We start from the raw sequence: 53,668 nt of genomic DNA, 5'->3' as shown, positions 1-53,668 counted from the left end.
GGTTTCCGCAACCCTGAATCCCAACGACTCCGCACCCGCTGCGCCACCACGCGAAAGAGTCGCGGTTGCCGCAACCCCGCTTAACTTCGAAGAGCCGGTTTCAGGGGGTCTTGGTAGCGGTGGCGGGAAATTCAACGGATATGGCTCCGGCCTGCGGCTATTTCAGAGTGAGAGCGACTACGACACCACTCGATGCGATCATTTGATCACAGAGAGTCGCTACATTCGGAGGGATCGTCATGCCCAGCAAGTTCGGAGACTACGCCGTCGGCCGCTACAACGTCCTGCCCAAGACCGCCTCCGCCCCCTACACCGCGCCCGAGGAGTTGTGGCTCACCTGCACCCCGCACCTGGATTGGGAGTGGGATGAGCCCTCGAAGATGGATGCGGCGATGGACCTGTACGTGACCGGGGCGGAGGCCGAGGCCGTGCTGCCGGTGAGCACTGCCCTGGACTGGTTCGAGAAGAACTGCGAGAACGGGTTCCAGCGCTCGAAGGCGACCGTGCACGGGAACTGGATGGAATGGCCAAGCAACACACCCGAGGAAGTGAAGGAGACAGGAAAGGTCGGCGTCTACGCGCGGCTGAATCAGTTCGACTGCGGCTTCATTCACGCCAGCGGCAATTGGGGGACGCTCAACGGGCTCAGGGCCTACGGCCGACTCGTGGGCATCGCACCGCTGGTGTGCGCCGGCACCCCCTACGAGGGGCAGCTCAGCCTCACCTACGACGAGGAGACGACGGTGACGGTCAGCCAGACCATCGAGCAGACCCTGGAGTTCGGCCTGGACGCCCAGACCACCGTCGGCTTCAAGGGGTCCTCACCCAGTATCTCGGGCCACTTCGGCTGGTCGAGGTCGACCACGCGTTCCACGGAGGTCTCGAAGTCGCACTCCGAGAGCCAGACCTACGACATCGCCACCAAGACGTGGGGCCGCATCGACGTGCGGGCCTGCGCTGGCGTCTACGTCGGCTGGATCGCCGGCCGGGATGGCCGGTACATGTGGGACAGCACGTCCAGCGGGTACGACGTGTATCCGTTCCGCGCCCCGATCCAGGTGCCCGACTTCGCCAGCCCGGTCGCCGTCCACCGCATGTCGGCCCCGGTGAACGCCTTCGACCGGGCCGAGGCCGCCCTCATCACCGAGCACTCCCGCATCGCCCGTGAACTTCAGGCCCTCGACGGCCGGCACATGACGCACGACGGCACCCCCGTCCGCGCGCTGCGGCACCGGCAGCAGCGCCTTGCCCAGGCGATGCGGGCGCTGGAAGTCTGACACCGGCACCGACCGGGCCACTTCACCCCAGCATCAGGACGCCGCAGCCCGGCCGCGCCGACCCACCACCACGGTGTGGCCGAGGCCGGCTTCGGCCACGTCGATCCATCGGCCGAGGGTCGGGCCGCGTGCGCCACGGGCTCGACCCGGTCGCCGGCCCGAGCGGAGCCGGTCGGCGAAAGATCCTTTCTAGAGCATCGACCACCTCGTCACGGACACACCGGGTATGCCGATAGCGGGCCAGCCACCACACGTTGGCCATGAAGACCGGATCGGGGACGCCCCGGTGCTCAACCTCCCAGTTTCTTTCCGGGAACGGAGGAGTGGGTGTCCTGGCGTGCAGGATTGAGCCGGTCGGAGGTGAGGGCATGGGGCCGGACAGGCTGCTGTGTTCGCGGCGGGGCTTTGCCGGGCAGGGTCAACCGAGTTTCATGATGTAGCCCGCGTGGTGCAGTTCGTCGTCTCGGAACTGTCCGTAAGCCCAGAAACCGAGGTCGTCCAGGTAGTCGATACGGTCGTCGTCGATCCAGTACCGGCCCTGGTAGGCGTGCGGTCGGCCGCCCCGGGTCTCGTCGTAGCGGCCTTCTGCGGTGAGCTCTTGGTGCAGGAAGTCCTTCCGGTCGATCCAGACGCCGACTCGCGGGCTGCCGGTCAGGTCCGGTGGTGCCGGGACCCCCGCCTCGGGGGCGGTGGCTCGGCCGGGAGCGTCGGTGCCGGCCCACAGCACCGGCCGGCCGGCCGCGATCAGCGCGCGAACCTGCTGCGGGCGGGACAACAGCGTGGCCACCGCGCTCGCCACGTCGGCGGCGAGTTCGTCGGGCACCACCAGAAAGTCGGTGGTGTTCCCCGGGGTCAGCGTGGCGACATAGTCCGAGCGGCGGCCACGGCCGCCGGCCAATGCGACGGTGTCCACGACGGCGGGGACGATGCTCATACCGGTGCAGTCGACGACGATGGCGTTGTCGTCGCCGGCCGCGGTGACGATACCGGGGCCGACCCCCACGATCAGGGAACCGACGAACAGGATGTCAGCGCCGGTCACCGGCCCGATCAGCGGGTCCACCGTCAGGATCCGGGCGTTGGTGAACAGGACGGGACGCCCGGCATCGTTCGCGAGGATCTCCTCGAGAGCCTTGGGGTTCCAGTCCACGTTGTGCGCGTCGGTGATGCTCATGATGTGCTCCTGGAATGAGTCGTCCCTCGGTCGACGCGGTGCACGAAGTGCGATCTCGCCCGCCGAGGATGGTCGGCGGCTTCAGGCGGCTGCCGCACCACCAGAGTCGCTGCGCACCGGAAACCGAACCAGGCCGCCGTTTCCCCAGGTGTTCGGCACCCACGATCCGCACGGGTATCGCTGGTGCTTCAGTGCTTTGCCAGACGGTGATGGTCTCAACGTCCTGCGCGGGTTCCTGGGTTGCGTCCACGAAATTGGTGTACGAGTTTGACCTGGTCACAAGCGTGGCAGCCGCGAAATGAGAACGGCCATCGCACCCCGTCAAGCTGGAGTGTTGCGACGACTCCTTGAACCCGAGTCCAGAGGCAGCGCCACCGATGCGCGATCCGGCTCAGAAGCTTCTCAGGCCCCGACGCCTGAGGGGAAGAAGGCCGCTGTCTTCCTGGAAGCGCCACACCCAGGAAGACCCCTTCAGTGCAGGCAGTGGGAGCAGACCCGAGATGATGACTTCGACGTCGGCTGTGATTTACGCGGACGAGGCGGGTTCGCCGAAGTCCGGCGCGAGCAGGGTGTTCAGCAGGGCCAGTTTGTCCGCGGACCGTGAGCCTGACTCGGCCTGGTAGGTGACCAGCCGTTGGCCGGGCGCGCTGTCGATCGTGAAGATCTCCCTGCTCAGGCGAAGCTCGCCGACCTCCGGGTGGTACAGGCGGACGCTGCGGCGCACGATGCCGCTGGACTCATGCCGCGCCCACAAGCGCCGGAACGGCCGGCTCATGGTGGCCAGTTCGCCCACCAGGTCCATCAGGCGTTGCTCGTCGGGCGCCACGAACGCGGTCTTGCGGAGCTCGGTCACGGCGGCGTGGGCGGCCTCGCTCCAGTCGCGGAAGAATTCTCGCCCGGCGGGATCGAGGAAGATCATGCGCAGCATGTTGTCGTCGCAGGACAACCGATCGTGCAGCGCACCGGCGAGCGGATTGCGCGCCAGCACGTCCTGCGACCAGCCGAGTATGTAGGCAGGGACGTCCGTCCAGCGGTGCATGAGCCGCAGCACCTCTGGGGGCACGCGCTCCCTGCGCGCGGGGCGCCGGCGGCAGACGGACGGACGGACCAGCCCGTACAGTTCGGCTGCCGCCGGCTCGCCCAGCCGGAGCGCCTGGACCAGGGCGGCTACTGTTTGCCGGGAGGGGTGGCGTGCTCTGCCCTGTTCGAGGCGGGCGTAGTGACCGATGCTGAGCCCAGCCAGTCTGGCGACCTCATCACGGCGCAGCCCGGGCACCTGGCGGCGGCCCTGCGTTGCCAGCCCGACCTGCTCGGGGCGGGTCAACGCGCGGTGGCGGCGCAGGAACTCGCCCAAGTCGCTGAGTCGGTCCATGACATCGAGGCTAGGCGAGCGAGACGGCCAAGGGATCAACACAGCCTGGGCATGCTTCTCCTGGGAACGCCGCACTTTGCTTTATGTCGTAGCCCAGCAGGCGTTCGGCGCATAGCCTTGCCAAATGGGCGAAGCTACACCTTTGGGTGAGTTCCTCCGAGCGCGTCGCGAGACCCTCAAGCCACAGGACGTCGGCCTGCCGGAGTACGGGCGGCGCCGCGTCAAGGGATTGCGCCGCGAGGAAGTGGCGATGCTGGCGGGGATGAGCAGTGACTATTATGTACGGCTTGAGCAAGGCCGCGAGTCGAGCCCCTCAGCGCAAGTGGCCGAGGCAGTGGCGCGCGCTCTCAGCCTGGACGAGGAGGCCACCGAGCACCTGCACCGCCTGATCCAGCCGCCTGCTCGGCGACGAGACACCGCCGATGACCTCGTCAGCCCCCACCTGCTGCAACTGATGGACAGTTGGACGGACGTCCCCGCATTCGTGCTGGGCCCCGCTCTGGACATCCTGGCCGCCAACGCGATGGCCACCGCCCTGCACGAGGGGTTCGCCGCCGCGGACAACCTGGCCCGCATGGTCTTCTGCGACCCCGAGGGCCGCGAGTTCCACCAGGACTGGGAGCGAGCCGCGCACTCCTGCGTGGCCGAACTGCGCGCCGCCTACGGCCACGATCCCGACTCGCCGCGCATCAACCGGCTCGCCGACGAACTCAGCTCGGCCAGCCCCGCGTTCGCCGACCTTTGGGCCCGCCATGACGTGAAGTCCAAGACGCAAGAAGGCAAGCACCTCCGGCACCCGCGCGTCGGTGACCTGCACATCCAGTTCTCCGCCTTCACCGTCAACGGCGCCCCACATCAGCAACTCGTCGTCTACCAGGCCGAACCCGCCTCACCGACTGCGGTCGCGTTCCAACGACTGCGCTCCTCAGCCGAGCAGGAAACGGCAAGGACGCTGCACAACAGCGACGCGATCTGACCGCTCCCTGCCCGACCGCCGCAAGGAGGTGACTCCAGCACGCTGGCCGCGTGGCCGTGGCCACGGGCGCCGCCGCCGCGCAACGCCCGGCTCAGCGGGGCACCAAGGTCGCCGTCGTAATCCTGCGCGAAGACAAGCTCAACGCACTCATCGGCAGCATCCAGGCCGTCGATGGCACCGCGATGGCGCTACCCGTTGACGTCACCGACCACGACGCCGTAGGTCTCCGGCGCCGAAAGAACCGGCGTCGGAGACCTTCCCTGTTCTAGGGGTGGAAGGTTTCGAAGTAGTCCGGTGGCAGTTCGTTGAGCCAGGCGTGGGCGACGCCGGTCCCGCCGATGCGCAGGAAGTCGAACGGCGTGCACCGGATCACCGCCGCTCGGCTGGCCGGCGTGCCGGGTATCTGGGCGCGTGTCGAACAGCACGCGCTGGCGTTGCAGGTGCGGCCGCACCAGGCCACCCGCGACCAGGACACGCCGGACGTGCTGGTGTGCCGGCGCGGTCTGCTGGCACGGGGGCTCGTCACCGGCCGTCTCGTGGAGGACGCCGGCATACCCGGCTTCAGCACGCTGCATCGCGACGACGTCGTCGCGATGTGGCTGCTGGCCGGCCCCCGCGACGCGATCGCGTGGGCGGCCGACTACGAGCGGACCTGTCCCGGGGCATTGGCCGAGGTCGGCGTCCTCCCGGAGCACTACGCCGACGCACGCGCCTGGGTCGCCTGGCTCCGCGACCCACCCGGGACCTGGCGGACGGTCAGAGCATGGCGGTGATGACGCGCCACCTGCGTCAGATGGCCGCAAGAGGCGAACAAGGGGCGTCCGGACCGGCTCTTCCCACCGGGGAAGTCACCGTCGGCACGCCACTGGTGACCACACGCCGTGCCTGGATGTCACGTCGCTCAGCCACGCCGTCCTCCCGGAGAACGTCCTTGGCGCCGGCCCAGATCGGGAGATGCAGCGTCCTCCCCGAGGGTTACCCCGTCCTGCTGCGACACTCACTGGTGGTCGTCGGAGGGGCATGCTGATGCTTTGACCCGCCGATGGTGTCATGGCCTGCTGCTGCGCATGGTTCTCCCTGCGGCCCAGCAGGTCTTTCAGCCCTCGGGGGCAGCCGGGCGATGGCGTGGGCGGGACGCCGTCCAGCAGGGTGGGAGCGCGTAGACGTCGAGCACCACTGCCGGTGGCGGGAGCCTATAGCGCCGGAGCCGGCGGTGTACGTGACAGCGGCGCGCACTTCGTCGGGCGCGCCGCCTCGTTCGTCGGCGGAACCGGAACACCGGCCGGACACGGCGCGGTCCCGCTCCTGACGGCTGATCACGTACGTGTCCGGTCACCTGGCGGCGGTGCCGGTGTCACGGCGATGACACTTGATCCACACGCGAGCCCCGTCGGCCTCCTCGGAGATCGGTGGGGCCTGTTCAGCTTTCGGACTTCACGATGGTCACGTCTCTGATCGCCCCGCCGCCGGGAGGCCTGACGCTGGAGGTGGCGCCGACGGGGGCTTTCTGCCCCGCGTCCGAGCCACAGTAGTTGACCCACGGGTTGACGAAGCAGTAAGAGACACGGATCTGGTGATAGCCGGTACCGGTGGAACAGTAGGAGTTGATGGACCCGTCGCTCTCGTAGGAGATCGAACAGGAGTCGGGCAGGGCATGGGCGGGCGTGGCCACGCCCGTGACGGCGGCGGCGGCGATGAGAGCGCCGCCGCAGAGGGTGGCGGCGGCACGTCTTACTTTCACGCGCTGGCTCCTTCCGCGAGGTTGATACCCGTACTGTTAAGAAAGTTTCCTTATCAGGGAACTTAGCTGGCGTGATCGGCATGTCAAGATGCCTGCCCGGTCCGTCGTTCTCTCCGCAGTTGCCCGGCATGCGGTGACACTCATGGATGCCAGGCGCCAAGATCCTTAAGCTAATGACCGGCCCTTGATGAGCGAGGGCTTCTCACGAGCGGGAGCCGAAGACAGCGCCCGCCCATCAGGTCGCATCGGGGAACAGGGCCTGAAGCACCTCCGGCGCCGTACGCAGCCCGGTGCGCCATGCATCCGCCTCCCGCCGGAACTGCTCATGCGGATCGGCCAGTTGCCCGTCGACTTTGTCACCGTCCAGCAGCAGTGACAGCGACCACGCCCGCGCAGCCTGCATGCGCGCCCTTGGCTTCGGCGGCGGACTCACACCGACGCAATGGCTCGAAGGACCGAACACCACGGTCTTCGACGACATGTGCGAACTCCCGAGACTCCTTGCGAAGCCTGACCGACCAGGATTCCAACGTGACCTACGTGTTCGGGTCTCGAGATGCGGTGAGATGGGACGCTCTGGTGCCTGTGCTGGGGGTGTCGGAGACCAGGCGGGCAACCCACCGTCGCGTCGCCGGAGGCACCTCCGACCGATCGGAAAGGCTCGCGCGGATCGTTCATGCCCTCGCGGTGGACGGCGACGCCGTCTGGGGTCCGGAGGTTTGGCCGGGCCTGGCCGGCGCGCTAGCGATGTCCGAGACCGGCACCCGCCCGGCGCTGGGCGATCAAGGACGAACGGGGCGTACCCGTCGTTCCGCGATGTCGCGCTGTCCCCCGACACACCCTGCTCGCCGACGCCGGGCACCAGGGCCCGGTCATCGTTCGCTCCGTCACGACCGGGCAGCCGCTGAACCCGTGCTTCGTGGCACCCGGTAAGCACATGATGGCCTGGAATGAGACCGTCGACTTCTCCGCAGACGGCCGACTTCTGGCGGTCAGCGACTACCTCGGCCGCGTCACCGTGTTCCGCTTCGACGGCGTGGAGTTCACCAATCCCGGCCACTGCGCGGTCGGTGCCCAGCACCCACAGTCAGGGGGCTCGCTACGGCGGGCATCGGTGCGGACGCTCAGGGCGTAGATGGGACGGTCGTTGCCGGGCGTGGTCCGAGGTGGTGGCCGGTCAGACGGCTCCAGGCCGGGGAGCGGCCGGACTGAAGCTGATGTTGTCCCCACCTGCCCCCGGTGTCCGGGGGCAGGTCACCTACTCCTGAACAGCCGGTCCAGATGCACGTCGATCGCGGCGAGCGCGTCCTGTGGCTCGATCACGTCGAGTTCGATCAGGGAGGTGAAGCCGGTGAGGGCGAGCAGCAGGTTGGTCTCGGTCGCCGGGTCGCGGCCGGAGTCGATGTGCCCGTCGGCGATCGCCTGGCGGACCAACTGCTCGACGAGGGCACGCCCTTGGACGAGGCCGCGGCGCGCCTGCTCGTGCACGGCCTCGTCGTGCAGCGCCTCCAGAGCGTAGGCGGCGCTCATCCGGCTGGTCGCGCGGGCGTCGGCATGCAGGGGGAGCATTTCCGCGAGGGTCAGTCGCAGCACGTCACGGGGGTGCGGACGGTCACCGAGCTTTTCGAGCCCCTGGTGCACGCGCACCGAGGTCTGCTCGGACGCGAGGTCCATGGCGAAGGAGAGCATGGCGGTCCGGGAGGCGAAGTAGTGCTGCAGCTGCCCGAGTGACATGCCCGCCTCCTGCGCCACCACGCGCATCGTCAGCTGTGTGACGCCGCGCTGCTCCACCACCCGCCACAGTGCGCGGGCGATCGCTTCGCGGCGTCCGCGGTGATCCACCTGTTTCGGCATCGCCGGCCCCTCCCTCGTACCCCGAGCTTTTCCAATACAGTTGACATAATACACTTGACCTATAAACCTTGGGTCCACTCGAGGGAAGGAATCGTCATGTCCGAACAGCCAAAGATACGAACCACGGAAGGCGTGGTACAGGGGCGCCGGCGACAGGGGCACGCGGTGTTCCGCGGCATCCCCTACGCCCAGCCCCCGGTCGGAGCGCTCCGCTTCGCCGCGCCCGCGCCACCGCACCGCTGGGAGGGGACGAGACAGGCAGTCGAGTTCGGCCCCGTGGTGCCGCTGTCCCTGCCGATCGACGTGCCCCCGCAGGGCACCGACTGGCTGACGCTCAACATCGGCACTCCGGATCCCGGCGCGGCAGGACTGCCGGTGCTGGTGTGGATCCCCGTGGGCGGCTACCTCTCGGCGGCGTCGAGCGACCCGATGTTCGACCCCGCAGCGCTGGCCGAGGCGGGACTCGTCGTGGTGACCATCAACTGCCGCGTGGGCGCGGAGGGATTCGCGTTCCTCGACGACGCGCCGCCCAACCGCGGATTCCTCGACCAGATCGCGGCGCTGGAGTGGGTGCAGCGCAACATCGCCGCCTTCGGAGGCGACCCCGGCCGGGTCACCGTGGCCGGGGTGTCTGCCGGGGCAGGGTCGGTCGCCGCCCTGCTGACGATGAAGCCGGCGCGCGGCCTGTTCCGGCGGGCCATCGCCCATTCGGTGCCGGGGCTGCACAGCACTCCCGCGCTGGCACGGCAGGTCACCGCCGCGTTCGCGGACCGGCTCGGCGCGGCGGCCCCCACCGCCGAGGCCCTGCGCGACATCGACCCATGGCACCTGGCCGCCGAACTCACCTCCTTCAACGCCGGCCTCCACGCGCACCGGGAGAGCTGGGGACGCCTCACGGAGACCGGCACCGCGCTGTGCCCCGTCGTCGACGGCGAGGTCCTCCCGGAAACGCCCTGGCCCGCGCTGACCGGCGCACGCACAAACGGGACCGAACTGCTCGTCGGCCACACCCGGGACGAATTCCGGTACTTCAGCGTCATGAGCGGACGGTACGGCACCTTCACCGAGGAGGACGCCCACGCAGCCCTGGAACTGCACGCCCCGCAGCCGGACGGCGCGCGAGCCTACCGTGCCGCGTTCCCTCAGGCAGGCCCGGAGGAGCTGGTGGAGACGGTGTACTCCGACGCCCTCTTCCGCATGCCGTCACAGAAGCTGGCCGAGGCGAACGCCGCAGCCGGCGGCACCTCGTACCTGTTCGAACTGTGCTGGGTCGCCCCGGCCCTCGGCGGCATCCTGGGCGCCTGCCACAGCCTCGACGTGCCCCTGGCGTTCGGCACGCTGGACAGCCCCGTCGGCACCCAGCTCATCGGCGAGGAGCCCACTCCCGAGGCCGTCGCGCTCTCCCGCGAACTCCAGGAGGCATGGGTCCGCTTCGTCACCACCGGCGACGCGGGCTGGTCCGCCCACCGGCCCGGCGGGCACCTCACCCGCGTCCTGGACACCGAGTCGAAAACTCTGCCCTACCCCGAACAGGCATCCCGCCAGATCTGGGAAGGCCACTCCCCCGCCCCCTTCGATCTCTCGTAATTGTCCGGGCCGGCTCCCCCTCTGCAGGGCCGGACCTGGGGAAACTGACGCTTCCACGCCGTCTCCCAGTTCACGGGCGGGCCGCTGAGCCAGGCGACCCAGGCGCACGTCGGCGTATTGAGCAGGGCTCCGAGCATCGCGGGCACCGTCTGCGGGCGGTGCCCGCCGAAGGCGTTCCAGCGCCGGTAGCCGACCTCGGGGACGCTCCACGCGCGCACCAGGCCGGGGACTGCCGCGGGCACCGCCGCCCAGCCTCCATGACAGTCCGTTCTGCCGTTCTCCGGCTAGAGCCGCAGCGTGCCGAGCTCCGCCATGCGCTCGACCGCGTAGGCGGGGTCGACCAGCGCCTCGGGCGTGTACAGGCCCGGCGCCACCGGCTGGCCGCGCAGGCCGAGCAGCCGCTCCACTCCCAGAGCGATACCGAGCGCGGTCAGCGGACGCTGACCTTCAGGATGCACCAGCCATTGGCTCCTGCTGAGCGGCGCGCCCGCCGCCGCACTTCCCTCCAACTCGATGCGGACCTCGGTCGAAGGCACCGCGCCACGCCGCCTACTGGCCGATTCCCCGACCGCGAAATCGAAGCGGACATTCGGCGCGCCCGTCGCGAGCGCGAGACTCGGCACGTCCAGGGTGGCGATCGTCTGGCCGGGCAGCACGACCCCGTCCACGCTGGGCACCTCCACCTGCGCAGCGGCGCCGGCCACCCAGATGAAATCGCCGTCACGGCGCACCAGCCCCGCCGAGGTGACATCCATCAGCCGCTCCAGATCGGCGATGGCCGCAGGCCCGCCGCCATCGCGCTCATCCAGCACCGCCGCCACCCGGACCGTGTCGACCCGCTCGAACTCCCGGGCCGACTCCATCGCGGCCAGCACGACGAGCCCGGCCAGGTAGTGGCTGGCCACCAGGATCGGTGCGGCCGCCGCCCGCTGGGCGCCCGCGACGACCTCTGGCGCGATGTCCACCAAACCGTTGGAGATGCTCAGGTACGGCACGCCGCGCTCCTGCGCGAAGCGCAACCCGTTGAGGTGCGAATCACGCACGGCAGCGACCACCGCCGCATAGCCGTTCCCCTCCGAGAGCCCGAGATCGCCACGCCGCAGGTCGAAGGAGAGGGCCGTGGCGTTGCCCAGTTCGTCGGCGACCCTCCGGGCACGGTCGAGATCGCGACCGGCGATGGTTAGCGGCAGCGCCGGATACCAGCGCCGCAGGAGCACGGCCGTGCCCCTGCCCGCCTGTCCCGACCCACCCATGATCAGCACTGACTTGCCCATGTGCGACTCCTTCCCATAAAGCTACATTTTGTAGCCTACTCTTTGTAGCTTAAGCTGGAGCCCGCACGCAAAAGGAGGACCATGGCCAGCCCATCGACCCGCCTGTCCAAGGCGGCCAGACGCGAGCAACTGCTCGACGCCGCCACCTCGATCGTGCGCACCCGAGGCGCCGACGACCTCACCCTGCCTACTCTCGCCGAAGCCGCCCAGGTCAGCCGCCCAATCGTCTACGACCACTTCGCCACCCGCCACGGCCTGCTGCTCGCCCTCTACCTGCGGCTGGACGACCAGTACCGGACCAGGCTGGCCCAAGCCCTGCAGGACGCCGATCCCACCGCGCCCGAGGTCGCCCGCGTCATGAGCGAGGCCTACTTCACGTGCGCCACCGACATGCCGGAACTCACCGCCATCTCGGCCGCCCTCAAGGGAAGCCCAGCCCTGGAGGCAACCCAGCACGACCTGCTCGACCACTACACGAACCTGATGGCCACCGCCCTGCGACCCCACTCCCGCCTCACCGCCGAAGCCCTTCGGTTGCGCTGCGTCGGCACCCTCGGCGCCGCAGAGGCCATCGCCGCCGAAATCAACCGCGGCCGAGCCATCACCGACGACGCCGTCACCGCCCTGACCAAACTCATCCTCAGCGCTCTCAGCCACTGACGGCACGCCGTACATCGGCCGCGACGCAGCCGCTCAGGTCCCATGTCCGGCCCTACGGTCAGGTCCGACACTTCGACGCTCAACCTCCTTCTCCCGACGGGCCGCCCGCCATTCACGGGTCGTTGTCGAGGTCGCCGACGGGTCCGCGTCCGCAGCGACGGCCCACCCGCAGCCGCCGGCCCGGGCACCTACCTGTTCACCCCCGAGCAGTGGGAGCCGCGGCGGGCGGAGTTCTGCCGGCTGATCCGTAAGCCGGCAGACGCGATCGAGCAGGTGAAGGAGGAGTTCCACCAGGCGATGGAGGATCTGGAGGAGCTCCTGGCGAAGCGATGTCGGCGCGGTCCGGCTTGATGAGAACGGCCGTCTGGTGATCCCGCCGCTGTCGGCCGAAGGCATCCCGGGCGAAGCGCGGGAACTGCGGGACGAACTGTCGGGAATGCTGCCGTTCGTGCCGATCGCCTCGCCGCTGATCGAGCTGGGCGCCCGCACGAACCTCATCGCCTGCTTCACCCACGCCGGTGGCCACAAGACCAAGCAGACCCTCGCGCTGAAGCGCAACATCCTCGCGGTCCTCATCGCCGGGGCGACGAAACCCAGCAGATCCTCCCCACCACCGGCGACGGCCACCTCACCCTCGACGAGATCCTGGAGAACCAGACCGATCTGCCGATCACCGAGCACGCCACCGACACCCACGGCGCCACCCTGGTGAACTCCGGGCTGTCCGACCTCGCCGGCAAAGCCCTCACCCCACGGATCCGCCACCTCGGGAGAATCGCGATGCTGCGGGTCCACAACCCAGGGGCGACCAACGCGCTCCACCCTCACGCCGGGCCTCTGCCGGCCGACCGGCGGAACGAAGGCCTGACCACCGACTGCCACCGGGATCCGCCGCGGATGGGCGGCTCGCCGAAGTTCGGCGAGGCGACCGCGTCTCCGATCGTCGGAAAGTGGCCGGCCGCCTCCCGCCGGAACACCCTCGCGGCCCCGCGACCAGCGAGCTGCGCTCTCAGGGCCGCGAGATCCGCGACGAGCCGCTGTCGTTCATCGCCCCCGCCACCGCGAGAACATCAACTCCTCGGGTTCATCACCGTCGATATCGAAGCCGAGCTCATCGAGGGCCGGCGACCGCTACGACCGACCACCGACGCCGGAACCAGCTTCCTCCTCGGCCCCTGAATCCCTTCGGCTGCAACTCCTCAGCCGGGACCGAGCGACTCCGCGCTCATCGGCAAAGGCGATCTCGCGATACGGTCCGAGCATGATCAGCGAAGAGGGAGCCCTGATCGGAAAGGCAGCAGCGGAGCGCTTGGTCCAGCTGAACTGCCGCGTGATCGAGCCCGGCCCGACAGACGTGGAATTCGCACGCATCGAGCACGAGTACGGATTCATTTTCGCCGATGACCACAGGGCCTTCCTCGCCGCCAGCCTGCCGGTTCATCAACCACGGGACGACGAGCCCGGAGTGAGCCACGTCTGGGAACGCCCCTGACACGATCCCGCCGAACTCCGAAAACAGTTGATCCGGCCGGAGGAGTTCCTCCACGAGGACGTCCAACGCGGCCACTGGCAGCCCGTCTGGGGCGAGCATCCGGGTCATGTCAGCATACGACCGCCAGCGCAGCGGCGTTCCGGGTGCGCCAGTACCTGTCGGCACTACCACGGCCGGGCTCATCCCGATCGGCTCGGCCGCGGCGGCCGGCGACAAGGGCAGGCCCGGCTGGTGCAGGCCGCACACACGCGCGGGGTCTCCGCCGCACAGATCCAACGCCTGTCCGGGATCGGAGCCACGTAGCTCCTGACACTCGCCTTAGAACACGTGTTCCTGTTCATAGCCAGCGAGAACTGGTGGCCACCTAAGTTGCGGGACGTCCCTGACGTCGACCCGAGTGGGCAGGCCCGCGCATCGCACGGTTCGCGGCTGCGAGAACGGCCCCACTCCCACAATGGCGACCTTGAGTGATGTCATAGTCGCGAAAAGTAGTGGATTCTGAGGGCGGTGGCCGCAGGCGCATCGGGCTTGCGGCTCTCGCTCGACACCAGGAGACCGTATGACAGTTCGCCCCAGGATCACCGCCGCCGCTCTCGCCGTCACCGGCGTGACCACAGCCCTGCTCGGTGCCGCCGACCCGGCGCAGGCGGCTACCGGCCAAGTCGTTGTCTTCTCCACCGAGCTTCAGCCGCTGGAGATCTTCGACAACCCGTCGGCTGCCACCGGCTGCCCGCGACCACGCACTCGGTCAACAACCAGACCGACGCCACCGTCCAGGTGTACGGCGATCCGTTCTGTGCCATCCCGGCCACGTCGATCCCGCCCGGGCATGGCGCGCACGTCCACGGTGCTTCCTTCAAGGCTTGACCGAACCTCTCACACGCCGTGCCCTGCCGTCGCCGGCGCGACGGCAGGGCACGGCGTTCTCCTGTTCCGGGCGGCCCTGGCAAGAAGAGAGCTCACGAGCCCCTCGAATGCGCCAAATCAAGGGGTTCGGGGGCTCGCCCATTCAGGCCGGATCGGGTGATGAGGGTTCTCCATCACCCGGAAAGGATCTTTACCCACTTGAAGTGACAAGTTCACCACCGATTGCGGGCCAGAGCCGAAAGCCGGACACCCGGTCAGCCAGTCGTGATGGTGAAGGGCCCGTTGTTTGCGAAGGCGAACTTGGCGAAGTTCTCGCCGATGCGGCGGTGCCCTTCGGGACTGGGGTGGATCGCGTCCGGCAGCGGGAACTCCTCGTGGTCGCTCTCGCCGTAAAGGTCGAGTCCGTCGAGGTAGTGGAGGTTGGGGTCTTCGGCGGACCGCTGCTTGACGATGTCGGCCAGGACGTCGCGGACGATCGTAAGCGTCAGCCGTCCGGCAGCGGTCTCGGCCGGATCACCGGTGGCCCTGAACTTCAGGGTTCCGCTGGAGAGGTCCGGCATGAGAGGTCCAGGGGTGTTCTCGTGGGTCGGACACAGGACAGGAGAGATCAGGAGCAAGGGGGTCGTGGGGTGGCCCTCGCGGATGGTGTCGAGGAAGCCGTGGATAGCGGGGGCGAAGGCGCGCAGGCGCATGGCGTCGCTGTTGACGACGTTGATGCCGAGCTTGAGGCTGATCAGGTCTGCGGGGGTGTCGCGCATCGTGCGGGCGATGAACGGGTCGACCAGTGCGCTGCCGCCGAATCCGAGATTGATCAGCTCCACATCGCCTGCGGAGGCGGCCAGGGCGGGCCAGATGGTGCTGGGGAAGACGGCGTTGGAGCCGTGGCTGATGGAGCTGCCGTGGTGCAGCCACACCCGGCGCCCGGTCTCCGGGACCGACTCGACGGGGGCGTCGGTGCGCAGGGCGATGACCTCGGTGATCTCCGCATGCGGGAGCCAGATCTCGATGTCCTTCTCACCGGTGGGGAGGTCGGTGAAGTGGGCGGTGCCGGCGGGGCCCGGGGTGAATTCCGCGGCCTGGGTCTGCATGTCGGTGATGGTGCGCAGGTTCCCGCCGTCCACGGTGGCCTGGGCGGTGAGGCGGCCGTCGACCAGGAGATCGTAGATGCCGTCCGGCGGGGGCGGGAAGCCCCGGTAGCCGCGCTTGGTGGGCAGGGTGTCCAGGCGGACGGTGGTGGCGCTGGTACGGAAGGCCAGCCGGACGCCGGAGGGCTGGGCCTCGGCCACGGCCAGCCGGTCGTCGGGGATCTGGCGGCGTGCCCAGGCAGGCAGGCGGTGCGGCAGCAGGCCGTGGGCAGTCTCTTCCACGTCGAGGTGTCCGCGCAGGAAGGCGACGGTGACGGCGGTCGTGATCAGGTTCTGTTCGGTGCTCATTGCCTCAAGCCGTTTCGGGTGGGTGTCGGGTCGCGACGGGGAAGCCGTCGCGGGTGACGCTGCGGTCAGGGGGTGGACCGGCTCCGCAGTGCGGTGTCGAGGCAGTCCAGCGTCCAGGCCCAGGAGTGCTGCGCGGCGACGTCCGTGTGGTCGAAGGCGCCGGCTGCCTCCAGGGACGCATAGCCGTGGAAGACGCTGCCCAGCATGCGGACCGCGTGCGTCTGGTCCGGCTCGGCCAGGTCGTAGCCGCGCAGGATCGCCCGTGTCATCTGCGCGTGCCGGACGCCGGCGCTGGCCGCGGCGGTGTGCGCGTCGAGCCGGTACCGCGCTGCTTCGTACCGGCCGGGGTGGGCCCGGGCGTAGTCCCGGTAGGCGTTCGCGAAGGCGGTCAGGGCGTCCTTGCCCGCGCGCCCGGCCACGGCGTCGGCGACCCGGTCGGCGAGTTCCTCCAGCGCGAACAGCGCGATCCGGGTCTTGAGCTCGTGGGAGTTCTTCACATGCGCGTACAGGCTTGCCGGCTTCACGGCGAAACGCCGGGCGAGCGCCGACAGGGTCACCTGGTCGAAACCGGCCACATCGGCGAGTTCCGCACCAGCGAGCGTCAGCCGCTCCGGGCTCAGTCCTGCCCGAACCACGACCATCACCTACTCTCAGTATTCCTATAGCCAGCATGCATCTACCTATAGTCTATAGGCAGTCGATGCATTGCCTTAGGTTTGGCGTACTCCGCCGATGGCGGCTAGCGCGACGGCAGGGCCTGCGAAACCGCACGGGTCCCACCTTGATTCGCGCCAACGGCGCTTTGCCCGAGCAAGATCAAACGTGACGGCTGGGCGACCGCGGAGCGCCGTTAGCGCCACCCGTGCCCGCGCCGCCGGGCCGCTCGCGCTCCGGCACCTACCACACCGGCCGCTTCACCGGGCTCCTGCGCGTGCCCGCCCCCGCCGACCGGGGCCGGCCAGCCGTGGCGTCTCGGCACCCCGTCCCGTTCGCCCTCGCGCCGGACACCCCGACCGCCGACATCCGCCGGGTGGATGTGGGCCGTACGTGCCGGCACTGGCGAATGCGCGAACAGCGCCTCTCGGTGACGGCGGTTGCGTCCAGCGGCCATCCCGTGAGACACGGGCCTCCCACGCAGGGTCGCTCAGCGAGTCTTGATCCTCAGGTTTCTCCTCGATGGAGTCGGCAGCACCTGCTCACACCAGTCCGATGCCCGTTGTCGGTGGGCATCCGGCGCCGGTGATCGGTGCAGGAAGCGGTGATGCTGCCGCAGGCTGTGCTCCAGTTCAGGGAACTGGGCGCGGGGATGGGCCTGCGTAACGGATCGTGTTCTTGACATCGAGCCCGAACCGGGCTGCGGCAATCACGGCGTGGCGGAGTGACTCGCCTGCGCGGCGACATCGTGGTCCGCGATCCACGCGCAGCCGCTGGCCGGGCTTCCGGTGGAGGCGATGACCGCGTCCAAGTTGTCACGGGTGCGGGCAAGCGCGGCGATCTGCGCGTCGATGCGATCACGCTCGGCGGCCAGCCGGGCACGCGATTCGGGAGTGCTGACCTTGGCATCGACGCAGGGCAGCAGTTCGGCGACGGTCCGGCTGGACAAACCGGCGGAGTAGAGCATCTGGATCAGCTCAACGCGGTCGGCCGCAGACTCGGGGTAGTGACGCTGCCCGGACTCGCTCCGGTCCGCCTCCAGCAGCCCCTGCTCCTCGTAGTAACGCAAGGCCCGCACACTGACGCCCGATCGCGCCGCCAACTCGCCGATACGCACCATGACCTCCATCTCAACCCTTGCCTCTGACGTCAACGTCAGGTTTTAGTCTATCCGGCATGCAGATCAACGGAGCACATGTGCTGGTCACCGGCGCGAACCGGGGCCTGGGCCGGCAGTTCATCCTTTCCCTCCTCGACCGCGGCGCCGGCAAGGTGTACGCCACCGCCCGCCGTCCGGACCTCATCGACGTACCGGGAGTCATCCCACTGCGCTTGGACATCACGGACCCGGCGTCGGTCGCCGCCGCGACCGCGGCAGCGCCCGACGTCAAGATCGTCATCAACAACGCGGGCATCTCCACCGGCGCGAACCTCATCACCGGCGACCTGGACACGATCCGCCGCGAGATGGACACCCACTTCTACGGCACCCTCAACATGATCCGCGCCTTCGCGCCCCAACTGACCGACGGCGCGCTCCTCAACGTCCTGTCCGCGATCTCCTGGCTCGCCTTCGACGGCGCGGGCGCCTACCACGCGGCCAAGGCCGCCGAATGGGCGCTCACCAACAGCGTCCGCCTGGAGTTGGCCGACCAGCGCACCCTGGTGACGGGCCTGCACCTGGGCGCCGCCGACACCGACATGATGGCCTGGTACGACGGCGACAAGACCGCCCCCGAGACGATTGTCGCGGCGGCCCTCGACGGCATCGAGGCGCACCGGCCAGAGGTGCTCGCCGACGCCTGGAGCCGCCAGGTGAAGGCGTGGCTGTCCGAGGACCCGAGCGTCATCTACCGGGAAGCAGAAGCCGCCCTCACAGCCTGACCTCAGACTCGGCCCCCACGTGCCCCCACCCGGCAGCCAGGGCACGACCGATTGGCTCAGGCCGCCTCGACTCCCCTGGGAGGTGACCCGGTCGCGCGGTGGTGTGCGCACGTCAACCGGCCGGTACGGCCTCGCCGAGCCGCTGGCGGCGGGTCAGCGGCGACCGCTTCAGCATCACGCCGGTGAGCAGGGAGATCGCGGCGAAGGTCAGGGCGTGGTCGCGGGTCAGCCAGATCCGGTGCAGCCTGGGCCTGCCGGGGGCGCAACCGGGCCATGGACTGGAAGGGGCCGATGATCAGGGCGAGGACAGCCGGGAACGGCGTGGCGCGGTGCGCCGTTTCAGTCCAGCCAGGTGGACATGGCGGCGATGACGGCGCTGCCGTCCAGATCCGCGAGAGATCTCCCGACCGAGGCGGCGGCTGCTTCTGAGGTCTGCCACCGGAAGCGGGGTGTGCGGGTCGTCGCGGCCTCGATCACGACAGCGGCCGCTTCCCGAACAGGCTGGGCCCGCGTCAGGTTGTCGACAGCGCTCTGGAGGTACTTCTCCACCAGGTCCCGGTAGGGGTCGTCGGGGCCGGGGAACGCTCTGTTGTCCACGTTGTCGACGAAGTCCGTCGTGACGGCCGCCGGTTCGACCACGCTGACGACGACCCCGAAGCGAGCCGCCACCGGAGCGAGCGACTGCATCAAGCCTTCGAGGGCGAACTTGGCGGCGATGTAGCCGTCGAGGAACGGCTGCCCCACGGCTCCGCCTTCGCTGCTGACGCTGACGATCCGGCCGGCGCCGGACTTCCGCATCGACGGCAACACGTGCCGGGTGAGCGCGGCGGCGCCGAGGAAGTTGACCTCAAGCTGCTGCTGCAGGGCGTCGTCGTCGATCTGCTCCAGGGTTCCGACGACGGCTTGGCCGACGTTGTTGACGAGAATCGCGATGGGCCCGAAATCGGCTGCCACCTCGTCGAGACAGGCGCGGGCGCCGTCGCGGTCGGTGACGTCAAGCTTCCGGATCGTCAGATCGACTCCCTGGTCAGCGGCCTCGGCCCGCAGCCGGTCGGCCCGGCCGGGGTCTCGCATCGTCGCGACGACGTGAAAGCCCTCGCGCGCCAGTCCCACGGCGGTGTGCAGTCCGATTCCGCTGGACGTTCCCGTCACCAGCGCGATCTTCCTGTTGCTCATGTCGAACTCCTGCTCAGTGTGTCGCGGAGGAGCCAGGCGTACCTGCCTCCCGATGGGCTGTTCCGCCGGGTTTCGCGGGGCCGGTCGCGGCCCGGCATGCGTGACCGGGCGGCGGCGTGATCGCGGGCGAAGTCGGTCAGGGTACAGATGCAGCCGGAGCGTCCGGTTGCCAGCGCAGGAGCCGCACGGGCGAGTCGGCTCGTGCCGCGTACTGGGACGGCAGCACCAGCCGCAGCACTCCGGCCGTCAGAACCGTCGACGTCTCCACGGTCAATCTCCTTCAACCTGTTGGTCGGACTCCGGCCTGCGGTGTGCCGTCGGCCTGAGGGACAGTAGGGCAGCGGCGAGGGCGAGCACCGCCGCGCCGAGGAAGGCATCGGTGTGGGCGACGCCGTCGCCGGCCGTGGCCACCGCGATCAGGGCCGCGAGCCCGAGGGCGCCGCCGAGCTGGCGGGTGGCGTTGACCAGACCGCTGAGCAGGCCGGTCTCCCCCACGACAGCGCCGGAGACAGCGATGGTCGTCGCGTAGACGAATCCGAGGCCGAGTCCGGCGCCGATCAGCAGGAACGGCCCCAGCAGCGCGGTGACGAACTCGCTGCCGGCCTCGCTTCGGGCAAGCCAGAACAGCCCTGCGGACAACGCGACCAGCGCGCCCGCCATCGCTGATCGCAGACCTGTCAGCCGGGCCAGCCATGGAGCTCCGAAGCCGCCCAGCGTGATCAGAACCGCGATCGGCAACTGGCTCAGGCCGGCCGTGGCGGGCGACATGCCGAGGACCTGCTGCTGATACTGGGACAGGAAATAGAACAGGCCCACCGACACCGCGCCCAGCAGGAGCATCACGGTGTTGGCCATGACCACCGGCCTCCGCCGGAGACACCGAGCGGGACGAGGGGGTGGTCGGAGCGCAGCTCGACGACGATGTACGCGCCCAGTGAGAGCGCGCCGACCGCCAGGCTCACGACCGTGCGCACGGAGTTCCATCCGGCTTCGGGGGCGGAGATCAGCCCAAAGGCCAGCGCCGAGATGCCCAGGGTGATGGTGGCCGCCCCGGGCAGGTCGAACCGCCCCGGCCTGACCGGGGACGGCGGCAGCGCGTACCCCACGATGACGGCCACGAGGATCTCGATCGGCACCGGAAGCCAGAAGATCGCCGGCCAGCCCATGGCCTCGGTCACCACTCCTCCGAGCGCCACAGACTGCCCGCGCCGAGGCTCCCACCCCAGACACCGAGCGCGCGCCGCCGCTCGCCGGGCTCGGGGTAGAGGCCGAGCATGAGCGAGAGCGCGGCGGGAGTGAGAACCGCCGCCCCCGCACCCTGAACGATCCTCGCGGTGATCAAGGTGGTCGCGTCGAAGGCGAGGGCGCACGCTATCGACGCGACCACGTAGATCGCGACGCCGGACAGGAACATCCTGCGTCCGCCGAGCAGGTCGGCGAGCCGGCCACCCAGCAGCAACAGCCCCGCGAAAGCGATCAAGTATCCGTCCACGACCCACGACAGTTCCGCCGTCGAGAGGTTCAACGCCGCCCTCATGGCGGGCGTGGCCAGGTTCACCATCGAGGCGTCGAGGATCACCGTGCCCGGGGCCATGGCCAGAGCGACCATGGCCAGGGTGCGTGGCGCCTCCGGGCGGGCGCGTCGCAACCGGGTTTCGGTGATGCCCACGGCGGACCTCCTTCGGGCACAGGGGCACAAAGTGACACTGTTCACCGCGTGAGAGCTTCTCACTTTACGGATTATTTATTGCTGAAGATTGTAGCTCAAGGTAAAGCAAAAGATTATTCGCTTCTGTGTGACACGTTATGATTGCTAGACCCACAGGAGGATGCGATGCCCACACCTGCACCCCGTAGCTCGATGCGTGAGCGCTTCCGCGAGCAGGTCCGGGAGGACGTGAAGGCGACAGCCCTGGATCAGCTCGCCGAAGGCGGTCCCCAGGCGATCTCGATCAACGCCATCGCCAAGCATCTGGGAGTGTCGGGCGGCGGGCTCTACCGCTACTTCGCCAGCCGGGACGACCTGCTGACCGCCCTGGTCATCGACGCCTACGAGGACCTGCACGACGCCATGGCCCAGAAACTGGGCAGCGAGGCGGCCGACCGTACCCCTGAAGAGCACTTCCGCACGCTGGCCCGGTCCTACCGGTCCTGGGCCCTGGCCGAGCCGCACCGCTACGAGCTGCTGTTCAAGCCCCCGGTACCGGGCTACGACGCACACGCCGAATCTCTGGCCACCGCGGCCCGCTCGCTCATGGTGATCCTTCTGGGAGTCCTCGCCGAGTTCGGCCGCGAGGACGCGGCCGAACCGGCGCCCTACCAGGAGGACGACGTTCTCGCCGCCCGAACCGTGGGCTCATCGGAGTTCCGGCTCGCCGTCGCCGTGTGGTCATGCGTGCACGGCATCGTCAGCCTCGAACTCGGCGGCGGCCTGTCGGCGATGACGGTCGAGGTCGATTCCCTCTTCGAGTATGAGATCGAACTCCTCATCGAGAGAATCGAACGAGACCATCGCGACTGAGGCTCGTGCTCTACGGCTCACGGTAGTGCGCGAGATGGTACTGGCGCCCTGCAACGTCACGAAGTCCAGGACGTCGGCCACGCCGATCCGGGCGGGGCGGTCCCGGCACGCATCCGCTCGATTCAGTTCCGCGCGGCGCGGCGAATGAGCTCGGTGACCTCTGAGGGTTCGGAGACGGTGATCGCGTGGGAGGCGCCGAGAACGGTGACGATGTGGGCGTCGGCGCGTTCGGCCATCCATTTCTGGGCCTTGGGCGGGATGTTGAGGTCCCGGCCGGCGACGAGGGCGTAGGAGGGGATGGATTTCCAGGCGGTCTCGGTGACCTTTTCCTCCAGGGCGGCGGCGGAGACCGGCCGCTGGGTGGCAGCCATGACGGCGGCGGTGGCCGCGGGAACGTCGGCGGCGAACTGCTTGTGGAAGCGGTCTTGCCTGATGGTCAGTTCGGTGCCCGTGCCGCCGCCGGGCAGAGGGTAGGAAGCACTGCTCACCGTGTCGCCGAGGGTGCCGCCGGGGAATTTGGCCGCCAGTTCGGCGGCGCTTTCACCGGCGGCGGGGATGAACGCAGCGACATAGACCAGGGCCTTGACATTCGGGTTACCGGCGGCGGCCTGGGTGATGACCGAACCACCGTAGGAATGGCCGGCCAGGATGACGGGACCTTTCACGGTGTCCAGCAGGTTACGCACGTAGGCGGCGTCGTCGTGCAGGCCGCGTAGTGGGTTGGCCACGGCGATGACGCGGTAGTGGTCGCGTTGCAGGCCTCTGATGACGCCGGCCCAGCTGGAGGCGTCGGCGAAGGCGCCGTGGACGAGGACGACGGTCGGCTTGGCTGTACTCGAACCGGTGTCATGTGAGGCGGCGGCGCCGGTCGCAGTGGCGGCCAGCAGGGAGCCGATCACGAGGGGCGCGAGAGCCAGCTTGGCCAGGGAGCCGACGGCCGAGCGGGAGTTGGTGCGTTCGGGACGGAACATGATTCTCCTTGCGAAAGGGCAACCGCTGTCGAGGGCGCTGAGAAACGATCTGGAGCGCCCCGTTCCGCGCTCCCTGGGTCAGTTCTGGTGGAGTGCGGTGCGCAGTGCGTGGATCGCCTGGTCGATGGCCGCTTGGGCGGCGTGGGTGTCGCGTAGGGCGTTGAGCATGACGAAGTCGTGGATGATGCCGAGGTGGCGAACGGCGACGACGGGGACCCCGGCAGCGCGGAGTTTGGCGGCGTAGGCTTCGCCTTCGTCACGCAGCACGTCGGCCTCGGCGGTGATGACCAGCGCCGGTGGCAGCCCGGCCAGGTCCTCCGGCGACGCGCGCAGGGGCGAGGCGGTGATGTCGGCGCGTTCGACGTCGGCGGTGGTGTATTGGTCCCAGAACCACCGCATGGCATCACGGCGCAGGAAGTAGCCTTCGGCGAACTGACGGTAGGAGACGGTGTCGAAGCTCGCGTCGGTGACCGGGTAGAACAACACTTGGAACCGCAGGGGCACGTCCCCGCGCTGTTTGGCCATCAGCGTCAGCGCGGCGGCCATGTTCCCGCCGACGGAGTCACCGGCCACGGCGACGCGCTCGGCGTCCAGATTCTCGCCGGTGCCGTGGGTGATCACCCAACGGGCGACGGCGTAGTTCTGCTCGATGGCGATCGGGTAGCGGTGCTCGGGCGAACGGTCGTACTCGGGGAAGACCACGGCGGCCCCGATACCGACGGCCAACTCGCGGATGAGACGGTCGTGGGTGTGGGCGTTGCCGAACACCCATCCGGCGCCGTGGATGTAGATCACCACGGGGAGTGGACCGACGGCGCCCCGGGGCCTGACGAGCCGGACTCTCACCGAGCCGGTCGGACCGCCCTCCACGGTGACCCACTCCTCATCCACCTCGGGCTTGGCGATCTCGCTCGCCTGCACCTCGTCGACCGCGGCGCGAGCCTCCTCCACGGGGATCTGGAACAGGTAAGGCGGATGGGCGGTGGCCTCGGCGAACGCCGCTGCCGCCGGTTCGAGCACCGGAGCAGTGGGGGTTTCCTCAGACATTCAGGCTCCTTGGGTTCACGGGCGAGGGTGTGCTGGAGGCTGAGGGGCGCCATGCCCGGACATCTTCTCCAAAACGCAAGAGCTTCTCTCGTATGAGAGAGTATGTGACATTGATACAGAGACTCTCAACCAAGTGCAAGAGGTTCTTTCCTTTACGCATGGGTGTTACGTTCGGCAGCGGAAGTCGGCCCCGCATGCGGTACGGCGTCCCATGCCAGCGAGGTGCCGTCGGTGTCGGTCATGTGGCGCAACCAACCAGCGCGGCCGATCTGCCGGTCGCGGAAGGTGGTTTCGATGAGCCCGATGGAGTGGTCGTCCTCGGCCAGGTCTCACATCGGGCCGTGGCCGCTGGGGCAGAAGACCGCCAGTGGGCCCTGACGTGGGCATTCATGATCCGGGTGTGAGTGAGCCGGCGTCAGGGGCGTCAACCGTCCGGCAGCCCATCCCTGTGTTCCACCTTCTGGTCAGGTGCGGTGCGTGCGGATCCGATGGACGCCGCAGTCTCGGCCGATCTCGGAAAGCGGCCTGGCTGGGGTGCGGGGTCAGGCGGCGTCGTCGTGCGCGGTGGCGGCGGACTTCTCCCGCCACGGGGCGACGTCCTGCTCGATCTGGAACAGCTTGGCCCGGAGCCGTTCGAGCGTGTCGGGCCCGAGGTACAGGTGCTTGGGCAAGGTGTCCTGGGTGATGACCTCGTGGATCAGTGCGGCGCCCTTGACGGGGTCGCCGAGCTGGCTGTGGTTGGCGATGACTGCCCATTCCAGGGTGGCGCGGGCGGGCGTGCCGTCGTAGGCGGGAATGCGGTGGGCGGGCAGCGACAGGGAGCTGGCGTCGAGGAAGTCCGTACGCAGCACGCCCGGCTCGACCACCATCGACTGGATGCCGAACGGCGCCAGTTCTTCCGACAGTGCCTCGCTGATCCCGGCCACCGCGAACTTCGAGGCGCTGTACATGCTCACCCCCGGCTCGCCCTCGAATCCCGACCGGGAACCGATGTGCACGAGCTTTCCCGAGCCTTGGCGGCGCATGACGGGCAGCACCGCACGGGTCACGCCGATGAGGCCGAAGACGTTCAGGTCGAACAAGGACCGCGCCTCGGCGTCGCTGATCTCCTCCAACGCGCCGAGCAGGCCGCGGCCGGCATTGTTGACCAGCACGTCGATCCGCCCGAACCGGTCCACAGCGGCCTGGACCGCGGCGGGGACGGCGGCGGTGTCGGTGACGTCCAGCGCGACGGTGAGCACGTTCTCCGCTTGGGCGAGGTCTTGCGGAACGCGCGCGAGGTCGCGCACTGCGATGACGATGTCGTCGCCGTGGCGGAGGGCGGCGCGGGCGATCTCGGCGCCGAGGCCGCGGGATGCTCCGGTGATGAACCACGTGGTCATGACGTTGTCCTTCATTCCGTTCCGTGTGGACTGACCCCTGCGAACCCTTCCAGGGTCATCGGAGTGGATGAAGGCCGTGTGCTTCCTGGGAGTGCCGCACCCAGGAAGTCGGCGCCTGGCGTGACGTGCTCAGCCAGCCGCGCGTGGGGTGCGCGCGAGACCGTCGATTCGCGCCACGGCCGCGCGGAAGCTGCCGCCTGTGCGGGGTCCCGGTAGCAATCGCGAAAATCCAACGAACCTATCACTGACCTGCGATTACATGGCGACGTGGAGCGTCCCGGAACAGCCGGTCACCAACTACGCCTGAAAGGGCGGTCGGCGGGCGGACGCCTCCGCAAGCATCGGTTGCAAGCCCCCGCACAGCGTTGACCTCGGTTGTGGTCAGTGGGGCCGGCGGGCGGGCCGAGGATGCCGGTGACTTCGGCGACGGCTTCGCCACGGGGCATGATGTAGCGCATGGCGGTGCGCGGGTTCTTGTGCCGGATCTTGGCCATGATGAGCTGCAGCGGCACTTCAGCGTCGCCAAGGTGAGTGGCGGCGCTGGTGGAGATCGAGTCTTCCAGTAGAACGCGCGCGCGGTCATAGCCGTGACGAGCTCGCCGATGTGTGGCAGATATCGCCGGAGGCGGGGCGGCGGGCAGGCACAGGTTTGCGTTCGGCAAGGAACAGCGGCCCGCAGGTGCGCGAGGACCCATCGGGTAGGGGCAGGAGGTGGGCGGTGCCGGTGTCCCAGTACACCCATTGGGTCGCGCCGCCCTTGGATTTCCGCGGCGCGCGCGGCCCAGTGCTTTGGTCTGGCACCAGTTCAGCCAGGAGGCGACTGCGGCTCGGTTGCGGTTCCACGTCGCGGGTTTGCGCTTGCTCCATAGTGCGGTGAGCGCGTCGCCGATCTCATCGTCGGTGACGTCGGGCGACGGGTGCCGCCGCCGAGTTGGGCGATGGTGTGGTCGATCGCGGAGGCGTGGGCCCGGTGGGTGTTGGGGTTGGCGACCCGTGCGGTCGACAGGTACTCCTCGCTCGCTGCGGTGAGGGTGACGCCGTCGCCGCGCAGCTCGGTGATCTTCCGCTCGGCGGCCGTACTCATGGTGTGCCCGCCGCAGGCGCGGTGTCCTGGATAACGTGCCCGAGCCGCGGACCGGATCCCCGGCTCAGCCATGATCGAAGACGGCTCACGTATGTGACAGTAGGCAATTGTCACGTACATGGGATACCGCGACGGCACCACTAGGGAGCAGGTCATGAGGGACGCGTCGGGTGGCGTGCCAGGCCAGCGGAGGTCCCGACGGTGATCAGGTCTGCTGCGGTGTCGCATCAGCGGCCGAGTCGGCATGGCGACGGCGCGGTATCAAGACCGGTATCCGATGTAGCGCAACAGAATCCGCAGTCGGCGCTCGATCTGAACGGCGGTCACTTCTTCCGCATGCTGGAGCAGGACGGATCCCCTGAAGTGACAACCTCGTCTGATTCATCCAAGACTGCGGTGCCGGCTCCGTGATGGCCTTGGAGCATGTCCTGTACTGATCTTCCGGGAGACGCGATGAGGTTCAGTTACGCCATCGTGTACGTCTCGGACGTGGTAGAAGCTGTTGATTTCTACGAGCGGGCTTTCGGGTTCGCCCGCGCGTTCGTTCACGAGTCAGGCGATTTCGCCCAACTCGCTACCGGAGGTACGGCGCTCGCCTTCACCAGCCACCGGCTGGGGGCTCAGGCGGTGCCGGTTCCCTATACCGCCCTCAGCCCTGCCATGCCACCGGTAGGGCTTGAGTTCACCTTCACCACCGAGGACGTTGCCGGGGGCTTTGCCCGTGCCGTCGCGGCGGGTGCCACCGCCGTGGCCGAGCCGCACGAGACTGCCTGGGGTCAGGTGGTCTCGTATGTCAGAGATCCCTACGGTGTTCTCGTCGGAATCGCTTCGCCGGTCGCCGGGTTCTCATAGGGGCTGCCGACCTCGTCCGGCACTGGCCCTAGAGCGTGTACGAAGTTCGGATCTTCAGGCTGGTCGGAGGCTTCGGATCCATATGACGGCTCCGCGTAGGTGCAGGCCGGCCAGGTAGCTGTCGGGCGTCTTGTCGAACCGGAAGGCTGGCCCACGCCATTCCTTGATCCGGTTGACGCACCGCTCCACCGTGTAGCGCTCCTTGTAGAGATCGGGATCACGGCGGAGCGGCCGCCCCCGCAGGAGCCGCGTTTCTTGCGGTTGGCCGCCTGGTCGGCCTTCTCCGGGATGACCGCTTTGATCCCGCGTCGGCGCAAGTAGGCGCGGTTGCCGCGGGAGGAGTACGCCTTGTCGGCGGCCACCACGCCCGGTCTGGTGCGCGGACGACCCACAGGCAGCCGGATCCTGATGCGCTCCAGCACAGCCGCCTTCAGCCGGAACCGGTACCGGCGCCGGATCAACCGTCGCCCGTACCCGTGCCTGTCTTCGTCTCGGCCGGGGTCGCCGTCACAGGCGTTTCGCCCTTTGACGTAGCCCTTTTCCTGCTCGGCCGCCTCTTCCAGCGCCGCGGCCAGCTCACCGCCCAGGACCATCCCGGCAGCGTGGCGATGGGCGCGGGCCGTGGTGGAGTCCACGCTGACCATCGGTGAGGTCTCCACGCGCCATGGCGAAGACCTACCAGGCCGCTGTCCGGAGCGCCGCCGATCCCCGTGTTCTCAACTCCGTACAGCCCCTAGTCCTCGCCGTCGCGGCGGCCGATTTGCGCGTCGCGGTGGGACCGCAGAGCGAACTGCTTGTGACGCTTTCGCCGCAGCTCAATCCGCACCTTTGAGCGCCTTCGCCCGCCGACGCACCTTTCTCCGCCTCCCCGCGTAGAACCCGAGGAGCCACGCCTGTGTCCACAGGGACCTTGGCGGGACAGCGCTTGCGGCAGAGCGAGGCGGCTGCTGCCCCAGCGATGGTGTTGCCGTCGCTCGTGCGCGCTTGCTCGCGGCCTTCGGCACTCCGTACCTCAGCCCCACGGCTGCGCGTCAGCCACGCATGTGACTTTATGCCGAGATAACAACACCGGTTGTTGGCTGATCATCCGTCCGCCGGATGCGGCGGCCATCGCGCGTTTCACCCACGAGTCCTTCAAACCGTTCGCCGTCACCACGGACCGCGCGAACATGCCCTTCTGCTCACCGTCCCGATGACAGGAACACGATGACGCCCACCCGACGGACCCTACTCACCGGCGCACTGGCCACCACGGCGCTCACGGCAGGCAGCATGTTGCCCGCCCACGCCGAACGAGCAGCGCCGACGCCGCCCCAGCTGCGACCAGGCGGCGAGTTCGACGACTATCTGGCGAGGCTGGCCCAGTCCGACCAGTTCTCCGGAACCGTGCTGCTGGTCCACCGTTCACGCCGAGTGCTCACCCGCTCGTACGGCATGGCGGACGCGTCCCGCTCGATCCCCAACGGCCCGGACACGATCTTCAAGCTGGCATCGCTGAGCAAGTGCTTCACCGGGATCGCCCTCGCCCAACTGGCCGCACAAGACAAGGTCGACCTCCATGCGCCCCTCGGCGATTACCTGAACGGCTTCGCGGCCGAGACAGCGAAGGTTACCCTCCACCATCTCCTCACCCACACCGCCGGCATGGGCCAGTACTCCCAAGCCCCCGAATTCCACGCCGGGCTCCCGCGATGGTCCACGGAGGCCGAGATGATGGACGGCGTCCTGAACATCATCAAGAAGCAGGAAACCGCTCCCGCCTTCACCCCCGGAACCCGCTACGTCTACAGCAACAGCGGATTCTTCGTGCTCGGCGCCGTCGTCGCGGCGGCCTCCGGCCTGCCCTTCCACGACTACGTACGCCGCGACGTACTCACCAGGGCCCGCATGCAGCGTTCGAACCTCTACACCAAGCCGCAGGTCCTCGACAGTCGCGACATCGCCCACCCGTACTGGACCCTAAGATCCGGAGAGCGCGCCGACTTCACCACCAGCGAGTACTTCGGCTTCGTCGGCGGCCCCGCAGACGGCGTGTACGCCAGCGCCCCCGACCTCCTTGCCTTCGTCGCCGCCCTGGACGAAGACGCGCTCCTGCCGGCGGCCTACACCACAGCCTTCACCACCGGCAAAGTCCTGCTGGCACCCACCGACAAGCCCGTCCTCCCCGCCGACGCCCGCTTCTACGGCTACGGCTTCCGCGACACCATCATCGCGGGCCACCGCGTCTGGGGACATTCCGGCAGCGCGATGGGAGTCGCGACCAACCTCGATGTCTTCCCCGACCTCGACTGGATCGCGGTCATCCTGAGCAACTACGACACCCCCATCACGCCGATCGTCATCAAGGCCCGCGAGCTCATCACACGAACGATTCCGTAGACGATGGCAGCAACACCTGCTGGCCTGTCCCGCCTCCCGGTCAATGAGGCGCCCCGCGACAAGCGTTGACGGACAGGCTGCTGTGTCGGCCTGTCGCTCGTCCAGCGCCCGGGCGCGCCGCAGGGTATGACGCTGACGGGGAAGCCCTTGTGCCGGTCGGCCGGGGCTGGCCCCTGAACGCGTGGCTGTCGGACAAGAGACTCAAGACGCAGCAGGACGCGCCGGATGGGAGAGCTCTGGAGAAGAGCGTCAGGGTAACCGCCACGCCGAGGCGGGAAGCTCCTCCAGAGCGGCGCTACGCTACCCCGGACGCGGACGGGCACAATTCCAAGCCGAACCCGCTGGAGGCGAGGACTCCCGCCGAGTTGGTCGAAGCCATGAGACGTTATCGGGTATGGGCGGCGAACCGCGCCTGCGAGAGATGGCCCCTCAGGTGCAACCAGGCCGCCTCTCAGCTTGTGATTTGACCGCCGATCTTCGCATTTGCCCCGATAGACGCTGATGGTGATCTACCAGATATAGCGGGCTGTGGCAGTGAGACCACGTCGATTTCGGGAGGTTATACGAACGCCGCGGCCGCCGGCTTCTCGATCGCCTCCCCACCGCCGTCGCCTCCGGCGCTCCCATCAGCACCTCCATCGGCGATGGCCCTCGTGCGCCCCGCCGAACGCAACTGCTCGGCCTTGCCCGCCCGCTCCGCCCGCGCCTGCAGATTCGTGGAGATGAGCAGATCCACCGTATGGCGAGCACGTGCTCAGGGGCATCAGCGCGTACGTCACTGTTCTGCTTCCAGGCTGTTGAGGATCTTGGTGGCGAGGGAGGCGAACTGGTCGAGCTCTTCGCGGGTCAGCCGGTCGACGAACAGGCGCCGTACCTCCTCGGCGTGGCCGGGCAGGGCCTTCTTCAGCGAGGCGAGGCCCTCTTCGGTGAGTACGGCGTCCATACCGCGGGAGCCGCACCGTTCCCTGGCGACCAGGCCGCGCCGCTCCATCCGGGTGAGCTGGTGGTGCATGCGGCTCTTCTCCCAGCCGGCGACCTGCGCCAGCTCGTAGGCGCGCAGCCGCCTGCCGGGTGTCTCGGACAGCAGCGCGAGCACTGTGTAGTCGGCGTTGGACAGGTCGCTACTGGCCTGCAGTTGCTGTTCGATGCGATTCCGCAGCAGCTCCACCATCCGGAAGGACGTCCGCCATGCGCGGAGCTCGTGTTCGGTCAATCCCAGCTGCGCCATGAGGTCACCCTACCATCGAGTTGACACGTCAACTCGATGGCTCTTAGCCTCCAGTAGACAAATCAACTCGCTGGAGAGAGACCGCCATGACCCGTATCGGCATCATCGTGGGCAGCACCCGCCCCAACCGGAACAGCGACAAGGTGGCCGCCTGGGTGCACTCCATCGCCTCGCAACGGGGCGACGCCGTCTTCGAACTCATCGACCTGCGCGACTTCCCGCTGCCACACCTGGACGAGGCGCTCCTGCCGGCGTTCGGCTCCTACGAGAACGAGCACACCAAGCAGTGGGCGGGCACCATCGCCTCCTTCGACGGCTTCGTCATCGTGACACCCGAGTACAACCACAGCATCCCCGGTGTGCTGAAGAACGCCATCGACTACCTGTACGCCGAGTGGGGCAACAAGTCGGTCGGCTTCGTGTCGTACGGCATGGCCGGCGGCGCCCGCGCAGTTGAGCACCTGCGGATGATCGCCGGCAATCTGCACCTGGCCGATGTGCGCCAGCAGGTCACGCTCCACCTGATGACGGACTTCCAGGACCTCACCGTGTTCAAGCCCGGCGACCATCAGCTCGAATCACTCGGCACCATGCTCGGCCAGGTCGTGTCCTGGAGTGCCGCGCTCGCCCCCCTGCGGGCCATCCCCGTCTCTTGATCAAGCCGTCTTCTTTGAGCACCTTTGAAAGGCGATTCACATGTCGAACAAAAGCGCTGCCCGACGCCGAGATTTCCTGAAAACCTCGGCTGTGGCCGCGAGCCTGCTCGCGGGATCACCGGCTGCGGCGCGGAGCGATGATCAGGCGCCGGCCGACAGCGGCAACCCTGGCCGGCGCTATGTCATCCGGGGCGGGGCGGTGATGTCGATGGACCCGAACGTGGGCGACTTCGAGGTTGCCGACGTACTGGTCGAAGGCAAGAAGATCGTCGCGGTCCGGCCCCGCATCGACGCCGGCGGCGCGAAGGTGATCGACGCGCGCGGGCGTATCGTCATGCCGGGTTTCGTGGACACGCATCACCATCAGTTCGAAACGGCCGAGCGCTCGTTCCTCCCCAATGGCCTGCTGCAGAACGACGGCTCCGGGTCGCCGAGCGCGTCCCCGAATTACACTGAGCATGTTCTGCGCGGGTTCGCGAAGGTGTACCGGCCGCAGGACGTGTACATCAACGAGCTGTTCGCGGGGCTCTCCCAGCTGGACGCGGGGGTGACCACGGTGCTCGACGTTTCGCAGATCCACCACTCCCCCGAGCACAGCGACGCGGCGGTCCAAGCGCTGATGGACACCGGGCGGCGGGCCACGTTCGGCTATTTCGAGAGCGACGGCCGCGAGGGAGCCCGCTACCCGGAGGATGCCCGCCGTATCAGGGATCAGTGGTTCTCTTCGGACGACCAGTTGGTGACCATGGTCATGGGCGGCGAGTTGCACCTCGGCAAGGAGGTGTACACCAGAGCCTGGACGATCGGCCGTGAACTGGGCCTCAAGGTCGTCGCGCACGCGGTCGGCGCCTTCGGCATGCGGCCGACGCTCGACGAGGTGGCCCAGGGTACCGGAGGACTTCAGGTTGGGCCGGACAACCTCTTCATCCACATGACCGGCATGTCCGACGAGACATGGAAGAAGATCCGGGACGCGGGAGCGCAGGTCTCCCTCGCCATCCCCATCGAGATGGTCATGCGGCACGGCACGCCGCCGATCCTCAAGATGCGGGAGCTGGGCATGGAGCCCTCGCTCAGCTCCGACGTCGAGACCACGATGGCCGCAGACCCGTTCACACTGATGCGCGGCGCGATGACCATGCAGCGCATGCTCGTCAACCAACTGGTCCTGGACCAGGGCGACCCGGTGCCCCCGAACCACTGGCCGACACCCGCCGAGGGCACCCCGTCTCTGCTCACAGTCCAGGAGGTGTTGCGGTACGCGACCTCCAACGGCGCCGAGCACCTCGGGCTCGGCGACAGGACGGGTACGCTCACGCCCGGCAAGCATGCCGACATCGTCCTGCTCGACACCACTGCGCTCAACGTGGCCCCGCTCAACAACGTGCCCGGGGCGGTCGTCTCGCTGATGGACCGCACGAACGTCGAGACCGTGATCGTCGCCGGCAAGGTCCGCAAGTGGCGCGGACGCCTGCTCGACGCGGACCTCGACCGGCTCCGGCGCGAGCTCGAAGCCTCGCGCGACTACCTCTTCAAGACGTATGGCATGCGGAAGGACCTGTTCGCCTAGCGCTCAGGAAAATTGCTCCGCCACCCTACGAATCCTGTGCCGTCCCCCACCTGAAGGTCTGGCTGACGGTCGGGTCCGGGCAACCGCGTGGGCCCGATCGCCGACCTCCTTACCACTCCGATGTACGCTCCCGCCGCGGGCCGCAACCTTCAACGACGTGAAGCAGCGGTCCGGGATGGCCCACTGATGTGTTTCCGATCCGGACGGAAGCGCGGGCCCGAACATGCGCCCGCCCACTAACCGGCCCCGGTCGCGTACCCGGGGCCGACTGCTGCGGCTGGACGAGGAGCACGTCCGGGTTCATGGCAAGGGCGGCAGCGTACACGCCGTGCCGCTCGACGACCTCGGCTACGTCGCCCTGCTCAAGCTGTACCTGGACCGCGCCGGCCACACCGTGGCCCCCTGTTCCACGTCTCCATCAACGGCCGCAGCGGGCCGCCGTCCAACGAAGCGGCCTCGTGGTCCAGGTGGCCACGGGCAGCGGGTGCGGGCGGCCCGCGGAGGTTGCCCAGGTCACGGGCACGGGCGTGCGGGCGGTCATGGAGGGGCGGGCGTTCAGGACCCGGAGCTGCACATGACCGAGACGTCCTGGTGGACCGCGTCCGCGCCGACGGCGGCGCGCTCCCGTTGCGCGCGCTGGAAGGCGAGCGCGAGCTGGCGCGGCGCGCCATTCGCCCGGAACGTCGGCGACCGTTCGGCTGTGGTAGCCGTGCACCCGACCGGACGGCCAGCATCGGAGCGCCACGACAGTCACTTAGAGTAGTTGTAGAGGTGCTGAGAGTGCATACTTGGTGTGCTGCCCACAAGCACACCCGACCACGGACAAGCGTTCTCCGGCTGTGCCTGTCGAGCAGCGCTCCCAGAATCACCGACAGGACCCCGGGCGCGACGCTGCGGGGAGTCCCCAGGCACGAAGGAGACCCATGTCCCCTATCAAGCTTTCCGCCATGGCCGTGGCCCTGATCATTCCCACCTCCGCAGGCCTGATCACCGCCGGCTCACCCGCGGCAGCGGCCACGGGCTACTGCCTTGACAGCGGCGGCGACAACTCAGTCGTCAGGGTTCCCGCATACCTGTTCCGCAACTGCTCCAGCAGCTCCGCCAACCTGAAGTGGATCATCGAGAACGGCCAGATCAAGAACGTCGCCACGGGCTACTGCCTTGACAGCGGCGGCGACAACTCAGAGGTCAGGGTTCCCGCATACCTGTTCCGCAACTGCTCCAGCAGCTCGGCCAACCTGAAGTGGATCATCGAGAACGGCCAGATCAAGAACGTCGCCACGGGCTACTGCCTTGACAGCGGCGGCGACAACTCAGTCGTCAGGGTTCCCGCATACCTGTTCCGCAACTGCTCCAGCAGCTCGGCCAACCTGAAGTGGATCATCGAGAACGGCCAGATCAAGAACCAGTAGCGACCCGGCCGCCATACGACCGTGGCTCGGTCACGCACCACCGGGCCACCGACGTCGCCGACGTCCGCATCCCATCCGGCGACGGCATCCGGGGATGACGGCAGCCATCCCTCGCACCTGCTCGGCGCTGAGTGGGGTCGGCCGCCGCACCTCCCGGCGGCCGCAGGGCCGGTCCATCTCATCGTTGGGGCACTCGGCGAGACCTGGTGGATCTCCACCAGCTCCAGGAACAGGAAGAACGTCTTGAGCGCCCGGCGACCGGGTGTCCTTCGCCGTGGTGCGCAGCACTTTGCCGGAGTACACATCGGCGTCGGCGGTTCCGTCTCCCACAGTGGGATACCGAACCAGGCGCGTACCTGTTCCAGGTGCATCGTCCACCGAGACTCGTAACGCACCGGGGATCGGTCGCCGGCGACCAGCGGCACCCGAGAAGGGCTCGTTTCCCTGGCGCTGGACCTGGTCCCGCCGCTTCGCCCGGGTCCAGGAGCCTCTCAGACGAGCGATCCGAAACACCCCGGGCCTTCACCAAAGCCCGGCGGATACAGATGCCCGTGTCCACCGGCCGCAACGAAAGAACATCCATGGACATTTCTCCTGCGTATGGGCGCGCCCTGCGCGGTGGTGGATGTTCGGAAGCGCTATGTGTGCGGGCACCTCCTCACGTCTGCTCAGATGATCGCCAACAGTCGGCCCATCCACGCCGTCGATCTCCGGCTCGCCCACGTGACGGTGCCCCGGATACGGTGATCTGCCACGGCGGGCAGGGCGCCGATCGTCGCCCTCCGACGGACTCGGCGAAAAATCCACGAACAAGAGTGCCCGCATCGGGCAATCAGCGCCGACCCTCCTTCGAGAAAGGCGCCGGATGCATGATCCTTCTTCGTACCCCGCCACGCGGCTGGCCGAGGAGCCGGACGACGCGTCGGTCATCGGGAAATCGCGGGACGAGCCGGAATGGTTCTCGACGATTTTCGACCGGTACTTCACCATGATCCACCGCTACGCCGCCGCCCGGCTCGGGCTCGGCGCGGCCGACGACGTGGCCGCGGAGACGTTCCTGGCCGCGTTCGACCAGCGCGACCGCTACGACCTGACCCGACCGGAGGCCAGAGCCTGGTTGTACGGCATCGCCACCAACCTCATCGGCCGCCATCGCCGCAGTGAGCTCCGCCTCTACCGGGCGCTCAGCCGGTCGGCGGCCCGCGATGACGCCGAAGGCCACGCCGACAGGGTCACCGACCGGGTGACCGCGGAACAGCTCAGCCCTCGGCTGGCGCGCGGCTTGGAGAGCCTGTCACGCGGCGACCGCGACGCCCTGATGCTCGTGGCCTGCGCCGACCTGAGCTACGCGGAGGTGGCCTTCGCCCTCGGCATCCCGATCGGCACTGTCGGCTCCCGCGTGAACCGGGCCAGGTCCAAACTGCGCAAGACACTGGCTCACGTGGCGGAAGGGGTCTGAACCATGGAAGAACTGCAGGAACTGCGCCGCTACCACGACACGCTGCCGGAGGCCGCTCCGGAGTCCGTGGGCGCGGCCCGGTCCCGCCTGGCGGGTCACATGCGCACAAGCAGGAGTCCGCGTCTCCGCCGCATCCGGCCGATGTGGGGACTGAGCCTGGCCGGAGCGGCCGCCGCGCTGCTCGCCGCTGCCCTGATAGTCGTCCCGGACGTCACACGGGAAACCTCGGACGTCACTCGGGACAAAGGTGTCGAGGCGCCCCAGGCCCGGCCGTCCGCCGCTGTCACCAAGCTGCGACTACGGCCGGTGGCGAACGCCAGGGACCTGGCCGACAACGCGGCGGTGCTGGCCTCCGACGAGCCTGAATGGCGTGCCGAGCCCACCCAGTGGAGCTACGTGAAGAGTCTGAGCGCCCGGACGCAGGTGAACGGCGGGGAGCGGTTGCACGGTCGGCCGACGACGACCAACACCCAGGAGCAGTGGCGGCGACTCAACGACAAGGCGTTCGCGTTCTTCGAGAAGGGCAAGCTCGAAATCCTCAAGGGGTCGGAATTCGAGGTGGCCTACGCCTATCTGCTCGCCCTGCCGACCGACGCCGATCGGCTGCTGGCCCGGATCTACGAGACCGTCGACACGGAGGACGCCAAGAGGCGCGCCGCATCCCGGCAACGGGCGGAGGGCATGGGTGAGACCCCCCAGGACGAGCCCGCCCTGACCTCCGTCGAGCGCGACAGATGGGCATTCCAGCTGATCGCGACGGGTATGCGGGACGCCGCCCTCCCCCCCAGACTCCGCGCCGCCATGTACGGTGCCCTGGCCGGGATCCCCGGCGTCCGCTACGAAGCCAAGTCCTCCGACCTGCTCAAACGCCGGGGGGTCACCCTCTACCACGTCCTGGACGGGTACCTGCGCGACGAGGTCTTCATCAATCCGAAGACCTACGAGTACCTGGGCTACCGCGTCATCGTGCTCAGGGACAAGGACGAGCGCTTCAACACCATGAAGAAGGGCGAGATCCTCAACTGGGACGCCGTGGTCGAGGCGACTGTCGTAGACAAGGCCGGGCAACGACCTGGCTGACGCCGGGAGCCGTTCCACACCGCTCACAGGTACCAGGGTTCGCTACCGAAGGCCATGCCTCGTGGACGAAGGTGGCAGACCCTTGAGGCACTCGATGTTCACGGCGAACACGTGCTGCGGGCGGGCCTTCCCTGTCCGCGACGATGGCCGTGCCGCACGCTGCGGCCATGAGCAAGCTCGTCGGCGGCGCTCGCCCGGGCCACGGAGTTCTCGTGGAGCGGTTGGCGGCCTTCTGCGAGAGAGGCTTGCCGCAGCCCTCGTGCGGTGTGGTCACCGGTGTATTTGGTCTTCTCCTCTCCGGAGGCCGGGTCATGCGTGAGCGAATCCGACTTTGACATGTTTCGGGTGATAAGTCCCAGAGCTTCCGGCGTTTCGCAGAGCGTCAAGCATCGGCCGTTGCAAGGGCCTGCGGGGTGACCGTACAGAATTAAGGTTCAGGCTCTGCACGGTTCAACCGCATTGCCCAGGTCACAGCACCGACATCGGGGCGCCCCCGATTACGGTCCCCCACGCGCGCGGCCGATTTCCGTCCGAAACCTGGCCCCATGTCACACCTTCGAAGGCTGTGACGTCTATTGGGTGCGGCCAACTCGGCCGGGCCGCAGCCGCCTGACAGCCTCCAGAAAGAGATCTCGAAGGCGAACCGGGGAACCGAATTCCGACAGTCGGATCAGAAAGGCGCCGCCGAAATAGGAACACTTGACCATGAAAATCAACCACGAGATACCCGCACGACTTACTTCAGGAGGACCTGCTGTGAGCACGAACTCAACGACTGCCAAACTGGGTGCGGTGGGCGCTGTCATCGCCTCGGCCGTTCTCGCCCTTGCGGCGCCCGCCGCTGCGGCGGACCCCATCTGGTCCGCCGCGGCGGACCCCACGTCCACGGAGACCGCGACCCGCCCGCACTGCGTGGCCGACACGGGCTCCACGTCCATGACTTGCTTCGAGACCGAGAGGGAAGCCGACGCCTTCGGCGACGGCAGCCAGATCGCGGCGACCTGGCAGGTGCAGGTCATCCTTTATGACGGCTCTGGCTACTCCGGCGCTTCGATCAGGCTGGGGTCGACCGGTCGGTGCTCGCCCTCGACCGGCGACGTCGACGGATTCGCGCCGGATCTCGGTCGGTGGGGCTGGAGCAACCGCGCCAGTTCGTTCCTCACGCGCAACAATTGCGACATGAAAGCCTGGGACCTCACCGACTACCGCGGTGACCACTTCGCCACATACCGCGACCACGACATCGAACTCACCGGCATGAACAACCGGATCTCCTCATTCAAGTTGAGCTGACCTCGACAAGGGATGCGAGGAACATCGGCACAAAAACCCAGCGGCCCCACTATCCGTGACAGCCAGTCATGGATAAAAGCCCAATATCTGCGGCACCCGTGACGCTGAGCTCCGGTACAGCCGGGACGACGTGAATCGGCCCAGTTATCTGCGGTTAGCGTGCTGAGCACAAATTTCCGCGCCGTTGTTCCTCGCGCCCTGCGCTATGTCTGGGCCCGCCTGACCGCATCGCGTTGTCCTTGCGGCGTGTCCGGAAGGACACTTTGCGTGCCGCGGCCATGTACATGCACGCCACCACCTCATCATCCGTCAGGAAATCCACCGGCATAGCCAGCAAAGTAGAGCCAACCAGCAGATCAAATACTCACAGCAATGAGGCCGTACATGAATCCGCGCCCGCACGGCGTCTGGTTGCATCAGAACGGCCAGCGGCGATAATCCGAGCCCCGACGGCTCGCCGACGCCGTTGGCCGTTCTGTTGCTGCTCAAGCCCTTAGAAACCCCAGCGTTCAGGCGAACTGAAGGCTTTCAGGCTCTCCGTGAGATGTGGACCCTTGGGTTCGTCTCGACTGGCCGGGTCCTGGCCATCGACTGTGGTGGCGAGGAGGGTGCGGTCGTTCTCGGCGTAGTGGACGGCGGTCCTGGGGTCGAGGCCGAAGACGGCAGCGAGGTGGAGCGGCTCGGGGCCGTGGGTATGTCCGGGCTGACCAGGGAGAGGCCAGGGAATCGCTTCAGCAGGGCGGGGAAAACGATGCGCATCTCCATTCGCGCCAGCGGCGCACCGAGGCAGTGGTGGACGCCGTGACCGAGCGCTCCCCGGGCGAGGGCGAGGGTGTCGGGATCGTCGATGAAGTCGGGATCCCGATCGGCGGCGGGCAACGAGCGACCACGAGTGAGCCGGCGGGGATGGCGTGCCCGGCGATCTCCACGCCCCGTCGTGGCCGTACGCAGCAGCGGCGAGTGCAGAATGGGCAGCCGGCGCAACAGCTCCTCGACGGCGGACTCGGTCGGGGCCGGGTCGTCGCGGATCAGGGCGAGTTGGTCGAGGTGCCGCAGCGCCGTACCGCGATCTTCTTCTCCACGGGCAGCACCACGTTCAGCCACGGAGCCTCCGAAAACCCGTTGGCGGACCACCGTGACCACCGTTAGCTTCAGACGGCCGTGCAAGAGACCGAGGAGGTGGTACCCGTGAACGTATCGACATGGGTGCTCCCCTCTGGGGTCACGGTCGGGCGATAGGTCGTCCGGGAGCGCCGTCAACGAGCACTCCCGAAAGGCACGACCATGCGATTCACCTCCGAGCAGCGCCTCGACGACGGCCTCCTCGAACGGGAATTCACGTTCGGCGAGGTCCCCGGCATCCTGTGGACGCCCGGGTCCGCATCCGTACCGGTGCCGCTGATCCTGCTCGGCCACCCCGGCGGACTGCACCAGATGTACCCCCGGCTGCTGGCCCGGGCCCGGCACTCCGCGGCGGACGGCTTCGCCGCGGCCACCATCGAGGTCCCCGGGGGCGGTGACCGGCCCCGTTCGGCAGCCGCCGAGCAGGCCCGCGCCGACCTGCACCAGGCGCTGGAGACCGGCGATCCGATCGACGGGGAGATCGTCGACCGGCTCGTCCTCCCGGTGGTCGAAAAGGCGGTCCCGGAATGGCAGACCGCCCTGGACGCCCTGCTTTCGCTGCCCGAGGTCGGCGGCCCGGTCGGGTACTCGGGAGGAGTGATCTCCGTCGGCGTCCGGCTGGCGGTGGTCGAGCCGCGCATCTCGGCCGCCGTTCTCTTCGCCGGGAGTTTCGTGCCTCGCAGCATGTTCGAGGAAGCCCGGCGGGTCACCATTCCGCTGCACGTCCTGCTGCAGTGGGACGACGAAGGCAACGACCGGCAGGCGGCCCTGGATCTGTTCGACGCCTTCGGCTCCCAGGAGAAGACGCTGCATGCCAACATGGGCGGCCACACCGGCGTCCCGCAGTTCGCGGGGGACGCGGCGGCCCGGTTCTTCACCCGGCATCTGAGCCGGCCGCCGACCGCCCCGCCGTCAGACGGTAGGCGGTGCCGACCAGGATGACGGCGGCGGTGCTCGGCCATCAGCGTTCCGTGTTGCCCCCATCGGGACGAAAGCTCAACCCGCCGGCTTTGGCGTGACTTCCGATCCCGCCTCCAGAGCCGGGGATGAGCCGGGCGGTGGGGTGCTGTCACCGATGACCTGCGACAGCGAGCCGACGCGGAGAGGGTTGCCACCGGGCGATGCACGTCTGTCAGGACTCGCCGCAGGACATCGATGTCGGCGCCCCGAGGTCAATCAACCGTGATGACGAGCTTTCCTGGCGCGTTGCCCGCCGCCAGGTCGCCCACTGCGGTGGGGGCCTCCGCCAGGGTGTACGTGCGCCCGACGGCCGGTCGCACGGTCCCGGCCTCGATGAGGTCGCGCAGTGTGTCCAGGTCGGCGGTGCGGGTCAGCGCGATCGGCGCCTGCAGGCGCCGGCGCGTGAACGGGGTGATCAGCCGGACGGCCAGCGCCCGGCCGAGCGCGCCGAACCACCGGCCGCCGCCCTCGCCGCCGACGATGGCGAGCCGGCCGCGCTCAGTGAGCAGCCCGCGCAGCATGGCCAGCGGCCGGTTGCCCGCGATGTCGATGATCAGATCGTATGTCCCGGTGAGCGGCTCGCGTGTGTAGTCGATGACGGCCTGGGCGCCCAGTGACCGGGCGAGGTCGGCCTTGGCTGTGCTGCACACGGCGGTGACGTGGGCGCCGCCGGCGACCGCGAGTTGCGTCGCGAAGCTGCCCACTCCGCCACCGGCACCGATGACCAGCACCTTCTCGCCGGCGGTGACCTGGCCGACGGCCCGTAGCGCGGTCACCCCAGACACGGGTACGGCCGCCGCTTCGATGAAGCTCAGGTTGACGGGCTTGCGGGCGAGCTTGCCCGGGCGGGCGAGCGCGAACTGCGCGTACGTTCCGGTCGCCGCGCCGTACACCTCGTCGCCGGGGCGAAACGCGGTCACTTTGGCGCCGACGGACTCCACGACGCCGGCCACGTCCATGCCCGGCACCCGGTTGCGAGGTCGGCGCAGGCCGAAGCCGAGGCGGCCGATGAGCGGCAGCCCGGTCATGACGTGCCACACGCCGTAGTCGACGCCGGCCGCGTGTACCCGGATCAGCACTTCGTCGGCGCCGGGCGTCGGGATCGGGACCTCGCCGAGGCTCAGCATGTGCGGCGGGCCGTACTCGTCCTGGACGATCGCCCTCATGAGAGATCTCCTTCGGTGTCTGGGTACTGGAAGACGTCGTCGAGTCCGACCCGGAACACCCGGGCGATGCGGAACGCCATCTCCAGCGAGGGGGAATAGCGACCCTGTTCGATCGCGATGATGGTCTGGCGGGTGACGCCGACCTGATCGGCCAACTCGGCCTGGGTCATCTCGTCGTGCGCGAACCGCAGGGCCCGGATCACGTTGGTGACCTGCGTCGGCTTCACCACGTCTGGAAGCCGCCCTTGCGGTACGCCATGATCTTGGCGAACGAGCTGAGCACCGAGGACAGCACGAACGCCAGGCAGACGGCGTTGGCGATCCAGAAGTGGCGCAGCTCGGCGATGGCCATGACCAGTACGGCGAGCGCGCCGATGGCGAGGATCGACTGCCCGATGCGCTCGCTGACCTGGTTGATCTCACGGTCGCGCTCGTCGGTGCGGTCGGCGCCGTGGCCGCCCGCGACAGCCATCGCGATGTGGGCCACGATCGCGGCGACGATGGCGCCACCGATGGTCCACAGCAGAGTTCCCGCGTAGGCGACGTCGGCGAGCGGGCCTTCACCAGCTCTGCTCAGGATGGTCACCACGTAGATCGTGTACGCGCCGACGGAGACCACCATCATCACCCAGGCGCGCTTTTCCTCGAAAGCCATGCCCGCTCCTCGTGTAAAACAAAGCTGACATCAATCAATGTAAAGCGCTCCGGACACGATGTCAAAGTTTATTAACACGCATGACCGACGACGCCACAGCGCCCGGCGCGGTGTTGCCTTCCGGGCATGAGGGGCCCCGGACCACCCCGTGAGCGATGCCGATGAACGCCACCCTGCCTGTGCTGCCTGGCCCACCCCGGCTCGCCGAACTGCTCCGGGTGCCGACCTCGGCCCGGCCAGTCCTGGCACCCGCCGCCGTACCCCGAAGCTTTCCACCCGGGAAAGGTCCGGGGTCGAAGACCCCAGGAACAGCCGTTGGCGCCGCGATCTCGATGTGTGATCGCTCTACCTGGAAGTTTCTGGCCCATGGATGGTGGAGCGTCCGACGGCGAGGGGCTGGACGAACAGGCGACCGAACGGGTCGTTCCAGTCGAAGACGGATACGCCGAGTTCGGGGGGTCGGTGAGGATCTGCTTGGTCACGGTGAAAGCGCTGCCGTCCCACACGGGGCAAAGGCCTGGTCGAGGCCGGCGCGGTTGCGGCCGGTGGTGCCGGAGAAGCCGCAGTCGATGGAGATCCCTACCTCTGAAACGCCGAGGGTCAGGAGTTGCTCGGTCGTCAGTCGAGCAGCGAGCGTAGCCGACACGGGTATCGCTCACGCGCTCGTCCGGATAGCCTGCAATGATTACCAGGAGTTACATTTCCTCCCGGCAGCAGCGACCCGAGCGGCAACGCGAACGCTGCGCCGACCGCTGGGACGCGTATGTTGCCCGGCGTTGAGATCACCGGGCCTGTGAGCGGGCAAGGAGTGCCTGATGTTGTATGGGCGGGAGCAGTACTGCTGCTCAGCCTCGCCTTCACCGCCGCGACGCTCGCGTTGGCCTACCGGCTGCTCACCCGCCGCGACCTGGGCCACGGCCTGATCCCCGAACGTCCCGGCCCGGCCACCTCCGACCAACTGCGTAGCCCGCTGTGCCTGGCCTGGCGGCTGCAGAAGGGCCTGCTCGGCGGCTGGATCGCCGCATACGCGATCGCCGGGCTGGTCCTCGGCTCCCTGGCCACCTCCATCGAGGAGGTCGCCCGGCAGGGCGCCGCCGTCGAGGAGTTCTTCCGCCGCTACACCGCAGCGCCCGATGTCACCATGACCGACGCCTATCTGTGGCTGATCGCGCTCAGCCTGGGCTACGTCTCGGCCCTCTACCCACTGGTGGCCCTGCTGCGGCTGCGCAACGAGGAGCTCTCCGGCCGTGCCGAACTGCTCCTGTCCGCCCCGGTCTCCCGCGTGCGCTGGGTCACCGGCCACCTGCTCATCGCCCTGGCCGGAAGCGTACTGATACTCGCCGCCGCAGGGTTGACCATGGGACTTGTGGCGGGGGCACCGGGCAAGGTGCTCGCCGGCGCCCTGATCCAGGTGCCCGCCACCTGGACCCTGGCCGGGATCGGCGTCCTGGCCTTCGGCCTGCTCCCCCGCGCGGCAGCCGCGATCTCCTGGGCGGCCTTCCTGTTCGTCAACCTCTTCGGCGAGGTGCTCGGACCCATCCTCGGCATCGACTACTGGATCGCCAAGTACGCCGTGCCCCACCCCAACCTGCCCATGGTCATCTCCGGCGAGCCCTTCACGGCCACAGCCATCGCGATCATGACAGGCGTCACCGCCGTCCTTGTTGCGACCGGCCTTGCCGCCGTCAGACGCAGGGCGCTCACCTGAGTCTCGTGACGAGCTCGGCCATCGGTGGGGATCACACTGTCGATAACGGCAGGTGTTGACGCCGGAGTACCGTCCTCTGCCGGCCGACCTCGGGCCCATCTACCAGGGTCTCCCGGACAGCCTGGAGCACACCAGGCTCGCCGCCTGCGCATCCTGCACAGCCTGTACAACCACGCCTTGCAGGAGTGCCATCGCCCGAAGTGGCTGATGGTGACGCGGCGACTGGTTCCGGCGGGCAGATCGCCCCAGGGTGTCCACGATGTGTCCCACGTCACCCTCCACCCTGATATACGCAGCCGTATAGTTCGCTCTACCCTTTCTATACGCCAACGTATAGAAATCCGCAGGAGCGATCATGGCACACGCGCCCAGCCCCGTATCCGCCCAGGTGGGCGTCGCAAACGTCGAGCTCTCCGCCCGGGCGCTCAGCACGCTGCCCCGCATCGACTACGCCGACCGCTTCAGCCTGTCCACCCGCGCCGAGGCCGGGCCGGAACGGTGGGCGCGGGCGATGTTCGGCGACGTCCCCACCCCGGCCGAGCGCTTCATCTGGAGCGGCCTGCTCGGCCTGCGTCTCCATCGCGGCCACGCCCCCGAGACCGTCGCCGGATGGCGGGTAGCCGGGCACGGCCAGGACTGGATTCTGTTGCGGGCCGTCTCCTGGATGCTGACCGGCAACCTCCTCGTGCAGCGCGGGCACGAGGAAGTCTCGCTCACCACGATGATCGGTTACGACAGGGGCATGGCCCGTCTCGTGTGGCCACCGCTGTCGGCCGTCCACCGCCGCCTTAGTCCCGGCCTGCTGCTGCACGCGCGCCAGGTCGTCGGCGGCGCCGTACCCCGCTGACCCGCACCTCGCGGGTGTTCGCCCAGGTGTGAGGGAGAATCACGGAGGCGTGCGAAGCACATTCCGCACACCGCAGTACGCCGACGCCCTCGTCGACGCCTTCCTCAAAGCCATGCGGCCGGACGTCGGCGAATCCGCCCGGTGATCAATCCTTCGGACCTCAGGAGGCGGCCTGAGCTGAGCCCCGAGCACAGAGAACCATGCGCGCGGGTCATCGCGGTGGGCGTGGCGGCCGCTCGACGTAGACCGGGAACAGTTCGGCGGCCGCCACCTGAAGCTGTTGGACGACCGAGGGCGGCAGCGCCGCCGGCCGCCGCATAATCCATTTCGCGACCGCGGCCGCGCGCAGCATCTTCACGCCGTCCACCATGAGCCCGCGCCGTGGCACGTGCGGGCCGTGCACCGCCAGCACCGGTGTGACCTCCACCGGCATCCGCAGGCGACGGCTCAGCGCCTTGGCGACCGCGCCGGTCTCGTATAACACCGACCGCACCTCGTCGGAACCCCCGCGGCGGCCGACCCTGACGTCCCGGCCGCGCCGGGTGATCCGCCGGTCGCGCCGCCACGCCTTGCTGTCGATCACGACCACCCCGGACGGGCCGACAGCCAGGTGATCCAGGTTGGCCCGCCCGTACGGCAGCGCCCGGTCGTGCAGCACCAGGTACCCGCCGGCCTCCAGCCGCCGAAGATACCGGGCCGTGCGCCGCTCGCCCATCGCCCCGCGACGCCAGGTGCGCACCGCCTCGTGTCTGCGCCAGCGATAGACGGCGTCGACCGTCGCTGCGATCACCGCGAGCGCCAGGCCCGCCTGCCAGCCGATCACCACAGTTCCGGCGACACCGGCCAGCACCGCCACGACCCCGCGCACGACCAGCCGCCGTACCCGCCCCTTGCCCAGTTCGGCTCGGTACCGCGCGTGCGCGGAGGCACCCGCCTCACCGGCTTGCGGAACACGCGACAGCCGGGGTATGGGCGGCGTCCACGGCGAGGAAGAGGAAGGCTGGGGAGAAGCCATCAACGGGGAACCTCCAGAGGCTGCGAAACCGGGGGAACGTACGCGTACGGAGGAGCTCCACCCGAGCGTACGCGCAGCCGCCGACAAACCCCAGCGGTCTCCAGAAGTCACATACATCCGACAGCTGCCGGATCAGCAGGAGGGGCCAGCCGGGCGATGACGCCGCAGGCGCTGTCGTCGGGATCGCCGATCACCTCATACCCGGCGGCGGTGAGAACCTGGGTCAGAGCCCGCAGCTCGGCTCCGATGTCAGCGCCGGCCATGACGCCGACCAGGGAGATGTAGAAGTCGCCGTCCGCGCTGCTGTCCACCGAGAAGCCGAGAGCGTGCAGGCGGGTCTTCTCCGCGACCTCCAAGACTTCGCGGATGTCGGCGATGCGCAACAGGTCGTGAAGTTCCTCCATCTGGTGGTCACTGTCCAGCACGAGAACGAACTGCGTCATGGCGGGTTGCATCAGGGGCGAGCCGGGATCTGCGGCGACGGCCTCGGCGAGTCCGGGAATCCGCGAGGCGATCCAGTCGAGCGGGGCGACCCGCACCCAGTAGCGCTCCAGGCCCTCCTCGATCAGAGCATCGACGCGGGGATCGTCGGTCACCAGCTCGGCCCAGCCGTCATAGTGGAGGTAGGGCGCCAGGTCCAGGCCGTACTCGGGGCTGTCGTCATCGACGCCACGCCGCCCGGTGGTGATCACGACGACCAGATGACGCTCCAACTGGGCGGGCGTGATCGCGGTGGTCTCCACGTGCTTCCATCGCGTCCAGGCGGCCTGCTTGGTGAGCATGGCCGCGCGCCCGATCGCCGACCAGCTCGTGCCGGCGGCACGGGCGTTTCGCACGATGGTGCTCTGCAGGCGGTCGGCGGCCAGCCGCGCTTCGTGAGCGGCGTCCAGCGCCTCCACATGCCGCCCGGCCAGGGTGGCGGTCATGGCCGCGCCCACGTACCTGTCGAACTCGCGCTTCCAGAACGCCGGATCCTGCCGGTCGCGACTGGGCGGCTGAGGAACGCTCTCCTTGCTCATGTTCCGTAGCATCTCGAATACGGAGCGTAGTCGTCAGACCTTTCGGCGATCAGGCCGGACTCGTTCCCGGTCCAGTCGCGGACGCCACTACACCCAGTGGGCTCGGTGAATCGGTTCGGTCAGAAGCCACATGCGAGTGAAGACCCGGCGGGCGACCGGCCCGACGCTGTCACCACCGACCGGCGGTCAGGGTCCGACCAGCAGGTCTACCCAGCGCGCGTTCATGCGCACCATCCGACGTATCCGAACGGCGCCCCCGGCCTGGTCCGCTATGGGGCGGCGCAGGCGTAGCTGCGGAGGAAGGCCCGCACGCCGCCGGTGACGAGCCGAGTGATCTCTTCCTGGGGCAGTGGGACGGCTCCGTAGAACGTCTGCTGGTTGACGTCGGTGACGGTCAGCAGGGTGAGGTGCGCGGCGGCACTCTCGGCGTCGTCGACCTTCAGCAGACCTCGGTCGGCGATCTGGCGCATGTACGGCGCCAGGCGCAGGTGACCGGTCTGCGGCCCGGCGGCGATCCAGGCTTTCAGGATCGGTGGCGGAATGTGGGCGGCCTCCGCCTCGATCGCCCGCACCAGGGCGAAGTGGTCGGGGAACGACGTCACCGCAGCGACCCGGTCGAGAGAGAAGTCGATCAGGTCCTGCTCCAGATCCACGATCTTGCGCAGGTGCCGATCCATGATCTGCGCGATCGCGGCGGTGACTTCTTCGGCGCCTTCCAGCGCGACGGTCAGGAACAACTGCTCCTTGTCGGTGAAGTGGTTGTAGACCGTCCGCTTGGACACCCCCGCCGCGGCGCTGATCGCGTCCATGCTGGCACGGGTGTAGCCGTCACGGCCGAACACGCGGCGGGCGGCCTCGGTGATCGCCCGCCGCTTGTCCGGCCTGCCGTACGGCTCGGGCTGACGGTTGGTCATCGGCGTCCTTCCGGGCTGGGGTTCTACTGTGCTGCAGTGTACGGGTGGATCTTGCATGACAGGGCGTGCAGCAGTTCCCGCAGCAGGTCCGCGGTGTAGGGGTCGTTCAGCTCGCGCTCACCGGTGAAGCGGGTGTCGCAGCGGAACACCGTCACCTCCGGTTTGACCACGACCTCCGCCCCCACTGCGGCCAGGATCTGGCGGAGGGCGAGTTGCGCGCGTACCGAACCGAACGGCCCCGGCGAGGCGCCCGCGATGGCCACCGGCTTGCCGCGCAGCAACCCTTCGGGTGCGGTGCTCGCCCAGTCGATGGCGTTCTTCAGCGCGGCCGGGACGGAGGCGTTGTGTTCCGGTGTGGCGATCAGCAGGGCGTCGGCCATGGCGATGCGGGCCCGGAACTCGGCGACCGGCGCCGGTGGCGTGCCGTCGTCCAGGTCCTGGTTGTAGAGGGGCAGCCGGCCCAAATCGTGATCGATGTCGATGGCCGTTCCGGCGGGGTTCAACGTGCGCGCCGCGTGGAGCAGCGCGGTGTTGTGGGAGTCCGCCCGCAGACTGCCGGACAAGGCCAGGATGTTCAGCTCGTTCATGTCTCCCCTTCGGTCGGCGAACACCTTCGGTCGGCGAACACCTTCGGTCGGCGAACACCTTCAAAGTACACTAATTGGTGTGCAATTTACACCATCGAGTGTATTTTGAGGCTGTGAACCAAGCACCCGTCCGCAAGGGACGAATCTCCGTCCTGCTCCTCGCCCTGCTGGCGACCCCGACCTCACTCAGCGCCAACAGCACCACGACGGTCATCCCCGGCCTGGCCCGCGCACTCGACGTATCGGTTGCGGACGCGACGTGGGCCGCCACCGCTTTCGGCTGGGGCGGTGTGCTGGGCGCCCCCCTCACCGCCGCCCTGCTGCGTACCCGAGGCATGCGCACCGCCACGCTCGTCAACGCCGCCCTGGTGCTTCTCGGCACACTTCTGGTGGCGCTCGCACCGGAGTTGCCGGTACTGCTGGCCGGACGCGCCGCCCAGGCCGCCGGTGGAGGCGGCCTGGTGACCGTCGCCATCACCCTGGCCGGCACCGCCTCCCGGACAGGCGTCGTCACCGCCGGGGTCGGCCTGGTCGGCGCGTTCGGCCCGCTGGCCGGCTCGACCCTGTCGGCGATCTCCTGGCAGACGCCGCTGCTGCTGTCTCTGCCCGCGCTTCTGGCCGTCCCCGCCGTACTGCGGCACGTTCCCGCGCACCACTCCGATCGGGACGCCGCCTCCACCGACCTCGTCGGCATCCTGCTGGTGATGACGCTGATCAGCGCGTTCGTCCTGACCCCGCGCCTGGGCGCGGCGGCGCTCGCCGCAGCAGCCGTCGCGGGCCTGCTCCTGACCGCGCACGCCCGCAGGAACGCCGCCGGGTTCGTCCCCCGGGCGGTGGTGGGCACCCGGGTGTTCGTGACCGCTTCAGCGACCGCGTGCGCACTGTCCACGTCCTACTTCGCCCTGCTCTACACCGTGCCCCGAATGCTGGAACACCACTGGCCGGCCGAACGGATCGGGCTGATGACGCTCATCATGCTGGCCGCCGGCTCCGTCGCCTCGCTGATGTTCACGCGTCGGACCTCCCGGTACGATCCCGCCCGCGCCCGGACGGTCCTCCTGGCCACCGGCACCGTGGCCGTGGCCCTGCCGCTGACCGTGCCCTGGCCGGTGGCGATCGTGGCGGCCACCGCGTTCGCGGTGTTCGCCGCCACGGCGGCGATGGCCTGGTACGCCGCCCGCGTCGGCGAGGCAGCCCCGCCCGGACATCGGGCCACGGCTGTCGCCCTGTTCACCCTGTGCTACCAACTCGGCGGCGCCTTCGGCCCGGCGCTGGCCACCGTCCTGATCGTGTGAGCGAGGTCTCCGAAGCGGATCGTGAACCCACGGGTTACCCGTCCGTCCGAAGATCGGCTGTTGTTCCGCCCGACCGGCGGAGGCAGGCTTGAGGCACGCGGACGAGCCCGGTCCATCTCGTAGACCCGACACGGCTCGGCGAGTTGTTCGCCCGAGCGCGTCACCGGAAACGAGGAACCATGAACACCCACCCAGCGATCACGGCGAGCAAGGTCCTGCGAGGAGCGGGAGTCGCGGCGCTGGCGGCCACGTTGCTGGCCGGGGCTGCCGCCCCCGCAGCGGCCGGTACCGGCGACTTCAACGCCGACGGCTCATGGGAGCCCGGGATCGTCTCCTCCGGCGACGCCTGGGTGAAGGACCGGTTCCGCGACCACACACCCGAGGAACTGGTACGGCTGGCGCTGTCGAAGCCGGCGCGGTTCGCGCCGGGCACGGACCAGAAGTACACCAACACCAACTACACGGTGGCCATGCTGCTGATCGAGAAGGTCACCGGCCGCTCCTACGCCGACCAGTTGCAGCAGCGGATCCTGCGACCGCTCGGGCTCAAGGACACCATGGTGGCGGGCAGCCGGACGCATCTGCCCGAACCGCACGCCACGGCTACTACCGCCACCAGGACGGTGGCCGGGAGAAGGTGGCCGACCTGTCCCGCCAGAACCTGTCCCTGCTGGCCGGCGCCGGAGACCTGATCTCGACCAGAACACCGATCGTCTGTGCCGAACTCACTGAGTTCGGCACGGACGGGCGGCGCACCCGCGCTCACATCGAGACCCGCCCACGTGGCTATCGCGTCCTACCGGTGACCCGGGACGGCTTTGTGTTCGCCGGGCACGCCACCCCGGACGACCTGTTCGTCAGCGCCGATCGTCGGCGAGCAGTGCTGCGCGACCCTGGCTTGCGGCGACCATCCAGGCGCGGACCTGCCGGTCCGCAGTGATCAACATCCGCCCGTCCGGGCTGAGAGCCTGCCACCATCCGGCGTCGTGGTGGTCCAGGCGGATCAGCGGCCGGCCGTCCACACCGTCCACGACGACGCTCTCAGCGCGCGGCCGGGCGAACAGAACTCGTGGACCCGAGGACGACCAGGCGATCATGGTGCGCTTGCTACCTGCAGGCACGGGCACCTCCACCGCCTCGGCGATCACTCCGTGGTCGATCCACTGCAGGACCGACGTCTCTGCGCCGCTGCCTGCAGCCAGCAGTCTCTCGCCGTCCGGGGCGAACGACACAGCGTCGACGCGTTCGAGACCGGTGTCGTGACGAGCGACCTCTGCACCCGACGGCAGGGCATGGACCGTCACCCGGCCAGCGCCGCCAGGCGGTAGTCCGGTGACAGCGCGGCGGAAGACACTCCATCGAACAGGCGCGGACCGTCGCCGGTGGCCAAGCCGTGATGAAGCACCCGGTGGGCCGCAAGCCTGTGCCACGGCCGTTCCTTCCCCGCCGACCAGTCCGCCCACCACGCGTCCGGCATCTCCCTGATCGCGACCGGCCACCGGCTGACAGCGGCTGCCAGCGCTTTCACCTCGCCGTCTGTAAGCCCCTCTCCCAAGGCGCACACTTCTCGCCACCGCGCTGCGGTGGGCTGCCCCTCCAGCAGCGACTTCAACGGATTCTGCTGCTCGCCCGCACCCATAATGATCAACGTACAGGTCCGTTGAGGTCCTGGGCAGCAGTGTGGATGTGGCCCCGGCTCCCGGCCTCGGTCGCGACGGGCCGGGGTGAGCAGGTACCGCAGATAGCTTCGCTGTTCGGGGCGGACCGCCAGTGCGACGAGGTGGGTGATGTCGGAAGTATCAAAACTTCTCCCGCATGCCCTGGCGACAGCAGGAGTACCACAGCTCTTCCCACACCTCGGCGAGCGCGTCGGGGTCTTGGGCGCGCGTGTGCCAGGCAGGAGGAAGTTCGGAAAAGTCGGGACATCGGCGTACGAGGATCGGCCACCGGCGTTCAGCCGGTCGGATCGTGGCGAATCGGGGTGAAGGCCCGGGCGACGAGCGAGCGGAGGGCTTCGAGGTCGCCCCCGGCGAAGCCCGCAGCGCGGGCCTGCACGAGCGCGTTACCGATGGCCGTCGCCTCCGAGGGGCCGGCGAGCACCGGAAGGCCCGAGCGGTCGGCCGTACGCCGGCAGAGCAGGGTGTTGAGCGCGCCGCCGCCCACGATGTGGATCGTCTCGACGTCGACGCCCGAGAGGGCCGACGCCGTGCGCACGGCGCTCGCGAACGCCTCGGCCAGGCTCTCGACGATCGAGCGGGCGAACTCCGCGCGGCTCTGCGGCGCGGCGATCCCGCGCTCGGCGCACCACGCCGCGATGCGCCCCGGCAGGTCGCCCGGGGCGAGGAAGCGAGGGTCGTTCGCGTCGAACACGGGCACCTCGGCCGTGACCTCGGCCGCCTGTGCCAGCAGCCCGGGCAGGTCGATCGACGACCCGTCCCGCTCCCACCAGCGCACCGACTCCGACAGCAGCCAGAGCCCCATGACGTTGCGCAGGAAACGCACCCGGCCGTCGACGCCGGCCTCGTTCGTGAAGTTCGCCTCGCGCGCGGCCGCCGTGATCACCGGCCGCTCAAGCTCGACGCCGACGAGACCCCAGGTGCCGCAGGAGATGTACGCCGAGGACTCGGGGCGCATCGGCAAGGCGACGACCGCGGAGGCCGTGTCGTGTGAGCCGACGGCCACGACCTGCAACCCGGCGGGGGCGCCGAGTTCGGCGGCGACGCCGGGCCGCAGGTCGCCCAGCGAGGCGCCCGGCGACACGAGACGGGGCAGCACGGACGGTTCCAGCCCGAGCCGTCCGACGAGCTCGCGGTCCCACTCGCCCGTCTCGACGTCCAGCAGCCCGGTCGTCGAGGCGATGGTGCGCTCGGCGACCTTCGCGCCGGTGAGCTGGAAGCCGACGAGGTCGGAGATGAGCAGGAGCGAGTCGGCGAGCTCCAGCCCGCCGCCCGCCTGCTCGGCGGCGAGCTGGTAAACGGTGGTGATCGGCAGGAACTGCAGTCCGTTGCGGCGGTAGAGCTCCTCGAACGGTATCCGCGCGTGCACTGCCTCGGCCGCCGCCGCGTTGCGTTCGTCGCGGTAGTGGAAAGGCTCCCCCAGGAGCCGGTCGCCGCGCAGCAGCGCGTAGTCGACGCCCCAGGAGTCCACGCCGATGGACACGACACCGGGCTCGCGGCGGAACGCGTCCGCGAGTCCGCGCGTGAGGTCGCGGTAGAGGCCCGCGAAGTCCCAGTGCAGGCCCGACGCCAGGCGCACGGGCCCGTTCTGGAACCGCGCGACGTGGTCGAGCCTGAGCGTGCCGGCCGCCTGGTCGACGTACCCTACGACGACCCGGCCGCTCGTGGCCCCGAGGTCGACCGCCGCGACGGCTCCGGCGCTCATCGCAGGAACGCGGGGGCGACCCCCGCGTCGACCGGGACGTGCAGGCCGGTGGTGTGGCTGAGCTCGGGTCCGGTGAGCACGAACACCGCGTTCGCGACGTGCTCGGGCAGCACCTCGCGCTTCAGGATCGTGCGCTGGGCGTAGAACCTGCCGAGGTCCTCCTCGGGGACACCGTACGTCCTGGCCCGGTCGGCGCCCCAGCCCGAGGCGAAGATGCCCGAGCCGCGTACGACGCCGTCGGGGTTGACGCCGTTGACCCTGACCCCGTGCTCGCCGAGCTCGACCGCGAGCAGGCGCACCTGGTGGGCCTGGTCGGCCTTGGCCGCTGAGTAGGCGATGTTGTTCGGGCCGGCGAACACCGCGTTCTTCGAGGAGATGTAGACGATGTCGCCGCCGAGACCCTGTTCGACGAGCACCCGCGCGGCAGCCTTCGACACGAGGAACGAGCCCTTGGCCATGACATCGTGCTGCAGGTCCCAGTCGGCCTCGGTGGTCTCGTGGAGTGGTTTCGACAGCGAGAGGCCGGCGTTGTTCACCACGAGGTCGAGGCCGCCGAAGGCGAGCACCGCCGCGTCGATCGCGGCCTGCACCTGCGCGGCGTCCGTCACGTTCGCCCGCACGCCGATCGCGACGTCCGGGCCGCC

Annotated in this window: 57 protein-coding genes and 1 pseudogene; 27 read left to right on the top strand and 31 right to left on the bottom strand. The window is 68.8% G+C overall.

All coding sequences use genetic code 11. The features are described 5' to 3' along the window. The first annotated feature begins 239 nt into the window (after positions 1–239). Complete coding sequence (locus ABD120_RS23645; RefSeq protein ID WP_343952183.1) at positions 240–1,277, top strand: hypothetical protein; 1,038 nt, start codon at positions 240–242, stop codon at positions 1,275–1,277. Positions 1,278–1,695: 418 nt separating this feature from the next. On the opposite strand, the gene ABD120_RS23640 is transcribed toward ABD120_RS23645, so the two are convergent. Together ABD120_RS23640 and ABD120_RS23635 are read right to left on the bottom strand one after the other, a co-directional pair. Then, a complete protein-coding gene (locus ABD120_RS23640) occupies positions 1,696–2,451 on the bottom strand; it encodes an Atu4866 domain-containing protein (RefSeq protein ID WP_343952182.1) in 756 nt (251 codons plus the stop codon). Between the two features lie 526 nt (positions 2,452–2,977). Continuing rightward, positions 2,978–3,823 carry a helix-turn-helix transcriptional regulator gene (locus ABD120_RS23635; protein ID WP_343952181.1) on the bottom strand — a complete coding sequence of 282 codons (846 nt, stop codon included), beginning with the start codon at positions 3,821–3,823 and terminating at the stop codon, positions 2,978–2,980. A gap of 142 nt (positions 3,824–3,965) precedes the next feature. Between ABD120_RS23635 and ABD120_RS23630 the strand changes: the two genes are divergently transcribed. The 3 genes from ABD120_RS23630 (at position 3,966) to ABD120_RS23620 (ending at position 5,572) form a co-directional block, all read left to right on the top strand. Next, positions 3,966–4,799 carry a helix-turn-helix transcriptional regulator gene (locus ABD120_RS23630; protein ID WP_343952180.1) on the top strand — a complete coding sequence of 278 codons (834 nt, stop codon included), beginning with the start codon at positions 3,966–3,968 and terminating at the stop codon, positions 4,797–4,799. A gap of 50 nt (positions 4,800–4,849) precedes the next feature. Beyond that, positions 4,850–5,068: a hypothetical protein gene (locus tag ABD120_RS23625; RefSeq protein ID WP_343952179.1), complete on the top strand. Its 219-nt coding sequence runs from the start codon at positions 4,850–4,852 to the stop codon at positions 5,066–5,068. Between the two features lie 69 nt (positions 5,069–5,137). Then, positions 5,138–5,572: a hypothetical protein gene (locus ABD120_RS23620; RefSeq protein ID WP_343952178.1), complete on the top strand. Its 435-nt coding sequence runs from the start codon at positions 5,138–5,140 to the stop codon at positions 5,570–5,572. A 647-nt stretch (positions 5,573–6,219) separates the two neighbouring features. Here the strand turns inward: ABD120_RS23620 and ABD120_RS23615 are convergent. Then, positions 6,220–6,540: a hypothetical protein gene (locus ABD120_RS23615; RefSeq protein WP_343952177.1), complete on the bottom strand. Its 321-nt coding sequence runs from the start codon at positions 6,538–6,540 to the stop codon at positions 6,220–6,222. Between the two features lie 235 nt (positions 6,541–6,775). Next, entirely contained in the window at positions 6,776–7,021 is a 246-nt protein-coding gene (locus ABD120_RS23610; protein WP_343952176.1) for a hypothetical protein, read from the bottom strand. Between the two features lie 456 nt (positions 7,022–7,477). On the opposite strand from ABD120_RS23610, the gene ABD120_RS23605 reads away from it, so the two are divergent. Continuing rightward, positions 7,478–7,675: a hypothetical protein gene (locus ABD120_RS23605; protein WP_343952175.1), complete on the top strand. Its 198-nt coding sequence runs from the start codon at positions 7,478–7,480 to the stop codon at positions 7,673–7,675. Between the two features lie 119 nt (positions 7,676–7,794). Here ABD120_RS23605 and ABD120_RS23600 read toward each other — a convergent pair whose 3' ends face one another. Continuing rightward, on the bottom strand, positions 7,795–8,394 hold the full coding sequence (locus tag ABD120_RS23600; RefSeq protein WP_343952174.1) for a TetR/AcrR family transcriptional regulator: 600 nt from the start codon (positions 8,392–8,394) through the stop codon (positions 7,795–7,797). Between the two features lie 96 nt (positions 8,395–8,490). Between ABD120_RS23600 and ABD120_RS23595 the strand changes: the two genes are divergently transcribed. Further along, complete coding sequence (locus ABD120_RS23595) at positions 8,491–9,981, top strand: carboxylesterase/lipase family protein (RefSeq protein ID WP_343952173.1); 1,491 nt, start codon at positions 8,491–8,493, stop codon at positions 9,979–9,981. 284 nt (positions 9,982–10,265) lie between these two features. On the opposite strand, the gene ABD120_RS23590 is transcribed toward ABD120_RS23595, so the two are convergent. Then, positions 10,266–11,255 carry a Rossmann-fold NAD(P)-binding domain-containing protein gene (locus tag ABD120_RS23590; RefSeq protein ID WP_343952172.1) on the bottom strand — a complete coding sequence of 330 codons (990 nt, stop codon included), beginning with the start codon at positions 11,253–11,255 and terminating at the stop codon, positions 10,266–10,268. Positions 11,256–11,336: 81 nt separating this feature from the next. Between ABD120_RS23590 and ABD120_RS23585 the strand changes: the two genes are divergently transcribed. The 4 genes from ABD120_RS23585 (at position 11,337) to ABD120_RS23575 (ending at position 13,407) form a co-directional block, all read left to right on the top strand. Beyond that, positions 11,337–11,915 (top strand): TetR/AcrR family transcriptional regulator, encoded by a 579-nt coding sequence (locus tag ABD120_RS23585; protein ID WP_343952170.1) that lies wholly within the window; start codon positions 11,337–11,339, stop codon positions 11,913–11,915. Positions 11,916–12,282: 367 nt separating this feature from the next. Next, positions 12,283–12,627, top strand: coding sequence for a hypothetical protein (locus ABD120_RS23580; protein ID WP_343952169.1), 345 nt, complete (start codon positions 12,283–12,285; stop codon positions 12,625–12,627). Continuing rightward, positions 12,516–13,094, top strand: a complete 579-nt coding sequence (locus ABD120_RS39880) for a Tn3 family transposase (protein WP_425564019.1) — start codon at positions 12,516–12,518, stop codon at positions 13,092–13,094. Before ABD120_RS23580 ends, ABD120_RS39880 begins: the two co-directional genes overlap by 112 nt. 82 nt (positions 13,095–13,176) lie before the next feature. Next, the gene (locus ABD120_RS23575; protein ID WP_343952168.1) at positions 13,177–13,407 is read left to right on the top strand and encodes a hypothetical protein; all 231 of its coding nucleotides are present in this window, start codon (positions 13,177–13,179) and stop codon (positions 13,405–13,407) included. 1,121 nt (positions 13,408–14,528) lie between these two features. On the opposite strand, the gene ABD120_RS23570 is transcribed toward ABD120_RS23575, so the two are convergent. The 3 genes from ABD120_RS23570 to ABD120_RS23560 form a co-directional block, all read right to left on the bottom strand. Next, positions 14,529–15,707 (bottom strand): GDSL-type esterase/lipase family protein, encoded by a 1,179-nt coding sequence (locus ABD120_RS23570; protein ID WP_343952167.1) that lies wholly within the window; start codon positions 15,705–15,707, stop codon positions 14,529–14,531. 65 nt (positions 15,708–15,772) lie between these two features. Further along, complete coding sequence (locus tag ABD120_RS23565) at positions 15,773–16,342, bottom strand: TetR/AcrR family transcriptional regulator (protein WP_343952166.1); 570 nt, start codon at positions 16,340–16,342, stop codon at positions 15,773–15,775. Between the two features lie 728 nt (positions 16,343–17,070). Continuing rightward, complete coding sequence (locus tag ABD120_RS23560; protein WP_343952194.1) at positions 17,071–17,478, bottom strand: MerR family transcriptional regulator; 408 nt, start codon at positions 17,476–17,478, stop codon at positions 17,071–17,073. A gap of 59 nt (positions 17,479–17,537) precedes the next feature. Here ABD120_RS23560 and ABD120_RS23555 point away from each other — a divergent pair, with 59 nt between their 5' ends. Then, positions 17,538–18,245: an SDR family oxidoreductase gene (locus tag ABD120_RS23555; protein ID WP_343952165.1), complete on the top strand. Its 708-nt coding sequence runs from the start codon at positions 17,538–17,540 to the stop codon at positions 18,243–18,245. Between the two features lie 339 nt (positions 18,246–18,584). Here ABD120_RS23555 and ABD120_RS23550 read toward each other — a convergent pair whose 3' ends face one another. The 4 genes from ABD120_RS23550 to ABD120_RS23535 all read right to left on the bottom strand — a co-directional run bounded on the left by ABD120_RS23550 (position 18,585) and on the right by ABD120_RS23535 (position 21,090). Beyond that, positions 18,585–19,421, bottom strand: a complete 837-nt coding sequence (locus ABD120_RS23550; protein WP_343952164.1) for an SDR family NAD(P)-dependent oxidoreductase — start codon at positions 19,419–19,421, stop codon at positions 18,585–18,587. 136 nt (positions 19,422–19,557) lie between these two features. After that, positions 19,558–19,689 (bottom strand): hypothetical protein, encoded by a 132-nt coding sequence (locus ABD120_RS23545; RefSeq protein ID WP_343952163.1) that lies wholly within the window; start codon positions 19,687–19,689, stop codon positions 19,558–19,560. A 2-nt stretch (positions 19,690–19,691) separates the two neighbouring features. After that, complete coding sequence (locus ABD120_RS23540) at positions 19,692–20,405, bottom strand: MFS transporter (RefSeq protein ID WP_343952162.1); 714 nt, start codon at positions 20,403–20,405, stop codon at positions 19,692–19,694. Positions 20,406–20,595: 190 nt separating this feature from the next. Then, positions 20,596–21,090, bottom strand: a complete 495-nt coding sequence (locus tag ABD120_RS23535; RefSeq protein ID WP_343952161.1) for an MFS transporter — start codon at positions 21,088–21,090, stop codon at positions 20,596–20,598. 192 nt (positions 21,091–21,282) lie between these two features. Here ABD120_RS23535 and ABD120_RS23530 point away from each other — a divergent pair, with 192 nt between their 5' ends. Then, positions 21,283–21,942 (top strand): TetR/AcrR family transcriptional regulator, encoded by a 660-nt coding sequence (locus ABD120_RS23530; RefSeq protein WP_343952159.1) that lies wholly within the window; start codon positions 21,283–21,285, stop codon positions 21,940–21,942. Positions 21,943–22,064: 122 nt separating this feature from the next. Here ABD120_RS23530 and ABD120_RS23525 read toward each other — a convergent pair whose 3' ends face one another. The 4 genes from ABD120_RS23525 to ABD120_RS23510 form a co-directional block, all read right to left on the bottom strand. Beyond that, the gene (locus ABD120_RS23525; protein ID WP_343952158.1) at positions 22,065–22,913 is read right to left on the bottom strand and encodes an alpha/beta fold hydrolase; all 849 of its coding nucleotides are present in this window, start codon (positions 22,911–22,913) and stop codon (positions 22,065–22,067) included. A gap of 78 nt (positions 22,914–22,991) precedes the next feature. After that, positions 22,992–23,960, bottom strand: a complete 969-nt coding sequence (locus ABD120_RS23520) for an alpha/beta hydrolase (RefSeq protein WP_343952157.1) — start codon at positions 23,958–23,960, stop codon at positions 22,992–22,994. Between the two features lie 542 nt (positions 23,961–24,502). Continuing rightward, a complete protein-coding gene (locus ABD120_RS23515) occupies positions 24,503–25,342 on the bottom strand; it encodes an SDR family oxidoreductase (RefSeq protein WP_343952156.1) in 840 nt (279 codons plus the stop codon). An 805-nt stretch (positions 25,343–26,147) separates the two neighbouring features. Next, entirely contained in the window at positions 26,148–26,426 is a 279-nt protein-coding gene (locus ABD120_RS23510) for a hypothetical protein (RefSeq protein WP_343952155.1), read from the bottom strand. 453 nt (positions 26,427–26,879) lie between these two features. Here ABD120_RS23510 and ABD120_RS23505 point away from each other — a divergent pair, with 453 nt between their 5' ends. Further along, entirely contained in the window at positions 26,880–27,278 is a 399-nt protein-coding gene (locus ABD120_RS23505) for a VOC family protein (RefSeq protein WP_343952154.1), read from the top strand. Between the two features lie 54 nt (positions 27,279–27,332). On the opposite strand, the pseudogene ABD120_RS39875 reads toward ABD120_RS23505, so the two are convergent. Further along, positions 27,333–27,922 (bottom strand): annotated as a pseudogene (locus ABD120_RS39875) (transposase); the annotation flags it as partial. 20 nt (positions 27,923–27,942) lie between these two features. Between ABD120_RS39875 and ABD120_RS23495 the strand changes: the two are divergent. Both ABD120_RS23495 and ABD120_RS23490 read left to right on the top strand, forming a co-directional pair. Then, a complete protein-coding gene (locus ABD120_RS23495) occupies positions 27,943–28,110 on the top strand; it encodes a hypothetical protein (RefSeq protein WP_343952153.1) in 168 nt (55 codons plus the stop codon). A 374-nt stretch (positions 28,111–28,484) separates the two neighbouring features. Continuing rightward, positions 28,485–29,657, top strand: coding sequence for a serine hydrolase domain-containing protein (locus ABD120_RS23490; RefSeq protein WP_343952152.1), 1,173 nt, complete (start codon positions 28,485–28,487; stop codon positions 29,655–29,657). 559 nt (positions 29,658–30,216) lie between these two features. On the opposite strand, the gene ABD120_RS23485 is transcribed toward ABD120_RS23490, so the two are convergent. Together ABD120_RS23485 and ABD120_RS23480 are read right to left on the bottom strand one after the other, a co-directional pair. Beyond that, the gene (locus ABD120_RS23485) at positions 30,217–30,393 is read right to left on the bottom strand and encodes a hypothetical protein (RefSeq protein WP_343952151.1); all 177 of its coding nucleotides are present in this window, start codon (positions 30,391–30,393) and stop codon (positions 30,217–30,219) included. A gap of 39 nt (positions 30,394–30,432) precedes the next feature. Further along, a complete protein-coding gene (locus ABD120_RS23480; RefSeq protein WP_343952150.1) occupies positions 30,433–30,885 on the bottom strand; it encodes a MarR family winged helix-turn-helix transcriptional regulator in 453 nt (150 codons plus the stop codon). Positions 30,886–30,971: 86 nt separating this feature from the next. Here ABD120_RS23480 and ABD120_RS23475 point away from each other — a divergent pair, with 86 nt between their 5' ends. The 8 genes from ABD120_RS23475 (at position 30,972) to ABD120_RS23440 (ending at position 40,419) form a co-directional block, all read left to right on the top strand. Then, positions 30,972–31,541: an NADPH-dependent FMN reductase gene (locus ABD120_RS23475; protein WP_343952149.1), complete on the top strand. Its 570-nt coding sequence runs from the start codon at positions 30,972–30,974 to the stop codon at positions 31,539–31,541. A 40-nt stretch (positions 31,542–31,581) separates the two neighbouring features. Next, entirely contained in the window at positions 31,582–33,111 is a 1,530-nt protein-coding gene (locus ABD120_RS23470) for an amidohydrolase family protein (RefSeq protein ID WP_343952148.1), read from the top strand. A 947-nt stretch (positions 33,112–34,058) separates the two neighbouring features. Then, positions 34,059–34,523 (top strand): RICIN domain-containing protein, encoded by a 465-nt coding sequence (locus ABD120_RS23465; RefSeq protein WP_343952147.1) that lies wholly within the window; start codon positions 34,059–34,061, stop codon positions 34,521–34,523. Positions 34,524–35,388: 865 nt separating this feature from the next. Continuing rightward, on the top strand, positions 35,389–35,982 hold the full coding sequence (locus ABD120_RS23460; protein WP_343952146.1) for an RNA polymerase sigma factor: 594 nt from the start codon (positions 35,389–35,391) through the stop codon (positions 35,980–35,982). Between the two features lie 3 nt (positions 35,983–35,985). Beyond that, positions 35,986–37,062 (top strand): hypothetical protein, encoded by a 1,077-nt coding sequence (locus ABD120_RS23455; protein ID WP_343952145.1) that lies wholly within the window; start codon positions 35,986–35,988, stop codon positions 37,060–37,062. Between the two features lie 792 nt (positions 37,063–37,854). Continuing rightward, entirely contained in the window at positions 37,855–38,355 is a 501-nt protein-coding gene (locus tag ABD120_RS23450) for a hypothetical protein (RefSeq protein ID WP_343952143.1), read from the top strand. Between the two features lie 801 nt (positions 38,356–39,156). After that, positions 39,157–39,504, top strand: a complete 348-nt coding sequence (locus ABD120_RS23445; RefSeq protein WP_343952142.1) for a hypothetical protein — start codon at positions 39,157–39,159, stop codon at positions 39,502–39,504. A gap of 135 nt (positions 39,505–39,639) precedes the next feature. Next, positions 39,640–40,419: a dienelactone hydrolase family protein gene (locus tag ABD120_RS23440; protein WP_343952141.1), complete on the top strand. Its 780-nt coding sequence runs from the start codon at positions 39,640–39,642 to the stop codon at positions 40,417–40,419. A gap of 230 nt (positions 40,420–40,649) precedes the next feature. On the opposite strand, the gene ABD120_RS23435 is transcribed toward ABD120_RS23440, so the two are convergent. Genes ABD120_RS23435 through ABD120_RS23425 form a run of 3 tightly spaced genes read right to left on the bottom strand, consistent with a single transcriptional unit; the run spans position 40,650 to position 42,258 of the window. Further along, on the bottom strand, positions 40,650–41,603 hold the full coding sequence (locus ABD120_RS23435; RefSeq protein WP_343952140.1) for an NAD(P)-dependent alcohol dehydrogenase: 954 nt from the start codon (positions 41,601–41,603) through the stop codon (positions 40,650–40,652). Further along, on the bottom strand, positions 41,600–41,806 hold the full coding sequence (locus ABD120_RS23430) for a helix-turn-helix transcriptional regulator (RefSeq protein WP_425564017.1): 207 nt from the start codon (positions 41,804–41,806) through the stop codon (positions 41,600–41,602). Before ABD120_RS23430 ends, ABD120_RS23435 begins: the two co-directional genes overlap by 4 nt. 20 nt (positions 41,807–41,826) lie before the next feature. Next, positions 41,827–42,258: a hypothetical protein gene (locus tag ABD120_RS23425; protein ID WP_343952138.1), complete on the bottom strand. Its 432-nt coding sequence runs from the start codon at positions 42,256–42,258 to the stop codon at positions 41,827–41,829. Between the two features lie 808 nt (positions 42,259–43,066). Here ABD120_RS23425 and ABD120_RS23420 point away from each other — a divergent pair. Next, complete coding sequence (locus ABD120_RS23420; RefSeq protein WP_343952137.1) at positions 43,067–43,966, top strand: hypothetical protein; 900 nt, start codon at positions 43,067–43,069, stop codon at positions 43,964–43,966. A 355-nt stretch (positions 43,967–44,321) separates the two neighbouring features. After that, positions 44,322–44,813 (top strand): hypothetical protein, encoded by a 492-nt coding sequence (locus ABD120_RS23415; protein WP_343952136.1) that lies wholly within the window; start codon positions 44,322–44,324, stop codon positions 44,811–44,813. 211 nt (positions 44,814–45,024) lie between these two features. Here ABD120_RS23415 and ABD120_RS23410 read toward each other — a convergent pair whose 3' ends face one another. The 4 genes from ABD120_RS23410 to ABD120_RS23395 form a co-directional block, all read right to left on the bottom strand. Continuing rightward, positions 45,025–45,828 (bottom strand): nuclease-related domain-containing protein, encoded by an 804-nt coding sequence (locus ABD120_RS23410; RefSeq protein WP_343952135.1) that lies wholly within the window; start codon positions 45,826–45,828, stop codon positions 45,025–45,027. Positions 45,829–45,935: 107 nt separating this feature from the next. Then, entirely contained in the window at positions 45,936–46,847 is a 912-nt protein-coding gene (locus ABD120_RS23405; RefSeq protein ID WP_343952134.1) for a hypothetical protein, read from the bottom strand. A gap of 269 nt (positions 46,848–47,116) precedes the next feature. Next, positions 47,117–47,761: a TetR/AcrR family transcriptional regulator gene (locus ABD120_RS23400; protein ID WP_343952133.1), complete on the bottom strand. Its 645-nt coding sequence runs from the start codon at positions 47,759–47,761 to the stop codon at positions 47,117–47,119. Positions 47,762–47,784: 23 nt separating this feature from the next. Next, a complete protein-coding gene (locus tag ABD120_RS23395) occupies positions 47,785–48,348 on the bottom strand; it encodes an NADPH-dependent FMN reductase (RefSeq protein ID WP_343952132.1) in 564 nt (187 codons plus the stop codon). Positions 48,349–48,461: 113 nt separating this feature from the next. Here ABD120_RS23395 and ABD120_RS23390 point away from each other — a divergent pair, with 113 nt between their 5' ends. Both ABD120_RS23390 and ABD120_RS23385 read left to right on the top strand, forming a co-directional pair. Then, positions 48,462–49,643, top strand: coding sequence for an MFS transporter (locus ABD120_RS23390; RefSeq protein ID WP_343952131.1), 1,182 nt, complete (start codon positions 48,462–48,464; stop codon positions 49,641–49,643). Between the two features lie 179 nt (positions 49,644–49,822). After that, positions 49,823–50,335, top strand: a complete 513-nt coding sequence (locus ABD120_RS23385) for a serine hydrolase domain-containing protein (protein ID WP_343952130.1) — start codon at positions 49,823–49,825, stop codon at positions 50,333–50,335. A gap of 165 nt (positions 50,336–50,500) precedes the next feature. On the opposite strand, the gene ABD120_RS23380 is transcribed toward ABD120_RS23385, so the two are convergent. The 4 genes from ABD120_RS23380 to ABD120_RS23365 all read right to left on the bottom strand — a co-directional run. Continuing rightward, positions 50,501–50,947 (bottom strand): WD40 repeat domain-containing protein, encoded by a 447-nt coding sequence (locus ABD120_RS23380; RefSeq protein WP_343952129.1) that lies wholly within the window; start codon positions 50,945–50,947, stop codon positions 50,501–50,503. Continuing rightward, positions 50,944–51,282 (bottom strand): hypothetical protein, encoded by a 339-nt coding sequence (locus ABD120_RS23375; protein WP_343952128.1) that lies wholly within the window; start codon positions 51,280–51,282, stop codon positions 50,944–50,946. Before ABD120_RS23375 ends, ABD120_RS23380 begins: the two co-directional genes overlap by 4 nt. Before the next feature lie 314 nt (positions 51,283–51,596). Continuing rightward, positions 51,597–53,024 carry a rhamnulokinase gene (locus ABD120_RS23370; RefSeq protein WP_343952127.1) on the bottom strand — a complete coding sequence of 476 codons (1,428 nt, stop codon included), beginning with the start codon at positions 53,022–53,024 and terminating at the stop codon, positions 51,597–51,599. Continuing rightward, positions 53,021–53,668: SDR family oxidoreductase (locus tag ABD120_RS23365; protein WP_343952126.1), on the bottom strand; the 648-nt coding region annotated here is incomplete at its 5' end. The genes ABD120_RS23370 and ABD120_RS23365, both read right to left, overlap by 4 nt.

This window comes from Nonomuraea longicatena (genome assembly GCF_039525605.1).
Taxonomy (GTDB): Bacteria; Actinomycetota; Actinomycetes; order Streptosporangiales; family Streptosporangiaceae; genus Nonomuraea; species Nonomuraea longicatena.
The sequence above is the reverse complement of the archived record's forward strand: the minus strand, read 5'-3'. Positions and strand labels throughout refer to the sequence as shown.

Bases quoted from the DNA above. Each gene is read 5' to 3' on its own strand.
- ABD120_RS23455 (WP_343952145.1), top strand. From the start codon at position 35,986: ATGGAAGAACTGCAGGAACTGCGCCGCTACCACGACACGCTGCCGGAG.
- ABD120_RS23515 (WP_343952156.1), bottom strand. From the start codon at position 25,342: ATGACCACGTGGTTCATCACCGGAGCATCCCGCGGCCTCGGCGCCGAG.
- ABD120_RS23440 (WP_343952141.1), top strand. From the start codon at position 39,640: ATGCGATTCACCTCCGAGCAGCGCCTCGACGACGGCCTCCTCGAACGG.
- ABD120_RS23590 (WP_343952172.1), bottom strand. From the start codon at position 11,255: ATGGGCAAGTCAGTGCTGATCATGGGTGGGTCGGGACAGGCGGGCAGG.
- ABD120_RS23550 (WP_343952164.1), bottom strand. From the start codon at position 19,421: ATGAGCAACAGGAAGATCGCGCTGGTGACGGGAACGTCCAGCGGAATC.
- ABD120_RS23415 (WP_343952136.1), top strand. From the start codon at position 44,322: ATGGCACACGCGCCCAGCCCCGTATCCGCCCAGGTGGGCGTCGCAAAC.
- ABD120_RS23370 (WP_343952127.1), bottom strand. From the start codon at position 53,024: ATGAGCGCCGGAGCCGTCGCGGCGGTCGACCTCGGGGCCACGAGCGGC.
- ABD120_RS23480 (WP_343952150.1), bottom strand. From the start codon at position 30,885: ATGGCGCAGCTGGGATTGACCGAACACGAGCTCCGCGCATGGCGGACG.
- ABD120_RS23465 (WP_343952147.1), top strand. From the start codon at position 34,059: ATGGCCGTGGCCCTGATCATTCCCACCTCCGCAGGCCTGATCACCGCC.
- ABD120_RS23575 (WP_343952168.1), top strand. From the start codon at position 13,177: ATGATCAGCGAAGAGGGAGCCCTGATCGGAAAGGCAGCAGCGGAGCGC.
- ABD120_RS23620 (WP_343952178.1), top strand. From the start codon at position 5,138: ATGCGCAGGAAGTCGAACGGCGTGCACCGGATCACCGCCGCTCGGCTG.
- ABD120_RS23605 (WP_343952175.1), top strand. From the start codon at position 7,478: ATGATGGCCTGGAATGAGACCGTCGACTTCTCCGCAGACGGCCGACTT.
- ABD120_RS23635 (WP_343952181.1), bottom strand. From the start codon at position 3,823: ATGGACCGACTCAGCGACTTGGGCGAGTTCCTGCGCCGCCACCGCGCG.
- ABD120_RS23595 (WP_343952173.1), top strand. From the start codon at position 8,491: ATGTCCGAACAGCCAAAGATACGAACCACGGAAGGCGTGGTACAGGGG.
- ABD120_RS23490 (WP_343952152.1), top strand. From the start codon at position 28,485: ATGACGCCCACCCGACGGACCCTACTCACCGGCGCACTGGCCACCACG.
- ABD120_RS23555 (WP_343952165.1), top strand. From the start codon at position 17,538: ATGCAGATCAACGGAGCACATGTGCTGGTCACCGGCGCGAACCGGGGC.
- ABD120_RS23510 (WP_343952155.1), bottom strand. From the start codon at position 26,426: ATGAGTACGGCCGCCGAGCGGAAGATCACCGAGCTGCGCGGCGACGGC.
- ABD120_RS23640 (WP_343952182.1), bottom strand. From the start codon at position 2,451: ATGAGCATCACCGACGCGCACAACGTGGACTGGAACCCCAAGGCTCTC.
- ABD120_RS23540 (WP_343952162.1), bottom strand. From the start codon at position 20,405: ATGGAACTCCGTGCGCACGGTCGTGAGCCTGGCGGTCGGCGCGCTCTC.
- ABD120_RS23610 (WP_343952176.1), bottom strand. From the start codon at position 7,021: ATGTCGTCGAAGACCGTGGTGTTCGGTCCTTCGAGCCATTGCGTCGGT.
- ABD120_RS23570 (WP_343952167.1), bottom strand. From the start codon at position 15,707: ATGAGCACCGAACAGAACCTGATCACGACCGCCGTCACCGTCGCCTTC.
- ABD120_RS23435 (WP_343952140.1), bottom strand. From the start codon at position 41,603: ATGAGGGCGATCGTCCAGGACGAGTACGGCCCGCCGCACATGCTGAGC.
- ABD120_RS23645 (WP_343952183.1), top strand. From the start codon at position 240: ATGCCCAGCAAGTTCGGAGACTACGCCGTCGGCCGCTACAACGTCCTG.
- ABD120_RS23600 (WP_343952174.1), bottom strand. From the start codon at position 8,394: ATGCCGAAACAGGTGGATCACCGCGGACGCCGCGAAGCGATCGCCCGC.
- ABD120_RS23460 (WP_343952146.1), top strand. From the start codon at position 35,389: ATGCATGATCCTTCTTCGTACCCCGCCACGCGGCTGGCCGAGGAGCCG.
- ABD120_RS23470 (WP_343952148.1), top strand. From the start codon at position 31,582: ATGTCGAACAAAAGCGCTGCCCGACGCCGAGATTTCCTGAAAACCTCG.
- ABD120_RS23530 (WP_343952159.1), top strand. From the start codon at position 21,283: ATGCGTGAGCGCTTCCGCGAGCAGGTCCGGGAGGACGTGAAGGCGACA.
- ABD120_RS23425 (WP_343952138.1), bottom strand. From the start codon at position 42,258: ATGGCTTTCGAGGAAAAGCGCGCCTGGGTGATGATGGTGGTCTCCGTC.
- ABD120_RS23505 (WP_343952154.1), top strand. From the start codon at position 26,880: ATGAGGTTCAGTTACGCCATCGTGTACGTCTCGGACGTGGTAGAAGCT.
- ABD120_RS23520 (WP_343952157.1), bottom strand. From the start codon at position 23,960: ATGTCTGAGGAAACCCCCACTGCTCCGGTGCTCGAACCGGCGGCAGCG.
- ABD120_RS23400 (WP_343952133.1), bottom strand. From the start codon at position 47,761: ATGACCAACCGTCAGCCCGAGCCGTACGGCAGGCCGGACAAGCGGCGG.
- ABD120_RS23395 (WP_343952132.1), bottom strand. From the start codon at position 48,348: ATGAACGAGCTGAACATCCTGGCCTTGTCCGGCAGTCTGCGGGCGGAC.
- ABD120_RS23525 (WP_343952158.1), bottom strand. From the start codon at position 22,913: ATGTTCCGTCCCGAACGCACCAACTCCCGCTCGGCCGTCGGCTCCCTG.
- ABD120_RS23410 (WP_343952135.1), bottom strand. From the start codon at position 45,828: ATGGCTTCTCCCCAGCCTTCCTCTTCCTCGCCGTGGACGCCGCCCATA.
- ABD120_RS23375 (WP_343952128.1), bottom strand. From the start codon at position 51,282: ATGGGTGCGGGCGAGCAGCAGAATCCGTTGAAGTCGCTGCTGGAGGGG.
- ABD120_RS23405 (WP_343952134.1), bottom strand. From the start codon at position 46,847: ATGAGCAAGGAGAGCGTTCCTCAGCCGCCCAGTCGCGACCGGCAGGAT.
- ABD120_RS23385 (WP_343952130.1), top strand. From the start codon at position 49,823: ATGAACACCCACCCAGCGATCACGGCGAGCAAGGTCCTGCGAGGAGCG.
- ABD120_RS23495 (WP_343952153.1), top strand. From the start codon at position 27,943: ATGGCGAAGACCTACCAGGCCGCTGTCCGGAGCGCCGCCGATCCCCGT.
- ABD120_RS23475 (WP_343952149.1), top strand. From the start codon at position 30,972: ATGACCCGTATCGGCATCATCGTGGGCAGCACCCGCCCCAACCGGAAC.
- ABD120_RS23585 (WP_343952170.1), top strand. From the start codon at position 11,337: ATGGCCAGCCCATCGACCCGCCTGTCCAAGGCGGCCAGACGCGAGCAA.